General features: G+C 62.7%; 69 protein-coding genes and 1 pseudogene (1 of these 70 cut by a window edge). 55 read left to right on the forward strand and 15 right to left on the reverse strand.

What is annotated here, in order from left to right; all coding sequences use genetic code 11:
- The 29 genes from fusA to rplQ all read left to right on the forward strand — a co-directional run.
- Window positions 1–1,206, forward strand: the 3' portion of a protein-coding gene (gene fusA / locus GWE18_RS06795) for an elongation factor G (protein ID WP_057849130.1). 867 nt of this gene lie to the left of the window's left edge; 1,206 of the gene's 2,073 nt are visible here — the last part of the coding sequence; its start codon lies beyond the left edge, outside the window; it ends in the stop codon at window positions 1,204–1,206.
- Window positions 1,207–1,246: 40 nt separating this feature from the next.
- A complete protein-coding gene (gene tuf, locus GWE18_RS06800; RefSeq protein WP_275185010.1) occupies window positions 1,247–2,437 on the forward strand; it encodes an elongation factor Tu in 1,191 nt (396 codons plus the stop codon).
- A 93-nt stretch (window positions 2,438–2,530) separates the two neighbouring features.
- Window positions 2,531–2,839: a 30S ribosomal protein S10 gene (gene rpsJ / locus GWE18_RS06805; protein WP_002712302.1), complete on the forward strand. Its 309-nt coding sequence runs from the start codon at window positions 2,531–2,533 to the stop codon at window positions 2,837–2,839.
- 50 nt (window positions 2,840–2,889) lie between these two features.
- The gene (gene rplC / locus GWE18_RS06810) at window positions 2,890–3,609 is read left to right on the forward strand and encodes a 50S ribosomal protein L3 (protein ID WP_057849128.1); all 720 of its coding nucleotides are present in this window, start codon (window positions 2,890–2,892) and stop codon (window positions 3,607–3,609) included.
- A 1-nt stretch (window position 3,610) separates the two neighbouring features.
- Complete coding sequence (rplD, locus tag GWE18_RS06815; protein ID WP_057902125.1) at window positions 3,611–4,231, forward strand: 50S ribosomal protein L4; 621 nt, start codon at window positions 3,611–3,613, stop codon at window positions 4,229–4,231.
- Entirely contained in the window at window positions 4,228–4,527 is a 300-nt protein-coding gene (locus tag GWE18_RS06820; RefSeq protein ID WP_057849127.1) for a 50S ribosomal protein L23, read from the forward strand. Before rplD ends, GWE18_RS06820 begins: the two co-directional genes overlap by 4 nt.
- 12 nt (window positions 4,528–4,539) lie before the next feature.
- A complete protein-coding gene (gene rplB, locus GWE18_RS06825) occupies window positions 4,540–5,373 on the forward strand; it encodes a 50S ribosomal protein L2 (protein WP_275185011.1) in 834 nt (277 codons plus the stop codon).
- Window positions 5,374–5,385: 12 nt separating this feature from the next.
- Complete coding sequence (gene rpsS / locus GWE18_RS06830) at window positions 5,386–5,664, forward strand: 30S ribosomal protein S19 (RefSeq protein ID WP_025588653.1); 279 nt, start codon at window positions 5,386–5,388, stop codon at window positions 5,662–5,664.
- Between the two features lie 10 nt (window positions 5,665–5,674).
- Entirely contained in the window at window positions 5,675–6,061 is a 387-nt protein-coding gene (rplV, locus tag GWE18_RS06835) for a 50S ribosomal protein L22 (RefSeq protein ID WP_057849125.1), read from the forward strand.
- A gap of 17 nt (window positions 6,062–6,078) precedes the next feature.
- Window positions 6,079–6,780: a 30S ribosomal protein S3 gene (gene rpsC, locus GWE18_RS06840; protein ID WP_057849124.1), complete on the forward strand. Its 702-nt coding sequence runs from the start codon at window positions 6,079–6,081 to the stop codon at window positions 6,778–6,780.
- Window positions 6,781–6,812: 32 nt separating this feature from the next.
- Window positions 6,813–7,226, forward strand: coding sequence for a 50S ribosomal protein L16 (rplP, locus tag GWE18_RS06845; protein ID WP_057849123.1), 414 nt, complete (start codon window positions 6,813–6,815; stop codon window positions 7,224–7,226).
- Between the two features lie 5 nt (window positions 7,227–7,231).
- Window positions 7,232–7,438, forward strand: a complete 207-nt coding sequence (rpmC, locus tag GWE18_RS06850; protein WP_028349051.1) for a 50S ribosomal protein L29 — start codon at window positions 7,232–7,234, stop codon at window positions 7,436–7,438.
- A 12-nt stretch (window positions 7,439–7,450) separates the two neighbouring features.
- A complete protein-coding gene (rpsQ, locus tag GWE18_RS06855; protein WP_009797129.1) occupies window positions 7,451–7,699 on the forward strand; it encodes a 30S ribosomal protein S17 in 249 nt (82 codons plus the stop codon).
- Window positions 7,700–7,784: 85 nt separating this feature from the next.
- Window positions 7,785–8,153: a 50S ribosomal protein L14 gene (gene rplN / locus GWE18_RS06860; RefSeq protein ID WP_011473865.1), complete on the forward strand. Its 369-nt coding sequence runs from the start codon at window positions 7,785–7,787 to the stop codon at window positions 8,151–8,153.
- The gene (gene rplX / locus GWE18_RS06865) at window positions 8,153–8,467 is read left to right on the forward strand and encodes a 50S ribosomal protein L24 (RefSeq protein WP_057849122.1); all 315 of its coding nucleotides are present in this window, start codon (window positions 8,153–8,155) and stop codon (window positions 8,465–8,467) included. The genes rplN and rplX overlap by 1 nt, the downstream gene beginning before the upstream one ends.
- Entirely contained in the window at window positions 8,460–9,017 is a 558-nt protein-coding gene (gene rplE, locus GWE18_RS06870) for a 50S ribosomal protein L5 (RefSeq protein WP_275185013.1), read from the forward strand. Before rplX ends, rplE begins: the two co-directional genes overlap by 8 nt.
- 44 nt (window positions 9,018–9,061) lie before the next feature.
- Complete coding sequence (gene rpsN / locus GWE18_RS06875; protein ID WP_057849120.1) at window positions 9,062–9,367, forward strand: 30S ribosomal protein S14; 306 nt, start codon at window positions 9,062–9,064, stop codon at window positions 9,365–9,367.
- Between the two features lie 14 nt (window positions 9,368–9,381).
- Entirely contained in the window at window positions 9,382–9,780 is a 399-nt protein-coding gene (gene rpsH / locus GWE18_RS06880) for a 30S ribosomal protein S8 (RefSeq protein WP_057849119.1), read from the forward strand.
- 15 nt (window positions 9,781–9,795) lie between these two features.
- Window positions 9,796–10,329 (forward strand): 50S ribosomal protein L6, encoded by a 534-nt coding sequence (rplF, locus tag GWE18_RS06885; protein WP_057849118.1) that lies wholly within the window; start codon window positions 9,796–9,798, stop codon window positions 10,327–10,329.
- 11 nt (window positions 10,330–10,340) lie between these two features.
- Window positions 10,341–10,700: a 50S ribosomal protein L18 gene (rplR, locus tag GWE18_RS06890; protein ID WP_275185014.1), complete on the forward strand. Its 360-nt coding sequence runs from the start codon at window positions 10,341–10,343 to the stop codon at window positions 10,698–10,700.
- Between the two features lie 62 nt (window positions 10,701–10,762).
- Window positions 10,763–11,338, forward strand: coding sequence for a 30S ribosomal protein S5 (gene rpsE / locus GWE18_RS06895; RefSeq protein WP_057902127.1), 576 nt, complete (start codon window positions 10,763–10,765; stop codon window positions 11,336–11,338).
- Window positions 11,339–11,375: 37 nt separating this feature from the next.
- Window positions 11,376–11,570: a 50S ribosomal protein L30 gene (rpmD, locus tag GWE18_RS06900; protein ID WP_057849116.1), complete on the forward strand. Its 195-nt coding sequence runs from the start codon at window positions 11,376–11,378 to the stop codon at window positions 11,568–11,570.
- 16 nt (window positions 11,571–11,586) lie between these two features.
- Window positions 11,587–12,075, forward strand: coding sequence for a 50S ribosomal protein L15 (gene rplO, locus GWE18_RS06905; protein ID WP_275185015.1), 489 nt, complete (start codon window positions 11,587–11,589; stop codon window positions 12,073–12,075).
- Between the two features lie 146 nt (window positions 12,076–12,221).
- The gene (gene secY, locus GWE18_RS06910; RefSeq protein ID WP_057849114.1) at window positions 12,222–13,553 is read left to right on the forward strand and encodes a preprotein translocase subunit SecY; all 1,332 of its coding nucleotides are present in this window, start codon (window positions 12,222–12,224) and stop codon (window positions 13,551–13,553) included.
- A gap of 68 nt (window positions 13,554–13,621) precedes the next feature.
- Window positions 13,622–14,500, forward strand: coding sequence for an adenylate kinase (locus GWE18_RS06915; protein ID WP_275185016.1), 879 nt, complete (start codon window positions 13,622–13,624; stop codon window positions 14,498–14,500).
- Between the two features lie 187 nt (window positions 14,501–14,687).
- Window positions 14,688–15,056 carry a 30S ribosomal protein S13 gene (gene rpsM, locus GWE18_RS06920; protein WP_025588626.1) on the forward strand — a complete coding sequence of 123 codons (369 nt, stop codon included), beginning with the start codon at window positions 14,688–14,690 and terminating at the stop codon, window positions 15,054–15,056.
- Between the two features lie 132 nt (window positions 15,057–15,188).
- Window positions 15,189–15,578: a 30S ribosomal protein S11 gene (gene rpsK, locus GWE18_RS06925; RefSeq protein ID WP_006021048.1), complete on the forward strand. Its 390-nt coding sequence runs from the start codon at window positions 15,189–15,191 to the stop codon at window positions 15,576–15,578.
- A gap of 105 nt (window positions 15,579–15,683) precedes the next feature.
- Window positions 15,684–16,715, forward strand: coding sequence for a DNA-directed RNA polymerase subunit alpha (locus GWE18_RS06930; protein ID WP_275185017.1), 1,032 nt, complete (start codon window positions 15,684–15,686; stop codon window positions 16,713–16,715).
- Between the two features lie 123 nt (window positions 16,716–16,838).
- On the forward strand, window positions 16,839–17,255 hold the full coding sequence (gene rplQ, locus GWE18_RS06935) for a 50S ribosomal protein L17 (RefSeq protein WP_275185018.1): 417 nt from the start codon (window positions 16,839–16,841) through the stop codon (window positions 17,253–17,255).
- 195 nt (window positions 17,256–17,450) lie between these two features.
- On the opposite strand, the gene GWE18_RS06940 is transcribed toward rplQ, so the two are convergent.
- Complete coding sequence (locus GWE18_RS06940; protein WP_275185019.1) at window positions 17,451–17,840, reverse strand: VOC family protein; 390 nt, start codon at window positions 17,838–17,840, stop codon at window positions 17,451–17,453.
- Between the two features lie 281 nt (window positions 17,841–18,121).
- On the opposite strand from GWE18_RS06940, the gene greA reads away from it, so the two are divergent.
- The 3 genes from greA (at window position 18,122) to GWE18_RS06955 (ending at window position 19,396) form a co-directional block, all read left to right on the forward strand.
- Window positions 18,122–18,580 (forward strand): transcription elongation factor GreA, encoded by a 459-nt coding sequence (gene greA, locus GWE18_RS06945; RefSeq protein WP_275185020.1) that lies wholly within the window; start codon window positions 18,122–18,124, stop codon window positions 18,578–18,580.
- 23 nt (window positions 18,581–18,603) lie between these two features.
- On the forward strand, window positions 18,604–18,900 hold the full coding sequence (locus tag GWE18_RS06950; RefSeq protein WP_275185021.1) for a DUF1330 domain-containing protein: 297 nt from the start codon (window positions 18,604–18,606) through the stop codon (window positions 18,898–18,900).
- A 148-nt stretch (window positions 18,901–19,048) separates the two neighbouring features.
- The gene (locus tag GWE18_RS06955; RefSeq protein WP_275185022.1) at window positions 19,049–19,396 is read left to right on the forward strand and encodes a DUF1236 domain-containing protein; all 348 of its coding nucleotides are present in this window, start codon (window positions 19,049–19,051) and stop codon (window positions 19,394–19,396) included.
- Between the two features lie 63 nt (window positions 19,397–19,459).
- Here GWE18_RS06955 and GWE18_RS06960 read toward each other — a convergent pair whose 3' ends face one another.
- From GWE18_RS06960 to GWE18_RS06975, 4 genes are all read right to left on the reverse strand, one after another.
- Window positions 19,460–19,831: a hypothetical protein gene (locus GWE18_RS06960; protein WP_275185023.1), complete on the reverse strand. Its 372-nt coding sequence runs from the start codon at window positions 19,829–19,831 to the stop codon at window positions 19,460–19,462.
- Window positions 19,832–20,024: 193 nt separating this feature from the next.
- Window positions 20,025–21,518 (reverse strand): amidase family protein, encoded by a 1,494-nt coding sequence (locus tag GWE18_RS06965; RefSeq protein WP_275185024.1) that lies wholly within the window; start codon window positions 21,516–21,518, stop codon window positions 20,025–20,027.
- Between the two features lie 7 nt (window positions 21,519–21,525).
- A complete protein-coding gene (locus tag GWE18_RS06970; protein WP_275185025.1) occupies window positions 21,526–22,503 on the reverse strand; it encodes a tripartite tricarboxylate transporter substrate binding protein in 978 nt (325 codons plus the stop codon).
- A 129-nt stretch (window positions 22,504–22,632) separates the two neighbouring features.
- Window positions 22,633–23,646, reverse strand: a complete 1,014-nt coding sequence (locus GWE18_RS06975; RefSeq protein WP_275185026.1) for a zinc-binding alcohol dehydrogenase family protein — start codon at window positions 23,644–23,646, stop codon at window positions 22,633–22,635.
- A gap of 189 nt (window positions 23,647–23,835) precedes the next feature.
- On the opposite strand from GWE18_RS06975, the gene GWE18_RS06980 reads away from it, so the two are divergent.
- The 4 genes from GWE18_RS06980 (at window position 23,836) to GWE18_RS06995 (ending at window position 27,737) form a co-directional block, all read left to right on the forward strand.
- Window positions 23,836–24,213, forward strand: a complete 378-nt coding sequence (locus tag GWE18_RS06980; RefSeq protein WP_275185027.1) for a helix-turn-helix domain-containing protein — start codon at window positions 23,836–23,838, stop codon at window positions 24,211–24,213.
- A gap of 82 nt (window positions 24,214–24,295) precedes the next feature.
- Entirely contained in the window at window positions 24,296–25,690 is a 1,395-nt protein-coding gene (locus GWE18_RS06985) for a DegQ family serine endoprotease (protein WP_275185028.1), read from the forward strand.
- Window positions 25,687–27,024 (forward strand): replication-associated recombination protein A, encoded by a 1,338-nt coding sequence (locus GWE18_RS06990; RefSeq protein ID WP_275185029.1) that lies wholly within the window; start codon window positions 25,687–25,689, stop codon window positions 27,022–27,024. Before GWE18_RS06985 ends, GWE18_RS06990 begins: the two co-directional genes overlap by 4 nt.
- Window positions 27,021–27,737: a hypothetical protein gene (locus tag GWE18_RS06995; protein WP_275185030.1), complete on the forward strand. Its 717-nt coding sequence runs from the start codon at window positions 27,021–27,023 to the stop codon at window positions 27,735–27,737. Before GWE18_RS06990 ends, GWE18_RS06995 begins: the two co-directional genes overlap by 4 nt.
- A gap of 93 nt (window positions 27,738–27,830) precedes the next feature.
- Here GWE18_RS06995 and GWE18_RS07000 read toward each other — a convergent pair whose 3' ends face one another.
- Complete coding sequence (locus GWE18_RS07000; protein ID WP_275185031.1) at window positions 27,831–28,766, reverse strand: alpha/beta hydrolase; 936 nt, start codon at window positions 28,764–28,766, stop codon at window positions 27,831–27,833.
- A gap of 132 nt (window positions 28,767–28,898) precedes the next feature.
- Between GWE18_RS07000 and GWE18_RS07005 the strand changes: the two genes are divergently transcribed.
- The 7 genes from GWE18_RS07005 to blaOXA all read left to right on the forward strand — a co-directional run bounded on the left by GWE18_RS07005 (window position 28,899) and on the right by blaOXA (window position 36,337).
- Complete coding sequence (locus tag GWE18_RS07005; protein ID WP_275185032.1) at window positions 28,899–30,095, forward strand: RluA family pseudouridine synthase; 1,197 nt, start codon at window positions 28,899–28,901, stop codon at window positions 30,093–30,095.
- Window positions 30,096–30,195: 100 nt separating this feature from the next.
- On the forward strand, window positions 30,196–31,422 hold the full coding sequence (locus GWE18_RS07010; RefSeq protein WP_275185033.1) for an amidohydrolase family protein: 1,227 nt from the start codon (window positions 30,196–30,198) through the stop codon (window positions 31,420–31,422).
- A 346-nt stretch (window positions 31,423–31,768) separates the two neighbouring features.
- Window positions 31,769–32,413: a cysteine hydrolase gene (locus GWE18_RS07015; protein WP_275185034.1), complete on the forward strand. Its 645-nt coding sequence runs from the start codon at window positions 31,769–31,771 to the stop codon at window positions 32,411–32,413.
- Window positions 32,414–32,739: 326 nt separating this feature from the next.
- The gene (locus tag GWE18_RS07020) at window positions 32,740–33,513 is read left to right on the forward strand and encodes an ATP12 family protein (protein WP_275185035.1); all 774 of its coding nucleotides are present in this window, start codon (window positions 32,740–32,742) and stop codon (window positions 33,511–33,513) included.
- Between the two features lie 70 nt (window positions 33,514–33,583).
- Complete coding sequence (locus GWE18_RS07025; RefSeq protein WP_275185036.1) at window positions 33,584–35,176, forward strand: flagellar hook-length control protein FliK; 1,593 nt, start codon at window positions 33,584–33,586, stop codon at window positions 35,174–35,176.
- The gene (locus GWE18_RS07030) at window positions 35,173–35,439 is read left to right on the forward strand and encodes an EscU/YscU/HrcU family type III secretion system export apparatus switch protein (protein ID WP_275185037.1); all 267 of its coding nucleotides are present in this window, start codon (window positions 35,173–35,175) and stop codon (window positions 35,437–35,439) included. Before GWE18_RS07025 ends, GWE18_RS07030 begins: the two co-directional genes overlap by 4 nt.
- 79 nt (window positions 35,440–35,518) lie before the next feature.
- Entirely contained in the window at window positions 35,519–36,337 is an 819-nt protein-coding gene (blaOXA, locus tag GWE18_RS07035) for a class D beta-lactamase (RefSeq protein WP_275185038.1), read from the forward strand.
- Window positions 36,338–36,436: 99 nt separating this feature from the next.
- Here the strand turns inward: blaOXA and GWE18_RS07040 are convergent, their stop codons facing one another.
- Both GWE18_RS07040 and GWE18_RS07045 read right to left on the reverse strand, forming a co-directional pair.
- Entirely contained in the window at window positions 36,437–36,925 is a 489-nt protein-coding gene (locus GWE18_RS07040; RefSeq protein WP_275185039.1) for a hypothetical protein, read from the reverse strand.
- Between the two features lie 230 nt (window positions 36,926–37,155).
- On the reverse strand, window positions 37,156–37,569 hold the full coding sequence (locus GWE18_RS07045; protein ID WP_275185040.1) for a DUF4260 domain-containing protein: 414 nt from the start codon (window positions 37,567–37,569) through the stop codon (window positions 37,156–37,158).
- A gap of 134 nt (window positions 37,570–37,703) precedes the next feature.
- On the opposite strand from GWE18_RS07045, the gene GWE18_RS07050 reads away from it, so the two are divergent.
- On the forward strand, window positions 37,704–39,236 hold the full coding sequence (locus GWE18_RS07050) for an acyl-CoA carboxylase subunit beta (RefSeq protein WP_275185041.1): 1,533 nt from the start codon (window positions 37,704–37,706) through the stop codon (window positions 39,234–39,236).
- A gap of 73 nt (window positions 39,237–39,309) precedes the next feature.
- On the forward strand, window positions 39,310–39,837 hold the full coding sequence (locus GWE18_RS07055; RefSeq protein ID WP_275185042.1) for a GrpB family protein: 528 nt from the start codon (window positions 39,310–39,312) through the stop codon (window positions 39,835–39,837).
- Window positions 39,838–40,033: 196 nt separating this feature from the next.
- On the opposite strand, the gene GWE18_RS07060 is transcribed toward GWE18_RS07055, so the two are convergent.
- The 3 genes from GWE18_RS07060 to GWE18_RS07070 all read right to left on the reverse strand — a co-directional run bounded on the left by GWE18_RS07060 (window position 40,034) and on the right by GWE18_RS07070 (window position 41,254).
- Entirely contained in the window at window positions 40,034–40,495 is a 462-nt protein-coding gene (locus tag GWE18_RS07060) for a VOC family protein (RefSeq protein WP_275185043.1), read from the reverse strand.
- 193 nt (window positions 40,496–40,688) lie between these two features.
- Complete coding sequence (locus tag GWE18_RS07065; RefSeq protein WP_275185044.1) at window positions 40,689–40,898, reverse strand: cupin domain-containing protein; 210 nt, start codon at window positions 40,896–40,898, stop codon at window positions 40,689–40,691.
- Between the two features lie 146 nt (window positions 40,899–41,044).
- The gene (locus tag GWE18_RS07070) at window positions 41,045–41,254 is read right to left on the reverse strand and encodes a hypothetical protein (RefSeq protein ID WP_275185045.1); all 210 of its coding nucleotides are present in this window, start codon (window positions 41,252–41,254) and stop codon (window positions 41,045–41,047) included.
- 242 nt (window positions 41,255–41,496) lie between these two features.
- Between GWE18_RS07070 and GWE18_RS07075 the strand changes: the two genes are divergently transcribed.
- The 6 genes and pseudogenes from GWE18_RS07075 to GWE18_RS07100 all read left to right on the forward strand — a co-directional run bounded on the left by GWE18_RS07075 (window position 41,497) and on the right by GWE18_RS07100 (window position 46,699).
- Window positions 41,497–42,003: a hypothetical protein gene (locus GWE18_RS07075; RefSeq protein ID WP_275185046.1), complete on the forward strand. Its 507-nt coding sequence runs from the start codon at window positions 41,497–41,499 to the stop codon at window positions 42,001–42,003.
- A 51-nt stretch (window positions 42,004–42,054) separates the two neighbouring features.
- Window positions 42,055–43,110, forward strand: a pseudogene (gene ftsZ, locus GWE18_RS07080) (cell division protein FtsZ); the annotation flags it as partial.
- A 402-nt stretch (window positions 43,111–43,512) separates the two neighbouring features.
- Entirely contained in the window at window positions 43,513–44,358 is an 846-nt protein-coding gene (locus GWE18_RS07085; protein ID WP_275185047.1) for a hypothetical protein, read from the forward strand.
- A gap of 93 nt (window positions 44,359–44,451) precedes the next feature.
- Complete coding sequence (locus GWE18_RS07090; protein ID WP_275185048.1) at window positions 44,452–45,039, forward strand: N-acetyltransferase; 588 nt, start codon at window positions 44,452–44,454, stop codon at window positions 45,037–45,039.
- 207 nt (window positions 45,040–45,246) lie between these two features.
- Window positions 45,247–46,236, forward strand: a complete 990-nt coding sequence (locus GWE18_RS07095; RefSeq protein ID WP_275185049.1) for a tripartite tricarboxylate transporter substrate binding protein — start codon at window positions 45,247–45,249, stop codon at window positions 46,234–46,236.
- Window positions 46,237–46,351: 115 nt separating this feature from the next.
- A complete protein-coding gene (locus GWE18_RS07100; protein ID WP_275185164.1) occupies window positions 46,352–46,699 on the forward strand; it encodes a hypothetical protein in 348 nt (115 codons plus the stop codon).
- Window positions 46,700–46,830: 131 nt separating this feature from the next.
- Here GWE18_RS07100 and GWE18_RS07105 read toward each other — a convergent pair whose 3' ends face one another.
- Window positions 46,831–47,997: a glycerophosphodiester phosphodiesterase family protein gene (locus GWE18_RS07105; protein WP_275185165.1), complete on the reverse strand. Its 1,167-nt coding sequence runs from the start codon at window positions 47,995–47,997 to the stop codon at window positions 46,831–46,833.
- A gap of 284 nt (window positions 47,998–48,281) precedes the next feature.
- On the opposite strand from GWE18_RS07105, the gene GWE18_RS07110 reads away from it, so the two are divergent.
- Both GWE18_RS07110 and GWE18_RS07115 read left to right on the forward strand, forming a co-directional pair.
- Window positions 48,282–48,599, forward strand: coding sequence for a hypothetical protein (locus tag GWE18_RS07110; RefSeq protein ID WP_275185050.1), 318 nt, complete (start codon window positions 48,282–48,284; stop codon window positions 48,597–48,599).
- Between the two features lie 195 nt (window positions 48,600–48,794).
- Entirely contained in the window at window positions 48,795–49,130 is a 336-nt protein-coding gene (locus tag GWE18_RS07115) for a twin-arginine translocation (Tat) (RefSeq protein WP_275185052.1), read from the forward strand.
- A 72-nt stretch (window positions 49,131–49,202) separates the two neighbouring features.
- Here GWE18_RS07115 and GWE18_RS07120 read toward each other — a convergent pair whose 3' ends face one another.
- From GWE18_RS07120 to GWE18_RS07130, 3 genes are all read right to left on the reverse strand, one after another.
- Window positions 49,203–49,457 (reverse strand): hypothetical protein, encoded by a 255-nt coding sequence (locus GWE18_RS07120; RefSeq protein ID WP_275185053.1) that lies wholly within the window; start codon window positions 49,455–49,457, stop codon window positions 49,203–49,205.
- 84 nt (window positions 49,458–49,541) lie between these two features.
- Complete coding sequence (locus GWE18_RS07125; RefSeq protein ID WP_275185054.1) at window positions 49,542–50,549, reverse strand: alpha/beta hydrolase; 1,008 nt, start codon at window positions 50,547–50,549, stop codon at window positions 49,542–49,544.
- Window positions 50,550–50,855: 306 nt separating this feature from the next.
- On the reverse strand, window positions 50,856–51,554 hold the full coding sequence (locus tag GWE18_RS07130) for a metalloregulator ArsR/SmtB family transcription factor (protein ID WP_275185055.1): 699 nt from the start codon (window positions 51,552–51,554) through the stop codon (window positions 50,856–50,858).
- 160 nt (window positions 51,555–51,714) lie between these two features.
- On the opposite strand from GWE18_RS07130, the gene GWE18_RS07135 reads away from it, so the two are divergent.
- Both GWE18_RS07135 and GWE18_RS07140 read left to right on the forward strand, forming a co-directional pair.
- On the forward strand, window positions 51,715–52,023 hold the full coding sequence (locus GWE18_RS07135) for an NIPSNAP family protein (RefSeq protein WP_275185056.1): 309 nt from the start codon (window positions 51,715–51,717) through the stop codon (window positions 52,021–52,023).
- Window positions 52,024–52,091: 68 nt separating this feature from the next.
- The gene (locus GWE18_RS07140) at window positions 52,092–52,904 is read left to right on the forward strand and encodes an isocitrate lyase/phosphoenolpyruvate mutase family protein (RefSeq protein ID WP_275185057.1); all 813 of its coding nucleotides are present in this window, start codon (window positions 52,092–52,094) and stop codon (window positions 52,902–52,904) included.
- The last annotated feature ends 25 nt before the right edge of the window (window positions 52,905–52,929 follow it).

Genomic DNA, 52,929 nt, shown 5'->3' on the forward strand with positions numbered 1-52,929 from the left:
GGTATGGACGAGGACGGCAACGAAGTCGTGCGCAAGGCAGACGACAAGGAGCCGCTGTCGCTGCTCGCGTTCAAGATCATGGACGACCCCTTCGTCGGCACCATCACTTTCTGTCGCATCTATTCGGGCATCCTGGCGTCGGGTACCGGCGTCGTGAACTCGACCCGCGAGAAGAAAGAACGTATCGGCCGCATGCTGCTGATGCATGCGAACAACCGCGAAGACATCAAGGAAGCCTATGCGGGCGACATCGTCGCGCTGGCCGGCCTGAAGGAAGCGCGCACCGGTGACACGCTGTGCGATCCCGACAAGCCGGTGATTCTGGAAAAGATGGAATTCCCGGAGCCGGTGATCGAAATCGCGATCGAGCCGAAGTCTAAGGCCGATCAGGAAAAGCTCGGCGTCGCGCTGGCGAAGCTCGCCGCCGAAGATCCGTCGTTCCGCGTGTCGACCGACCAGGAATCCGGCCAGACCATTCTCAAGGGCATGGGCGAACTCCATCTCGACATCAAGGTCGACATCCTTCGCCGCACCTACAAGGTCGACGCCAACATCGGCGCGCCGCAGGTGGCGTTCCGCGAGCGGGTCACCAAGCGCGCTGAAGTCAAGTACACCCACAAGAAGCAGACCGGTGGTACCGGTCAGTTCGCCGAAGTGTCGATCATCGTAGAGCCGAACGAGCCCGGCAAGGGTTACGAGTTCGAGTCCAAGATTGTCGGCGGCGCGGTGCCGAAGGAATATATCCCCGGCGTCGAAAAGGGCCTCAACAGCGTGATGGGCTCAGGCGTCGTCGCCGGCTTCCCGGTGGTGGACGTCAAGGTCCAACTGGTCGACGGCAAGTATCACGACGTCGACTCCTCGGCGCTGGCCTTCGAAATCGCATCGCGTGCGGCTTTCCGCGAAGCGCTGCAGAAGGGCAAGTCCGTTCTGCTCGAGCCGATCATGAAGGTCGAAGTGGTGACCCCGGAAGACTACACCGGCTCCGTCATCGGCGACCTGAATTCTCGGCGCGGCCAGATCCAGGGTCAGGACATGCGCGGCAATGCCAACGTCATCAACGCGATGGTGCCGCTCATGAACATGTTCGGGTACGTGAATAACCTGCGCTCGATGAGCCAGGGACGCGCGACCTTCACGATGCAATTCGATCACTACGCTGAAGCGCCGGCGAACGTGTCGGCAGAAGTCCAGAAGAAGTTTGCCTGATTGTCGTTGGTTCAAAGCTAACGACTGAACGGAGAGTCAAATGGCCAAAGCAAAGTTTGAACGTACTAAACCGCACTGCAACATCGGAACCATCGGTCACGTCGACCATGGCAAGACCTCGCTGACCGCAGCGATCACCAAGGTGCTGGCTGAAACCGGCGGTGCGACGTTCACGGCGTACGACCAGATCGACAAGGCACCGGAAGAGAAGGCGCGCGGCATCACGATCTCGACCGCTCACGTCGAGTATGAGACGACCAATCGTCACTATGCCCACGTCGACTGCCCCGGCCATGCCGACTACGTGAAGAACATGATCACCGGCGCCGCGCAGATGGACGGTGCCATCCTGGTCGTGTCGGCCGCCGACGGCCCGATGCCGCAGACCCGCGAGCACATCCTGCTCGCTCGTCAGGTCGGCGTTCCCGCGCTCGTCGTGTTCCTGAACAAGTGCGACATGGTCGACGATCCGGAACTGCTCGAGCTCGTCGAGCTCGAAGTCCGCGAACTGCTCTCGAAGTACGAATTCCCGGGGGACACCATCCCGATCATCAAGGGCTCGGCGCTGGCCGCTCTTGAAGACAAGGACAAGGCGCTCGGTCACGACGCGATCCTCGAGCTGATGAAGAATGTCGACTCCTACATTCCGCAGCCGGAGCGTCCGGTCGACCAGCCGTTCCTGATGCCGGTGGAAGACGTGTTCTCGATCTCGGGCCGCGGCACCGTCGTCACCGGCCGTGTTGAGCGCGGCATCGTCAAGGTCGGCGAGGAAATCGAAATCGTCGGCCTCCGCGACACCCAGAAGACCATCGTCACGGGCGTCGAAATGTTCCGCAAGCTGCTCGACCAGGGCCAGGCCGGCGACAACATCGGCGCGCTGCTCCGCGGCACCAAGCGCGAGGAAGTCGAGCGTGGCCAGGTGTTGTGCAAGCCGGGTTCGGTCAAGCCGCACACCAAGTTCAAGGCTGAGGCCTACATCCTGACCAAGGAGGAGGGCGGTCGTCACACCCCGTTCTTCACCAACTACCGGCCCCAGTTCTACTTCCGCACCACCGACGTGACCGGCGTCGTGCACCTGCCCGAAGGCACCGAGATGGTGATGCCGGGCGACAACATCGCGATGGAAGTGCACCTGATCGTGCCGATCGCGATGGAAGAAAAGCTGCGCTTCGCGATCCGCGAAGGCGGCCGCACCGTTGGCGCCGGCGTCGTCGCCGCCATCATCGAATAAGCGAACAGGGAATGGCGAGTAGCGAGTGGATTTAATCCATTCGCTATTCGCTACGCACCACTCGCCCTACGCGACAAAGAAAGACAAACGGCAATGAACGGCCAAAATATTCGCATCCGTCTCAAGGCGTTCGACCATCGTATCCTCGATACGTCGACCCGCGAGATCGTGAACACGGCGAAACGTACCGGTGCCCAGGTTCGCGGACCCATTCCGCTGCCCACCCGCATCGAGAAGTTCACCGTCAACCGTTCACCGCACGTCGACAAGAAGAGCCGCGAGCAATTCGAGATGCGCACCCACAAGCGCCTTCTCGACATTGTCGACCCGACCCCGCAGACCGTCGATGCTCTCATGAAGCTCGACCTGGCCGCCGGTGTCGACGTCGAGATCAAGCTCTAAATTTCAGGATCGTCCGAAGTTAGCGGACAGAAAGAACAGGAAGCACGCCGATGCGCTCCGGAGTGATCGCACAAAAGGTCGGGATGACGCGGGTCTTTACGGAGACCGGCGAACATATCCCTGTGACCGTGCTGAAGCTGGGCAATTGCCAAGTGCTGGGCCACCGCACGACCGAGAAGAACGGTTACGTTGCGCTGCAGCTCGGGGCCGGTAGCCGCAAGACCGTCTATCTGCCGAAGGCAGAGCGCGGCCAGTTTGCAGTCGCCAAGGTCGAGCCCAAGCGGAAGGTCACCGAGTTTCGCGTGTCCGAGGACGCGTTGATCCCGGTTGGCGCCGAGATTCAGGCCGACCATTTCGTCGTCGGCCAGTTCGTCGACGTCACCGGCACCTCGGTCGGTAAGGGTTTTGCCGGCGGCATGAAGCGCTGGAATTTCGGCGGTCTGCGCGCCACCCACGGTGTGTCGGTTTCGCATCGTTCGATCGGTTCGACCGGCGGACGTCAGGATCCCGGCAAGACCTTCAAGAACAAGAAGATGCCCGGTCACATGGGTGTCGATCGCATCACCACGCTCAACCTGCGTGTGGTGCAGACCGACGTCGAGCGCGGCCTGATCCTCGTCGAAGGCGCCGTTCCCGGCTCCAAGGGCGGCTGGATCTCGGTGCGCGATGCCGTGAAGAAGCCGTTGCCGAAGGAAGCTCCGAAGCCCGGCAAGTTCAAGGTCGCCGGCGGCGAGCAGGCTCAGGCTCCGGCCGAGCAGGAGGGCGCGTGAGATGGAACTGAAAGTCACGACGCTAGAAGGCAAGGAAGCTGGATCCGTCCAGCTCTCGGACGCGATCTTCGGTCTCGAGCCGCGCGCCGACATCATCCAGCGTTGCGTGCAATGGCAGCTCAACAAGCGCCAGGCCGGAACGCACAAGACGCAGGGCCGCGCCGATGTCTGGCGCACCGGCAAGAAGATGTACAAGCAGAAGGGCACCGGCGGCGCCCGTCACGGCTCGGCCCGCGTGCCGCAGTTCCGCGGCGGTGGCCGTGCGTTCGGCCCGGTGGTCCGCTCGCACGCGACCGACCTGCCGAAGAAGGTGCGCGCGCTGGCGCTCAAGCACGCTTTGTCGGCGAAGGCCAAGGACGGCGGCCTGATCGTGATCGAAAGCGCACAGGTCAAGGACGCCAAGACCAAGGCGCTGGTCGGCCATTTCTCGGGTCTCGGCCTGACCAATGCGCTGATCATCGACGGCGCCGAGCTGCACACCGGTTTCGCAACCGCTGCGCGCAACATTCCGAATATCGACGTGCTGCCGATCCAGGGCATCAACGTCTATGACATTCTGCGTCGTCAGAAGCTCGTGCTGACGAAGGCGGCAGTCGATGCGCTGGAGGCGCGCTTCAAATGAAGAATATCGATCCGCGCCATTACGACGTGATCGTAGCTCCTGTCGTCACCGAAAAGGCGACGGTAGCATCCGAGCACAACAAGGTCGTGTTCAAGGTCGCCAGCAAGGCGACCAAGCCGCAAATCAAGGAAGCCGTCGAGAAGCTGTTCGACGTTAAGGTGAAGCGCGTGAATACGCTGGTCCGCAAGGGCAAGACCAAGGTGTTCCGCGGCAATTTCGGTTCGCAGTCGGACGTGAAGCGGGCTGTCGTGACCCTCGAAGAGGGCCACCGCATCGACGTCACCACCGGACTATAAGGCGACACAGCGATGGCATTGAAAACATACAATCCGACGACGCCGGGCCAGCGCCAGCTGGTGATGGTCGACCGTTCGGCGCTCTACAAGGGCAAGCCGGTGAAGGCTTTGACCGAGGGCAAGCTCGGCAATGGCGGCCGCAACAACACCGGCCGCATCACCGTGCGTTTCCGCGGCGGCGGCCACAAGAAGTCCTATCGCATGGTGGACTTCAAGCGGAACAAGGTTGACGTTCCCGCTGTCGTCGAGCGGCTGGAATACGATCCGAACCGCACCGCGTTCATCGCGCTGATCAAGTATCAGGACGGCGAGCAGGCCTACATCCTGGCGCCGCAGCGGCTCGCCGCAGGCGACACGGTCGTTGCCGGCAACTATGTCGACGTGAAGCCCGGCAATGTCATGCCGCTCGGCAACATGCCGGTCGGCACCATCGTCCATAACATCGAGATGAAGATCGGGAAGGGCGGCCAGATCGCGCGTTCGGCCGGCACCTACGCCCAGATCGTCGGCCGCGATCAGGACTATGTCATTCTGCGCCTGAACTCGGGCGAGCAGCGCCTGGTGCACGGCCGTTGCCGCGGCACCATCGGTGCGGTGTCGAACCCCGATCACATGAACATCTCGATCGGCAAGGCCGGCCGTACCCGCTGGCTGGGCTGGCGTCCGCATAACCGCGGCGTCGTCATGAACCCGATCGACCATCCGCACGGCGGCGGCGAAGGCCGCACCTCGGGCGGCCGCCACCCGGTTACTCCGTGGGGCAAGCCGACCAAGGGCAAGAAGACCCGTTCGAATAAGTCGACCAACAGATTCATCCTCCTAAGCCGCCATAAGCGGAAGAAGTAAGGAACGCCGGACATGGTTCGTTCAGTCTGGAAAGGCCCGTTCGTCGAAGCCTCTCTGCTCAAGAAAGCAGACGCTGCGCGCGCGTCCGGCCGTCACGACGTCATCAAGATCTGGAGCCGCCGCTCGACCATCCTGCCGCAATTCGTCGGCCTGGTTTTCGGCGTCTACAACGGCCAGAAGCACGTGCCGGTCTCGGTCAACGAGGAAATGGTGGGTCACAAGTTCGGCGAGTTCTCGCCGACCCGTACCTTCCATGGCCACTCTGGCGACAAGAAAGCCAAGAAGGCTTGAGGAATAGACGATGAGCAAACCAAAGCGCGAACGTAGCCTCGCGGACAACGAGGCCAAGGCGGTTGCCCGGATGCTGCGCGTCAGCCCGCAGAAGCTCAATCTTGTCGCGCAATTGATCCGCGGCCGGAAGGCGTCGGCTGCGCTCGCCGACCTGCAGTTCTCGCGCAAGCGGATCGCGGTCGACGTCAAGAAGTGCCTGGAATCGGCGATTGCGAACGCCGAGAACAACCATGACCTCGAGGTCGACGATCTCGTCGTCGCCGAGGCCCATGTCGGCAACGGCATCGTCATGAAGCGTTTTTCGCCGCGCGGCCGTGGCCGTTCGGGGCGTGTGTATAAACCGTTCTCGCACCTGACCATCGTGGTTCGTCAGGTCGAGGCCGAGGCTGGCGCTTAAGGGCGCGGGAGAAAACGATGGGTCAAAAGATCAATCCAATCGGACTGCGTCTCGGCATCAACCGCACCTGGGATTCGCGGTGGTTCGCCGGCAAGAACGAGTACGGCAAGCTGCTGCATGAAGACGTCAAGATCCGCGAGATCCTGCACAAGGAGCTCAAGCAGGCGGCCGTCGCCCGCATCGTGATCGAGCGTCCGCACAAGAAGTGCCGCGTGACGATTCATTCGGCGCGTCCCGGCGTCGTGATCGGCAAGAAGGGCGCCGACATCGACAAGCTGCGCAAGCGCGTTGCCGACATTACGGCTTCCGACGTCGTCATCAACATCGTCGAAATCCGCAAGCCCGAACTCGATGCCACCCTGGTCGCCGAATCGATCGCCCAGCAGCTCGAGCGCCGCGTCGCGTTCCGCCGCGCCATGAAGCGGGCGGTGCAGTCGGCGATGCGTCTTGGCGCCGAAGGCATTCGTATCAACTGCTCGGGCCGTCTCGGCGGCGCGGAAATCGCGCGCATGGAGTGGTACCGCGAGGGGCGCGTGCCGTTGCACACGCTGCGCGCCGACGTCGATTACGGCGTGGCGACGGCGTTCACCACGTTCGGCACCTGCGGCGTCAAGGTCTGGATCTTCAAGGGCGAGATCCTCGAGCACGATCCGATGGCCCAGGACAAGAAGATGGCCGAAGGCGACACTGCACGGCCGCGCCGCGACGCCGCTGCGTGAGACATCAGAAGAAGGTTTGAGGGCTTAAAGCCATGATGCAACCAAAGAAAACGAAGTTCCGGAAGGCGCATAAGGGCCGTATCCACGGCGTTGCGACTTCGGGTGCGACGTTGTCGTTCGGTCAATTCGGTCTGAAGGCGATGGCGCCCGAGCGCATCACCGCCCGCCAGATCGAAGCCGCACGCCGCGCGCTGACCCGTCACATGAAACGCGCCGGCCGCGTCTGGATCCGCGTGTTCCCGGACCTGCCGGTGTCGAAGAAGCCCGCCGAAGTCCGCATGGGTTCCGGCAAGGGCACGCCGGAATTGTGGGTGGCGCGGGTCAAGCCCGGCCGCGTGATTTTCGAAATCGACGGCGTCAACGTGCAGACCGCGAAGGAAGCGCTCACGCTCGCCGCCGCCAAGCTGCCGATCAAGACGCGCTTCGTCGCGCGCATTGCGGAGTAACCGTCATGGCCCCGATGAAAGTTGAAGACATCCGCGCGATGAGCGACGACCAGAGGGAGGACGCCGTCCTCAATCTGAAGAAGGAGCGTTTCAATCTGCGTTTCCAGCGCGCCACCGGGCAGTTGGAGAACACCTCGCGGCTGCGTGAAGCCCGCCGCGACATCGCCCGCATCAAGACCATCGCCGCGCAGGTTCGCGCGAAGAAGAAGTAAGAGGCCTTTATTATGCCGAAACGTACCCTTCAGGGCGTGGTCGTGAGCGACAAGCAAGCCAAGACGGTGGTGGTGCGCGTCGATCGCCGCTTCACCCATCCGATCTACAAGAAGACGATCCGCCGCTCCAAGAACTATCACGCGCACGACGAGAACAACGAGTTCAAGCCGGGCGACATGGTGTGGATCGAGGAGAGCAAGCCGATCTCGAAGTTGAAGCGCTGGACCGTGGTCCGGGGCGAGCAGAAGAAAACGGCCTGAGGTTCGTTCGGCTAGGCCGGACGGGTTATCAGGGAAAATTTTAGGCGCTAATTCGAGCGCATCAGAAAGAGGACGAGGTGCATCAATGATTCAGATGCAGACCAACCTCGACGTGGCCGACAATTCAGGCGCACGCCGTGTCATGTGCATCAAGGTGCTGGGGGGCTCCAAGCGCCGCTATGCCACCGTGGGCGACGTTATCGTCGTGTCGATCAAGGAAGCCATCCCGCGCGGGAAGGTGAAGAAGGGCGACGTGATGAAGGCCGTCGTGGTGCGGGTCCGCAAGGATATCCGCCGCGCCGACGGTTCGGTCATCCGTTTCGACCGCAACGCCGCAGTGCTGATCAACAACCAGTCGGAGCCGGTCGGCACCCGTATCTTCGGGCCGGTGCCGCGCGAGCTGCGCGCCAAGAACCACATGAAAATCATCTCGCTTGCGCCGGAGGTGCTGTGATGGCTGCCAAGATCCGGAAAGGTGACAAGGTCATCGTGCTGAGCGGCCGCGACAAGGGCCGTACCGGCGAGGTATTCGAGGTCCGCCCCGCCGAGAACAAGGCGCTGGTGCGCGGCGTCAACATGGTGAAGCGTCACCAGAAGCAGACCCAGAACCAGGAAGGCGGCATCATCTCCAAGGAGTCGCCGATCCACCTGTCCAACATCGCCTATGTCGGCAAGGACGGAAAGCCGACCCGCGTGGGCTTCAAGATTCAGGCTGATGGCAAGAAGGTACGCATTGCCAAGAGCTCGGGAGCAGAGATCGATGGCTGATACCGTTTACACGCCGCGCCTGCGCGCGGAGTATGACAAGAGCATTCGTGGCCAACTGACCGAAAAGTTCGGTTACGCCAACGTCATGCAGGTGCCGCGGCTGGAAAAGGTCGTGCTCAACATGGGCGTCGGCGACGCCGTCAATGACCGCAAGAAGGCCGAGACCGCGGCTGCCGAACTGACGCAGATCGCCGGCCAGAAGGCGGTCGTGACCTATTCGCGGATCGCGATCGCGACCTTCAAGCTGCGCGAGAACCAGCCGATCGGCTGCAAGGTCACGCTGCGCAAGGCGCGCATGTACGAGTTCATCGATCGCCTGGTGAACGTGGCGCTGCCGCGCGTGCGCGACTTCCGTGGCCTCAATCCGAAGAGCTTCGACGGCCGCGGCAACTACTCGCTCGGCCTCAAGGAGCACATCATTTTCCCCGAAATCGATTTCGACAAGGTTTCGGAAGCCCGCGGCATGGACATCACGGTCTGTACCACGGCCAAGACCGACGACGAGGCGCGCGCCTTGTTGACCGCTTTCAATTTCCCGTTCCGGCAGTGAGACGCAGTTAAAGCCTCTCAAACGCGGAAACCCAGGAGCCAAGCATGGCAAAGAAGAGTTCGATCGAGAAGAACAACCGGCGCAAGCGGATGGCCAAGAACGCCGCGCCTGCGCGCGCGAAGCTGAAGGCGATCATCGCCGACAAGACCCGGCCGATGGAAGAGCGGTTTGCGGCGACGCTGAAGCTTGCCCAGATGCCGCGCAATTCGTCGACGACGCGCATCCGCAACCGTTGCGAACTGACCGGTCGTCCGCGCTCGAACTACCGCAAGAACAAGCTCAGCCGCATCGCGCTGCGTGAACTCGGCTCCAAGGGCCTGGTTCCCGGGCTCGTGAAGTCGAGCTGGTAAGGAGGGTCGTCAAGATGTCAACGCACGATCCGATCTCCGATCTCATCACCCGCATCCGCAACGCGCAGATGCGTTCCAAGTCCAAGGTCTCGACCCCGGGCTCGAAAATGCGCGCCAGCGTGCTCGAAGTGCTGAAGTCGGAGGGCTACATCCGTGGCTACGCCAGCGTCGAACACGCCTCGGGCCGCAGCGAGCTCGAGATTGAGCTGAAGTATTTCGACGGCGAGCCGGTCATTCGCGAGATCGAGCGGGTCTCCAAGCCGGGCCGCCGGGTTTACGCTTCGGTGAAGAACCTGCCGCGCGTGAACAACGGTCTCGGCATTTCGGTGTTGTCGACGCCGAAGGGAATCATGGCTGACCACGAAGCGCGCGACGCGAACGTGGGCGGCGAAGTTCTCTTCACGGTGTTCTGAGGAAGGATTTGAGCCATGTCACGTGTTGGCAAACGGCCTGTGGCGATCCCGTCCGGTGTGACGGCGACCGTCGAGGGACAGACCGTCAAGGTGAAGGGGCCGAAGGGCCAGCTTCAGTTCGTCGTGCATGACGACGTCGAGGTGAAGTTCGAAAGCGGTGAGGTCAAGGTCGCGCCGAAGTTCAAGACCAACCGCGCGCAGGCCATGTACGGCACCGCGCGTGCGCAGGTCGCGAACCTGGTCGAGGGCGTCACCAAGGGCTTCGAGAAGAAGCTCGAGATCACCGGCGTCGGCTACCGCGCCGCGATGCAGGGCAAGAACCTGCAGCTCGCGCTCGGCTACAGTCACGACGTGGTCTACGCGATCCCGGAAGGCATCACCATCGCAGTGCCGAAGCCGACCGAGATCACGATCACGGGCACCGATTCGCAGCGCGTCGGCCAGGTCGCGGCCGAGATCCGCGCCTACCGTCCGCCGGAGCCCTACAAGGGCAAGGGCGTGAAGTACGCCAACGAATTCATCTTCCGCAAGGAAGGCAAGAAGAAGTAACGGAGCCGGTCATGTCACTCAAGGTCACGAATGCCCGGCGCAAGCAGCGCGTGCGCAACGCGCTGCGCCGGTCCGCCAATGGACGCCCGCGTCTATCGGTATTCCGTTCGTCGAAGCACATCTACGCCCAGGTCATCGACGACCTGAAGGGCGAGACGCTGGCTTCCGCCTCGTCGCTGGAAAAGACCATGCGCGAGGGCGGCAATACGGGCGCCAACATCGATGCGGCCAAGGCCGTCGGCAAGCTGCTGGCGGAACGCGCCGTGCAGAACGGCGTCAAGGAAGTGGTGTTCGATCGCGGTCAGTATCTGTATCACGGGCGCGTCAAGGCGCTTGCGGATGCGGCCCGCGAAAGCGGACTGAGCTTCTAACGAACCGGTTTTGGATAATTACGAGGACAGGGGCTTTCTTCCCCTAAAGATTGGAAAACACCATGGCAGGTGAACGCGAACGCGGCGGACGCGAACGGAGCAGGGATCGCGATGAGCGCGACAGCGAGTTCGTCGACAAGCTGGTCCACATCAATCGCGTGGCGAAGGTCGTCAAGGGCGGCAAGCGCTTCGGCTTTGCGGCGCTGGTCGTGATCGGCGACCAGAAGGGCCGGGTCGGTTTCGGCCACGGCAAGGCGCGCGAAGTTCCCGAGGCGATCCGCAAGGCGACCGAGTCGGCCAAGCGCAACCTGACGCGCGTGGCGCTGCGCGAAGGCCGCACGCTGCATCACGACATTGCCGGCCGCCATGGCGCCGGCCGCGTCTACCTGCGCGCCGCTCCGGCCGGTACCGGCATCATCGCCGGCGGCCCGATGCGCGCGGTATTCGAAACGCTCGGCATCCAGGACGTGGTGGCGAAGTCGATCGGCTCGTCGAATCCCTACAACATGGTTCGCGCGACCTTCGATGCGCTGAAGCATCAGGATTCGCCGCGTTCGGTGGCCGCCCGCCGCAACATCAAGGTGTCCACGCTGCAGTCGCGCCGCGTCGGCGGCGATGCCGAAGTGGTGGCTGAATAACCGGCGCGATTTTTAAGCGCTCTTTGGAGTTAAGACGATGGCCAAGGCCGCAAAGACGATCAAGGTCGAGCAGACCGGCAGCGCAATCCGCCGCCATCACTCGCAGCGTGCGACGCTGATCGGCCTCAAGCTCAACAAGATCGGTCGTGTCACTGAGCTGCAGGACACGCCTGCAATTCGCGGCATGATCGCCAAGGTTCAACATCTCGTCCGCGTCGTCGGCGAGAAGTAAGTAAGGAGACAGGGCGATGAAGCTCAGCGATATCGCCGACAACGCCGGCTCGCGCAAGAAGCGCATGCGCGTCGGCCGTGGCATCGGTTCGGGCAAGGGCAAGACCTCGGGCCGCGGCGGCAAGGGCCAGACCGCGCGTTCGGGCGTGCGCATCAAGGGCTTCGAGGGCGGCCAGATGCCGCTGCATCGCCGCCTGCCGAAGCGCGGCTTCAACAACATCTTCCGGCTCGACTTCGCCGAGATCAATCTCGACCGGCTGCAGCAGGCGATCGATTCCAAGCTGGTCGACGTCAAGGAAACCGTCACCGTCGAATCGCTGGTGAAGGCCGGCGTGATCCGTCGCGCCAAGGACGGCCTGCGGCTGCTCGGCCGCGGCGAGCTCAAGGCCAAGCTGGCGATCGAGGTGCATGGCGCCTCGAAATCCGCGATCGCGGCGGTCGAGAAGGCCGGCGGCACGGTGAAGATCCTGGCCCCGGCCAAGAAGGATGAAGGCGAGGCGGCGTAACATCTGCGTCATCGCCCGCTCAATCGCGGGCGATCCGCACGGTAGGATGATGGACTTATCGAAGCCGAGCACCAAATAATGTCCGGCGTCTGCCGATCGCCCCGCCAGGGGCGACGGCCTGAGGGACGGCGGGAGAAAGCCTGAACATGGTCTCAGCAGCAGAACAACTTGCGGCAAACCTCAACTTCGGCGCACTGGCGAAAGCCGACGAACTGAAGAAGCGCATCTGGTTCACGCTGGGTGCGCTGCTTGTTTATCGGCTCGGCACCTATATCCCGCTGCCCGGCATCGATCCCGCGGCCTGGGAGCAGGTGTTCAAGTCGCAGGCCGGCGGCATCCTCGGCATGTTCAACATGTTCGCCGGCGGCGGCATCAACCGCATGGCGATCTTCGCGCTGAACATCATGCCGTACATCTCGGCATCGATCATCATCCAGCTCTTGACCACCGTATCGCCCAAGCTCGAAGCGCTGAAGAAGGAAGGCGAGGCTGGCCGCAAGACGCTGAACCAGTATACCCGCTACCTCACGGTGATCCTCGCCACGTTCCAGGCCTACGGCATCGCCGTCGGCCTCCAGGGCGCCGGTAACGTCGTCAGTGAACCCGGGCTGTTCTTCCTGATTTCCACCACGGTCACGCTGACCGGCGGCACCATGTTCCTGATGTGGCTCGGCGAGCAGATCACCTCGCGCGGCATTGGCAACGGTATTTCGCTGATCATTCTGGCCGGCATCGTTGCCGAGCTGCCGTCTGCTCTCGCCAACATGCTGGAACTGGGACGCCAGGGCGCGCTCTCGACCGGGCTGATCCTGCTGGTGATCGCGATGGCGATCGTCGTGATCGCCTTCATCGTGTTCATGGAGCGCGCGCAGCGGCGGCTTTTGATCCAGTATCCGAAGCGACAGGTCGGCAACAAGATGTTCGAGGGCCAGTCCTCGCATCTGCCGCTCAAGCTGAACACCTCGGGCGTGATCCCGCCGATCTTTGCCTCCTCGCTGTTGCTGCTGCCGGCGACGGTTGCGAACTTCAATGCCGGCCAGGGCCCGGAATGGTTCCAGTGGCTCAACACCCAGCTCAGCCACGGCCGTCCGCTATTTCTGATCCTCTACCTGAGCCTGATCGTGTTCTTCGCCTTCTTTTACACCGCGATCGTGTTCAACCCGACCGAGACCGCCGACAATCTGAAGAAGCATGGCGGCTTCATCCCGGGCATCCGTCCGGGCGAGCGCACCGCCGAATATATCGATTACGTGCTGTCGCGCGTTACGGTGCTCGGCGCGATCTATCTGGCGATCGTCTGTCTGATTCCCGAGATCCTGATTTCCTATGCGTCGGTGCCGTTCTACTTCGGCGGCACATCGCTTCTGATCGTCGTCAGCGTGACCATGGATACGGTGGCGCAGGTGCAGGGCTATCTCCTGGCCCATCAGTATGAGGGGCTGATCAGGAAATCCAAGCTGAGGGGTCGCCGCCGCTGATCGGCGGACTCTGAAATTCAATACAGGGTGCGCGGGGTTTCGCTCACCAAGCCGGGGGGCGAATAGTCATGAGATTGATCCTTTTGGGTCCGCCGGGCGCGGGCAAGGGGACCCAGGCACAGCGGCTGGTTCAGAAGTACGGCATCGTCCAGCTCTCGACCGGCGAAATGCTGCGTGCGGCGGTCGCCGCGCAAACGCCGGTCGGCCTGCAGGCCAAGGACATCATGGCCAGCGGCTCCCTGGTGCCGGATGAGATCGTGATCGGGATCATCTCCGACCGTCTCGACCAGCCCGACATGAAGAACGGTTTCATCCTCGACGGCTTTCCGCGCACGGTGCCGCAGGCGGCGGCGCTCGACGATCTCCTGAAGAAGAAGCACATCAAGCTCGACGCCGTGATCGAATTGCGCGTCAACGAGAGCGCGCTTCTGAACCGCGTCGAGACGCGCGTCGCCGAGATGCAGGCCCGCGGCGAGGAAGTGCGAATCGACGACACTCCGGAAGTGCTGTCGAAGCGGCTGGCGAGCTACCGCTCGATGACCGAGCCGCTGATCCACTATTATTCGGAGCGGCGGAAGCTGGCGACGGTCGACGGGATGATGACCATCGAACAGGTTACCCGCGAGATTAACCGGATCCTGGCTGCCGTCGGCGCGGTGGAACCCAGGGCGGTACCGGCCCGGAAGGCCAGGGGAGCCGCCAGGAGGACCGCCAGGCCCGCGGGCAAAAAGGCTGCCAAAACCGCCAAGAAGGCCGTCAAGCAGGCGCGTAAGGCCGCCAAACCCGCCTCTAAGGCTTCCAAGGGGGCCAAAAAGGTGGGCAAGACGGCGGGCCGGAAGGCCGCTTCGCCGGTCAGGGGCCGGGGAGCCGGGACGGCCAAAAAGGCGACAAAAAAGGCTGTCCGGAAGGCTGCCAAAAAGGTCACGAAAAAGCGAGCTAAACGGTAGAGGCGGTTGACGAAACCGAGTTGAATCCTTTAATAAGCCCCGCATCCAAGTCGGATAGTTTTTTGACGACGCCGGGCCCCGAAGCAGATGAGGGGAAGGGCGTCGTGTTCGCGTTTGCGGACACCTGCCCGAGATAGCAAGAACTTAAGGCCGTTTCCATGAAGGATCGGCGACAGGAGAGAAGTCCGTGGCCCGTATTGCCGGCGTGAATATCCCGACCAACAAGCGCGTTCTGATTGCGCTCCAGTACATCCATGGCATCGGCCAGAAGAATGCGGCCGAGATCGTTGAAAAGGTCAAGATCCCCCTGGATCGTCGTGTCAGCCAGCTGAGCGACCAGGAAGTCCTGCAGATCCGCGAAGTGATCGACCGTGACTATCTCGTCGAAGGCGACCTTCGTCGCGAGACCGGCATCAACATCAAGCGTCTGATGGACCTCGGCTGCTATCGCGGCCTGCGTCATCGTCGCGGCCTGCCGGTGCGCGGCCAGCGCACCCACACCAATGCGCGCACGCGCAAGGGCCCGGCCAAGTCGATCGCTGGCAAGAAGAAGTAAGGTTGGCGAATACGAAATAGCGAATGGCGAATAGGGGTCGAGCCTTACTATTCGCTATTCGCCACTCGCTTTTTTAGGTGTAGCCGCTGGCACTACGGCGGCGTCTGAGATCACAGGAAAGGTTTTTAGGTAATGGGCAAGGAAGCCACCCGCGTACGCCGCCGCGAACGCAAGAACATCGCCTCCGGCATCGCGCACGTGAATTCGTCCTTCAACAACACGACCATCACCATCACCGACGCGCAGGGCAACACGATCGCCTGGTCCTCGGCCGGCACGATGGGCTTCAAGGGCTCGCGCAAGTCGACCCCCTATGCCGCGCAGGTCGCGGCCGAAGACGTTTCCAAGAAGGCGCAGGAACACGGCATGCGTACGCTGGAAGTGGAAGTTGCCGGCCCCGGTTCGGGCCGCGAATCGGCGCTTCGTGCGCTGCAGGCGGCGGGCTTCACTGTGACGTCGATCCGCGACGTGACGACGATCCCGCACAATGGTTGCCGTCCGCGCAAGCGCCGGCGGGTCTGATGTTCGATTGCGGGCGGTTTTGCCGCCCGCGATTGCTTTTGGAATTTTCCGCGGACTGATCCGCGATCTCCAACGCCGGTGATTTGAAGGCAGATTGACTGGCCCATGGGTGACAAAGTGACGATCCAGAAAAATTGGCAAGAACTCATTCGACCGAACAAGTTGCAGGTAACGCCGGGCTCCGACGCGACCCGGTTTGCGACCGTCGTTGCCGAGCCACTCGAGCGCGGCTTCGGTCAGACGCTCGGTAATGCGCTGCGCCGTATCCTGTTGTCGTCGCTGCAGGGCGCGGCCGTGCAATCGGTGCACATTGACGGCGTGCTGCACGAGTTCTCCTCGATCGCTGGCGTTCGCGAGGACGTCACCGACATCGTGCTCAACATCAAGGACATCTCGATCAAGATGCAGGGCGAAGGCCCCAAGCGCATGGTCGTGAAGAAGTCGGGTCCGGGCGTTGTCACCGCCGGCGACATCCAGACCGTCGGCGACATCGTGGTGCTCAATCCCGATCTGCAGATCTGCACGCTGGACGAGGGCGCGGAAATCCGCATGGAGTTCACGGTCGCCGCCGGCAAGGGCTATGTCGCCGCCGAGCGTAACCGCCCCGAGGACGCGCCGATCGGCCTGATCCCGGTCGACAGCCTGTTCTCGCCCGTGCGCAAGGTCTCCTACAAGGTCGAGAACACCCGCGAGGGCCAAATCCTCGACTACGACAAGCTGACCATGACGATCGAGACCAACGGCGCGATCTCGCCGGAAGACGCGGTGGCCTATGCCGCCCGCATCCTGCAGGATCAGCTCAACGTGTTCGTGAACTTCGAAGAGCCGCGCAAGGAAGTGGCGCAGGAGATCATCCCCGATCTCGCCTTCAACCCGGCGTTTCTCAAGAAGGTCGACGAGCTCGAACTGTCGGTGCGTTCGGCAAACTGCCTGAAGAACGACAACATCGTCTATATCGGCGACCTCGTGCAGAAGTCGGAAGCGGAAATGCTCCGCACCCCGAACTTCGGCCGCAAGTCGCTGAACGAGATCAAGGAAGTGCTGGCCCAGATGGGTCTGCATCTCGGCATGGAAGTGCCGGGCTGGCCGCCGGAGAATATCGACGAGCTCGCCAAGCGCTTCGAAGATCACTACTGATCGAACAATAAGTCAAAGCGCGATGATGTTTCATCGCGCTTTTTAACGGGCGAACGCAGGCAGCCCACCTGAGCAGCAAGTCCGACGAACCGTCGCGACGAAGACAAATCAAGGAATAGATCAATGCGTCACGGCAAGGTTCATCGTAAGCTCAACCGCACCGCCGAGCATCGCCGCGCGATGTTCGCCAACATGTGCGCCGCGCTGATCAAGCACGAGCAGATCGTCACCACGCTGCCGAAGGCCAAGGAATTGCGCCCGATCGTCGAGAAGCTGATCACCCTCGGCAAGAAGGGTGGGCTCGCCATGCGCCGCCAGGCGATCTCCGAGATGCGCGACAAGGATCAGGTCCGCAAGCTGTTCGATACGCTGGCGCCCCGCTACAAGGACCGCCAGGGCGGCTACACCCGCATCATCAAGGCCGGCTTCCGCTACGGCGACAACGCGCCGATGGCGGTGATCGAGTTCGTCGACCGCGACGTCGACGCCAAGGGCCTGGATTCCGGCCCGGTGCAGGAAAAGTCCGCCGAAGCGGCGTAAGTCTTTCAAAATCGCAAGTTTCAAAAGCGGCGCTTCCAGCGCCGCTTTTTTTATTTGGTGTTCAAAACGCATACGATCTTCCAAACCGATCCAATGCGGTGTGACGATCGCGGGAGCATCATTCTCGTTCTCGATAGTTCCCAGCCGGTAAGCGCCGCTCCCCAATCGCATCGCTCGCCCTAGAATGCCCTTTAACTACGGAGCACTACCGGTCGGCGCGTTGATCATGACTTCGATGTTGTATCCGTCAGGATCTAAGACGAAGCACGCGTAGTAATCCTCGCTGTAGGCGGGGCGAGGCCCAGGTGGACCATTATCCTGTGCGCCTGCGTCAAGCGCAGCTCGATAAAATCCGACGACCTCTTCCTTACTCTTTGCCCGAAAAGCCACATGCACGCGCGTATACGGAGGAGGGCGTTCTGCCATTGCCGAACTTATTTCGAACAACCCATCACCAATATCAAACGCCCAGAAGATCCCTTCTTTACCAAATGAAATACTGTACCCTAAAGGAGCGAACGACTTTTCATAGAAGTGCTTGCTTCTTTGGAGATCGCTTACAGCAATGGTGATGTGGTCGATCATGGCCAACCTGCCCGTTAAGACGTTTGCACGAACATAGGGACCGTAACGACGAATATTACCACACTGGGCGTACCGAGCGACGGGTCGCTAACAAACCTTGTCTGCGGCGGCGTCCGGGTCTGACCCCGATGGGGGTTGCCTCCAGAGCCGGATTTTCATCGCCTCGTCTGACGGGAGGCTCGCAGAGTCTATCAAGCGCACTTTTATTGGCCGACGCACCCGCGGCCTGGTTACCCCTGCGGCTTCATAGGAACCGTCGGAGCCCGTAGACGTTGACAGGTATGAGCAGAGCATTCGTCAAAGAAACACAGGACGTCGAAGATCTGCCTGATCGGCCGATCTCCGATCTTCCGAATGACGTGACGCCTGGGGGTCTCCACCAGATCGAACAAGCGTTGGCCGCGGCCGAGGCCGCCCATGCCGCAGCGCAATCCGCTGGCGACCGGGCAGCCCTGACCAGCGCCCGCCGCGACCTCCGCTATTGGAGTGCGCGCCGCGCCACAGCGACGGTGATTCCGGAGCCAACGGACAATTCGGTCGTGCGGCTCGGCCACACCGTCACCATCGTGCGCGACGATGACCGGCGACAGACGTTCCGGATCGTCGGCGAAGACGAGGCCGACCCCGCACGTGGGACAATCTCGCACGCGTCGCCGCTGGCGCGCGCGCTGTTCGGCAAGGGTGTCGGCGATGTCGGCGTCGTCGCCGGAGGTGAAGCAGAGATCGTCGAAATACGGTGATCAATTGTGGTCGGAGGTTTGCGATGTCGGCCTATGTTATTTCCGAAGTTGAGATGCGCGATGCGGCGGGTTTCGAGGCTTATCGCATCATCGCCGCGAAGACGATCGCGCAGTATGGCGGGCGCTATTTAGTCCGCCGCGGCGTCGCAAATTTGATCGAAGGCGGCCCACCACCGAAAACCATCATTGTCGTCGAATTTCCAACGATGGAGCGTTTGCGCGAGTGGTACGGCTCGTCGGAATACGCGGAGGCTCTGAAGGTGCGGCAGACAGCGCTGAATCGACGACTGATTTTCGTTGAGGGCGTCGCGCCAACTTGAGCTGCAGTGCGATGTCGCGCTGAAAGCGGCGCGTCAGGCAATAGCTTTGCGCATTCAACGCCTTGCGGTGCGGCATTCTTCTCGGAACAAGAGGGCGAAGAATCTGTTTTTCCCGCAGCCGCGCTGATGCGGTTAGAGGAGGAACAAGATGAAGAAGCTGTTCATGATTGCGGCCGCCGCGTCGCTGGTTGCGACGATGGCCAGCGCCCAAACCACCGTTGAAACCGAAACCACGACCGGAGTTGCGGGCGCGACGATCCGGATCGAGCCGGAATATCGCACCAAGATCAAGAGCTATGTGACCAAGCACAAGATCCGTCCGGTGGAAACACGGGAAAGGATCGTGGTTGGCGCCAGAGTGCCGACAGAAGTCGAACTCGAGCCGGTGCCTTCGGATTGGGGCCCGACAGTAACGAAGTATCGCTACGTCTACTCGAACAACCGCGTGATGCTGGTCGATCCCGCCACACGCACCGTGGTGCATGAGATCGATTGAACAATCGATTGACGCCCTTCATAAAAAGGGCCGCCTTGTTGGCGGCCCTTTCGACTTGATGCATCACCAATGATGCCAGTGGCGGCGATGGTAAAACCGCGGACCATAGAATCGCGGACCGCCATAGTAGGCGAATGCCGGGCGAACCACGCGACGGTAGCGAACGACAGGGTAATAAGGCTCGTCGTAATATCCGCCATAGTAAGCCGGCGCATACCCGCCATAATAGCGCGGGTAGCCATAATATCCGTAACCCGGACCATAGGCGTAGGCGCTCGAGGCCAGTCCGCCAATTACGGCGCCCGCGATCAGTCCGCCAGCCACGGCCGGGAAAAATCCCCCGCCGCGCCAGTGGGCTTCCGCCGGCGACGGTGCGGTTACCGCCGTCAAGCCCAGGACCGCCGCTGCGGCCAAAGCCAAAGGTGCTTTCCTCATGGATAACTCCTTTCCGTAATTCAGACGCCCAATACTTTACATTCGAGCGAAGTTCGCTCTTTCGCAAAAACGGACACTTGCTAAACACATTCGAGTGAAGTTCGTTGCCCAAGTGCCGGCTTCAAGACCGCCCTGGCGTCAGATTTAACTTTGATGAACGAACGTTCAGGCGACGGCTTCGAATGGAGCCGGATCAATCGAAATCCAGAAAGCCGGGCCGGCCGGACATCGGCGGCTGGCGGCGCAGCCAGGCGAGATCCGGCATCGGACGGGCCGTCTCCGGATTGGCGCCAAGCAGCGCCTCGATTTCGCGGGCAACCGAAAGCGTCGCGACATCGCCGCCTCGCGGGCCGATGATCTGGATGCCGAACGGCAATCCGGCACCGTCGCGACCGGCCGGTATCGCCACCGCCGGGTGTCCGGCATTGGTCACGGCATAGGCCAACGCCAGCCAGTGAAAATAGCTTTTGGTCGGCGTGCCATCGATAGCGGCCGGGTAGAGCTCCGACCAGGGCCGCGGGCTGATCGTGACCGTCGGCGCAATGACAAAATCATGCTCGCCGAAGAATGTCTGCCAGCTTCGGTAAAGCGCGGTCTGCAGCGAGAGCGCACGCGCCACGTCGAGGGCGGAATAGCCAAGTCCCTCGGCGACGTTGTCGCTGATATTGGGACCCACCTTGTCGGGATATTTCTCCGCAAGCTCCCGGTGCCGGCCCAGAAATGCGACAGCGCGCAGGATCCGGAACACCTCGTCAGCGTGGCTGCAATCAGGATGGGTCCATTCGAGGCTGCGGAATGCCGATCCGAACGTCGCGAGCTTCTTCTTGAACGTCTCGGCGATCGCGCGCTCCGTCGGGGCAAATCCGAAATCGCATGTCGCCGCGATGCGCAAGGTGGCGAGATCGGTCCGTGGCGGATCGCGATAGGTCTCGCGCACGGGCGTTCCGCCGGCGTGAAGGATGGCCGACAGCGGATCGCGCGCGTCGCGATCCAGCATGCAGGAAAGCATAAGACACGCGTCCGATACATTTCTTGCCATCGGCCCGAGCTGTGAGATCTGCAGCCAGGCCATGTTGCGGCTGTTGCTGGCGATCAACCCGGGCGAGGGGCGGAATCCGACGACCCCGCAAAACGCGGCGGGGTTCCTGACCGACCCCCCGGTATCCGAACCGGTCGCCAGCGGTACCATGCCGGTGGCGAGTGCCACCGCCGATCCGCCGGACGAGCCGGCGGCGGAGCGCTCGGGGTCGAACGGGTTGCCGGTGGCACCATGAAGCGCATTGCGGGTGTTACCGCCCGCGCCCCATTCGGGGACGTTGGTCTTGCCGACGACGATGGCGCCCGCGCGCTTGAGCATCGCGACAACAGCTTCATCCTCGGCTGCGACGTTGTCAGCAAACAGCACGCTGCCGAAGCTCGTCGGTAGCCCCTTGGCGTCAATCAGATCCTTGACCCCGAGCGGAAGTCCGTGCAGCGGGCCAAGCGCGTCGCCCCGCATGACGGCGGCCTCGCTCTCCTGTGCTGCCGTGCGCGCGCTGTCAAACGAGCGCGCGATGATCGCATTGACGGAGGGATCGATCTCCTCGATGCGCCGGATGCAACTGTCCATGAGCTCGACCGGCGAAAGCTTGCGCTCGCCGATCAGCGCCCGGGCGGTCACCGCGGGCAGATCGCACGGCTCGGTCATGTCAGGATTACTCTTCCTTGATCCCGCCCTTGCGGGCCAGTTCCTTCATCTCGGCGGTTTCCCTGGCGATGAATCCCGGCCAGTCCGAATAGCGCTTGAAGCCAGCTTCGTACCCGACTTTCTGGAAGCGTTCGATCACCTGGGGGCTTGCGATCGCCTCTTCCAGCACCGAGGCCAGCCGGTCGCGAATGGCCGGGGGGATTTTCTTGGGCGCCACCACGGTACCCCATGAGACAAGGTCGATATTGGGGTAGCCGAGTTCGGCGAGTGTCGGAACGTCGGGAAGGAACGGCGAGCGTTTAGCCGAGAACACCGCCAGCGGACGAACCGTGCCGGATTCGAGCAGCGGCCTGATCGCGATGACGGTGTCGACGTGGTACTCGATATGCTTGCCCATCAGGTCGTTCATCGCGGGCGCGCTTCCCTTGTAGGGCAGGTGCACCATCTTGACCCCGGCACTCGATTTGAAGAGCTCGCCGGCAAAATGCGAAATGGTCGCCACGCCAAAGGAAGCCAGCGACAGCTTGTCGGGATTAGCCTTGGCCGCAGCGACCAGCGCCGCGACGTCCTTGATTGGATTGTCGCGATGGGTAACCAGCACCATGGCCAGGGTGCCGGTCTGGCCGATCGGCTCGAAATCCCTGGCGCTGTCGTATGGCACGGTCTCCTTCACCGCATGCTGCAGGGTAAAGGTCGAATTCGAGCTGGCGAACAGGGTGTATCCATCGGCAGCCGCGTTGGCAGCCTCCTTGGCCGCGATTGTGGTGCCGCCGCCAGGGCGATTGAGCACAATCACGGGCTTGCCCAGACGCGCCTCTAGCTCGCCGGCAATGATGCGCCCGACGACGTCGGAGGCTCCGCCCGGCGGGAAGGGCACGATCAACTGCAGCGGTTTTTCGGGGTAGCCAGCTTGCGCTACTGCGATCGACGCGCAGCCTACCACGCAGGCCGACGCTATCGCGGCCGTCAAAAACATCCGGATCATATCGAAACAGGTCTCCTGTCTTCCGTGTGCCCCGGCAATTCGCGCCGGGGGTTTCGGCGACAGCCATCCCGGATCGATGGGACAGGGTCCCTTGAATCGACTTTCCGATCAACCCTGTTTATTGGGCCGCTACCACCCCTCCAGCACGATCTTGCCGCGCGACTTGCCGCTTTCCAAAAGCGCATGGGCGCGCTTTAGATTGGCCGCGTTGATGGTGCCGAAAGTTTGGTCGAGCGTGGTGCGCAGCACGCCCTTGTCGAGGAGGTCTGCCACATCGTTGAGCAGATGGTGCTGGGCGATCATGTCCGCCGTCTGGAATGACGAGCGAGTGAACATCGACTCCCAATGGATCGAAACCGCCTTGCCCTTGAATGCACTAACGGTGAATTCCGGGGGATCATCGATCAGGCCGAACTTGCCTTGCGGGGCGATGAAGTCGGCGATCGCCTTGTAATGCTGGTCGGTGAAGGTAAGGCTCGCGACCAGCGCCACCGGCGGCGCCTTTAGCTGCTCGATCTGCTCCTTCATCGGTTTGGAATGATCGATCACGGCGTGCGCGCCGAGGTCGAGGCACCATTTTTGCGACTCCGGCCGTGTGGCGGTGGCGACCACCGTCAGGCCAGTGAGGCGGCGCGCAAGCTGGATCAGGATCGAGCCGACGCCACCGGCGCCGCCGGTAATCAGCAGGGTGCGCGGATCGAGGCTCTTGCCCGGCACGGCGCCGAGCCGGTCGAACAACAATTCCCAGGCGGTGATCGAGGTCAGCGGCAGTGCGGCGGCCTGTGCGAACGACAGCGATTTCGGCTTCTTGCCGACGATCCGCTCGTCGACCAGGTGAAATTCCGCATTCGTGCCCTGGCGCAGGATCGAGCCCGCGTAAAACACTTCGTCGCCCGGCTTGAACAGGGTCACGTCGGGGCCGACGGCATCGACGATTCCTGCGGCGTCATAGCCCAGGATCTTGGTCTCGCCCTCGGGCGGGGCGGCGCGCTTGCGGACCTTGTAATCGACCGGGTTGGCGGAGATCGCCTCGACGGCGACTCTGATGTCGCGGCCCTTCGGTTCCGGTTTGGCGGCCTCGAAATCGATCAGCGATTGCGCGTCCTCGATGGGGAGCGATTTTTTGTACCCGACAGCTTTCATGTCAGTGCCTCCTGCGTCGTTTGAAAAGGTCTCTATTTCTGACGCGTTTTCTTCACGCGAACCGGCTCCACTTCGCTTGAAAACGCTTTCGCCGCCTAACTGTCGCGCTGGCATCCACTTGGCAAGTACTGTAAATATGGGGAACTAGTCCCTGTTTGGATACTATTGGGAAAACCCCCAGGAAAACTCATGAAACGGCGAGATTTTGCCCGTCGGCCGGGCTGCGCGGTTGAAGCCACGCTCGATCTGATCGACGGCAAGTGGAAAGGGGTGATCCTGTTTCATCTGCAGGCCGGCACCCAGCGCTTCGGGGAGTTGCGGCGGCGGATGCCCGGGATTACCCAGCGCATGCTGACCAAGCAGCTTCGGGCGCTCGAGGACGACAAGCTCGTGGTTCGCAAGGTCTATGCCGAGGTGCCGCCGCGGGTCGAGTATACGCTGTCGGAGATCGGCGAGAGCCTGCGTCCTGTCATCGAGACGTTGCGGGCGTGGGGCGAGGGCCATCAGGAGCGGCTATCCTGTGCGCCGGCGCCGGACGCCGCCAAAGTGCCCGATCGCGCGGCGTAGCTGCCGGTATTGTATGCCGCTTTATCTTCTCTCGTTGCCGCCTCGCATCTATATGTGGGGCGCTGAATTCCGGGATTTTCGCATGAATTTGATCCGATCCTTCGCGCTGCTGCTGGCTGCGGCAGTCATGGCAACACCAGCGCTGGCGCAGGACCGGCGCGTGCCGTCCTCGGGCGCCGAACTGCGGCTGTCCTACGCGCCGATCGTGCAGCGCGCGCAGCCGGCGGTGGTGAACGTCTATGCCGGCAAAACCGTGCAAACCCGGAACCCGCTGCTGGACGATCCGATTTTTCGTCGTTTCTTTGGCGTGCCCGGGCAGCAGCCCGAGCAGATGCAGCGTTCGCTCGGATCAGGTGTAATGGTCGATGCCTCGGGGCTCGTGGTCACCAACAACCACGTCATCGAGGGCGCCGATCAGGTCAAGATTTCGCTCGCCGACAAGCGCGAGTTCGAGGCCGAGATCGTGCTGAAGGACAGCCGCACGGATCTGGCCGTACTGCGCGTGAAGGACGGACGAGAGAAATTCGCAACCCTCGACTTCGCCAATTCCGATGAACTGCTGGTCGGCGACGTCGTGCTCGCGATCGGCAACCCATTCGGCGTTGGCCAGACCGTGACCCACGGCATCGTCTCGGCGCTGGCCCGCACCAAGGTCGGCGTCACCGACTACCAGTTTTTCATCCAGACCGATGCGGCGATCAATCCCGGCAATTCCGGAGGTGCGCTGGTCGACATGACCGGCAAGCTCGTCGGTATCAACACCGCAATCTTCTCGCGCTCCGGCGGCTCGCAGGGCATCGGCTTTGCGATCCCGGCCAACATGGTGCGCGTGGTCGTGGCGTCCGCCAAGAGCGGTGGCAAGGCCGTCAAGCGGCCGTGGCTGGGTGCAAAGCTGCAGGCGGTGACGCCTGAGATCGCCGAGACGCTGGGGCTGAAACTGCCGAACGGCGCCTTGGTCGCCAACGTCGCGCCGAACAGTCCGGCGGCGCGCGCCGGGCTGAAGCCTTCGGATCTGATTGTAGCGATCGAAGGGCAGACGATCGACGAGCCTAACGCGTTCGACTACCGCTTCGCTACAAGGCAGCTCGGCGGCGCTGCGCAGATCGACGTGCAGCGCGCCGGCAAGACCGTCAAGCTGACGGTCCCGCTGGAGACCGCGCCCGATACCAACCGCGATGAAATCGTGCTCACTGCGCGATCGCCGTTCCAGGGCGCCAAGGTCGCCAATATTTCGCCGGCGATTGCCGACGAACTGCATCTGGATTCCCAGACCGAGGGCGTCGTGGTGATCGACCTCGCCGACGGCGGCACCGCGGCAAGCGTGGGCTTCCAGAAGGGCGACATCATCCTCGCGGTCAACAGCCAGAAGATCAGCAAGACCAGCGACCTCGACAAGGCTTCGAAGGCCGCTTCCAGGCTCTGGCGCATCGTCGTGGTGCGCGGCGGCCAGCAGATCAACGTGACGCTGGGCGGATGAGTCCGAAGCGACCACGCGAGGTAGCCAACCTCTTCGCTGCGGCGGGGATGGAGCAGGATGCGCCGCATCCGCTGCCGGACAGGCTGCGCCCGCGTTCGCTTTCCGACGTCGTCGGGCAGGATCATATCCTCGGTGCCGACGGCGCGCTGACGCGCATGCTGGAGACGCGCACGCTGGGCTCGCTGGTGTTTTGGGGGCCGCCCGGTACCGGCAAGACCACGGTGGCGCGGCTGTTGGCTGACGCCACCGAACTGCATTTCGAGCAGATTTCCGCGGTGTTTTCCGGCGTCGCCGACCTGAAGAAGGTGTTCGACGCGGCGCGCGCCCGGCGCGAAATGGGCAAGGGCACGCTGTTGTTCGTCGACGAGGTGCATCGTTTCAACCGTGCGCAGCAGGATTCGTTTCTGCCCGTGATGGAAGACGGCACCGTGGTGCTGGTCGGCGCCACCACGGAAAATCCGTCGTTCGAGCTCAACGCCGCGCTTCTGTCGCGGGCGCGCGTGCTGGTGTTTCATTCGCTCGATGCTGCCGCGATCGAAAAACTCTTCGTGCATGCCGAGAAGGTCGAGGGGAGGAGGCTGCCGCTCGATGCGGAGGCGCGCGCCGTGCTGGTGCGGATGGCCGATGGCGACGGCCGCGCGGCGCTGACCTTGGCCGAAGAGGTCTGGCGGGCCGCGCGCAAGGACGAAATCTTCAATGCCGCACAATTGCAGGAGATCCTGCAACGACGCGCGCCGATCTACGACAAGTCCGCCGACGGCCATTACAACCTGATTTCGGCGCTGCATAAATCGGTGCGCGGCTCCGATCCCGATGCGGCGCTGTATTACCTCGCGCGCATGCTGGACGCCGGCGAGGATCCGCTGTTCCTGGCGCGGCGCGTGGTGCGAATGGCGGTGGAGGATATCGGCCTTGCCGATCCGCAGGCGCTGGTGATCTGCAATGCCGCCAAGGATGCCTTCGATTTTCTTGGGTCTCCCGAGGGCGAACTCGCGATCGCGCAGGCCGTGATCTATCTCGCCACCGCGCCGAAATCGAACGCCGCCTACACGGCCTTCGGTGCTGCGATGCGTACGGCGAAAGAGGGCGGCTCGCTATTGCCGCCAAAGCATATTCTCAACTCGCCGACCAAGCTGATGAAGTCGGAAGGTTATGGCTCGGGTTACGCATACGACCACGATGCGCCCGACGCCTTCTCCGGGCAGGACTATTTTCCGGAAGCGCTGGGGCGGCAGACCTTCTATGATCCGCCGGACCGCGGGTTCGAGCGCGAAATCCGCAAGCGGCTGGATTACTGGGCGAAGCTGCGCAAGGAACGAGGCCATCGCGAATGAGACGTTTAGGTACCTTTCTCAAACAGACCATTCGGGCTGTCGCCTGCGTGGTGATGCTGGCGTCGCCGCTGCCTGCAGCCGCCGAGACGGTCGAGGTTGCGCCGGGCGTGCAAGTGACGAAGCGGACCTATATTGCGCCGGCCAACGAGCAGCCGTTCTTCGGATTTGCGGCCAAGAGTGCGGAGCAGAAGGCCGGGGATGAGAAGTTTGTAAGCGCCATCATCGGGGCCACCGGGTCGCGCGAAAAGGCGTTCGAGGAAACGACCAAACGTGCGTGGATGGCGATACAGGGCGGCAAGGTGCGGGAAGCCGCGCTTCGATTCAATCAGGCGTTTCTCGTTTCACCTGAACAGAGCAGCGTCTATCATGGTTTTGCGGTGATCGCTCAAGCTCGCTTCAATGATCTGGATGCCGCCGACGAACTGTTCAGGATCGCGCTCAAGCAGCCTAATCCGGTGAAGGCGCTCAAGGCCGACTATGGCCGCCTGCTCTTGATCGCCAAGCGGCCGCGCGATGCCCAGGCGGTGCTGGACCTGGCGGTCAAGGAGGCCCCCGACTTCGGCGATGCCTGGACCAATCTTGCCTGGGCCAGGTTCCAGAACGGAGATGCGGCGGCGGCCTGCGCCGCAGCGGAGGAGGCCGCCAAAAAGCGTCCCTCCAACAATTCCAGCAGTGATTTGACCGCGGTGAGAAGCGTCGCACAGTGCAAGTAGCGCCTGGGGCGCCCCGGCACAGTGCGAGCGGGCGGCCAATTGAGGCGACCGCTCCGCGTGTTGACAGCTCCTCGCGCGCGGCCGAGCGACCGGCTATTTCCCTGTCTTCACGAAATCCAGGATCTGATCGGTCAGCCGGGTGTCGGCGGTGTTGATCGAATACACCTCCGACATGTGACTGTGTTGCGGCAGCAGGATAGCGCGTGCGCATCCGGCGGCGCGTTTGCAGCTTGCATCTTTCGCGAGATCGAATTGCAGCACGAAGCCTTCCGGGTCCAGTTCGGCGGCGGCCATCATCAGCGGGATATCCGTTGTTGCCAAACCGGACAGTGAGGATCGTTCGGCGTAGCGCGCGGGATCGGCACCGAAATAGGCGCGCCCGGTATCGGCGAGCGGTGTCGCGGTCAGGTCGTAAACTCCCGAGAGCATGATCGCGCCGGCCAGGCCGCCACCCTTCACCTTGTGGAATTCCGGATGCGAGACATAGTTCGCGACGTGAACCGCGCCGGCGGAATGTCCCATCAGGTAGATGCGCGCCGGATTGCCGCCATGCTCGCCGATCTTGTCGGTGATCCACTTGACCGCGGCGGCGATATCCTCGGTGCCCCCCGGCCAGGGTGCCAGTGGCGCGAGCCGATAGGTGACGTTGACGCCGACGAAGCCGTTCCTTGCCGCCCATAGCATGATGTTGTCGTAGAACGGGCTGGTCGGTGTGGTCCGCTTGTTGCCGCCGACGAAGGCGCCGCCGTGAACAAAGATCAGCACCGGCCGGGCCGATGTCACGTTATCCGGTGCGAAGATATCGAGCAGGTTGCGGTCGGCAGGGCCGTATTTGATGTCCCGCTCGACCTTGACGCCCTGATACGGCTCTTTTTCCTGCAGCGGCGCGTAGAGCTCCACCGTCTTGGGTGGATCGATGACGCGGCCGAGTTCCAGGAGCTTCCAGGCCAGATCCTCCGGCATCTGCGCCCACGCTGGGCTCGCGACCATTGCCGCCAGAACGGTCAAAGCCGACCTTGAGAATTTCATCCGGACTGCCCCACGTTTCTTGGTCGTTTGGCCTAGCATGGCCGATCCGCCGCCTGATTTGTACTGAATTCACCGTGACGGTTCGCTGCTTTTGCGCTACCCAACCGCATAACTTTCGGAGCAGCAGCCATCATGAGCCGACGCGTCAAGAGACCTCTCCGCCCGGCGGGCGATCGCCCGAAGGGCGCGCGTCCTTATCGAGGATCGTCAGCCGAGCGGCCGCCGGCACATCGCCCGGGCGGAAAGCCAGCGGCGCGGTTTGCCGCCTCGCCACCCCGTGCTTCAAAGCCTCTTGTCGCCGAGCCAGCGAAGGTCGCGCCCGAGCCGCCGCCGCTGCCCACCAAAGTCCAGACCGTCGTCGTCACCGCGGACGAGAACAACATGCGCGTCGATCGCTTCCTCGAGGCGCGTTTCCCCGGCCTGTCGTTCTCCCATATCCAGCGCATCGTCCGGAAGGGCGAGCTGCGCGTCAACGGCAAGCGCGCCGACAGCAAGGACCGGCTCGAAGAGGGTCAGAGCGTTCGCATTCCGCCGCTGCGGCTCGATGCGCCGAAGGGCGCGGGTCCGCTTTCTGAAGCCGCGACCAAGACGCTGCAGGCCCTGAAGGAGATGACGCTTTACGAAGACGCCGACGTCGTGGTGCTGAACAAGCCGGCGGGGCTGGCGGTGCAGGGCGGCTCCGGCATCACGCGAAATGTCGACCAGATGCTGGAGGTGATGCGCGACGCCAAGGGACAGAAGCCGCGGCTGGTGCATCGGCTGGATCGGGAAACGTCGGGCTGTCTTCTGGTCGCCAAGACGCGCTTCGCTGCCACCGCACTGACCGGCTCGTTCCGCCACCGCTCGGCGCGCAAGATTTACTGGGCGCTGGTGGCGGGCGTGCCGAAGCCGAAGCAGGGCCGCATCTCGACCTATCTCGCCAAAGAGGAGAGCGAGGAGGACAGCATCATGCGGGTCGCAAAACATGGCGACGAGGGCGCGAGCCACGCGGTGACTTATTATGCCGTGGTCGAGACCTCGGCGCAGAAACTTGCCTGGGTGTCGCTGAAGCCGGTCACCGGGCGAACCCATCAATTGCGCGCGCATATGGCGCATATCGACCACGCGATTGTCGGCGATCCCAAGTATTTCAACAAGGAGAATTGGGACCTGCCGGGCGGCCTGCAGAACCGGCTGCATCTGCTCGCGCGACGGCTCGTGATCCCGCATCCGCGCGGCGGCGTGATCGATGTCAGCGCGCCGCTGCCGCCGCATATGCTGCAATCCTGGAATCTGCTCGGGCTTGAGCACGACCGGTTCGATCCGATCGAGAACGCGCCGGAGGAATGACGCGGACGCTTAGTGCCGCAGGTTGGCGCAACAACTATCAAGCTGGAAGTGCGCCAGTTCGGTATGCCCCTGCCTGATCGCAATTTCAGAGGTGCTGCATATGAACGGAAATATTGTCCGCGTCGCGCTTTGCTTTTTCCTTTTGACCGCGGTTTCAGGCGCACGCGCGCCAGCCAGCGCCCAGACGCTCGCCCTTGTGGGCGGCAGCGTATACGCTTCGCCTGACGCCGCACCGCTTCCCGATGCCGTGGTTCTCAGCGCCAATGGCGTCATCACCTCGGTCGGAAGCCGCAGCGAGGTGCAAATCCCCAGCGATGCGCGCCTCATTGATTGCGCCGGCAAGACCGTGGTCGCCGGCTTCTGGAACAGCCACGTCCATTTCTCGCAGGCCGTGTGGAAGAACGCAGGCTCCGCGCCCGCCGCGCCGCTGGCCGAGCACATGCAGGCGATGCTGACGCGGTGGGGTTTCACCACCGTATGGGACCTCGGGTCCGACGGACGCGATACCTTGCCGTTGCGCCGTCGCGTCGATTCCGGCGAAGTACCGGGCCCGGCCATCCATATGGCTGGCAGCATTTTTCCCAAGGACGGTCATCCAGCCTATCTGCCCGCCGAGATCAAGCTGCCCGAAGCCTCCACGCCGGAAGAAGCCACGCAATTGGCGCGCACCTATATGGGCTTCGGTTTGGACGGCGTGAAACTGTTCACCGGCTCCTTCAAGGGCACCGATAAGCCGGTCGTAAACATGGACCCGGCCATCGCCAAGGCGGCTGTCGATGTGGGGCATGCCGCGGGCAAGCCGGTGTTCGCCCATCCGCAAAACATGGCGGGCGTGGACGCCGTGATCACGGCCGGTGTCGACATCATGGCTCACACGGTGCCTGGCGAACCGGCCTATTCGCCCGAGCAGCTCGCGCGATTCAAGCAGCAGGGCATTGCCCTGGTTCCGACGCTGTCGCTGTTTGCGAAGCTTCCTGTTGCGCCCGATATCGCTACGCGCCTCGTTGCGACGACCGTCAATCAGGTCAAGGCGTTCTCCGACAATGGCGGTCCAGTGCTGTTCGGTACCGATGTCGGCTTCACCGCCTATTACGACACCACGCTCGAATACGAGCTGATGCATCGCGTGCTATCGGCGCGCCAGATCCTGGCGTCGCTGACGACCAGTCCTGCGCAGTATTTCAAGGCGGCGAAGAAGGGCCGGGTTGAAAAGGACTTTGACGCCGACGTCGTGGTGCTCGACGGCGACCCCACAGCCGACGTCACGAACCTCGCCAAGGTCGTCTACACGATCCGGGCGGGGAAGGTAATCTATCAAAAGCCCTGAGCTGGAGTACGTGGGATGGGTGGAGCGAAGCGATACCCATCATCGCAATCATGACCGCGATGGGTTTCGCTTCGCTCTACCCATCCTACATTCTGGAATCTGCTCGGGCTTGAGCACGACCGGTTCGATCCGATCGAGAACGCGCCGGAAGAGTAGCGGGCACGCAGTGCCGGTCGCGCAATGACTTTCAAACCGGAAGCGCAGAGCGGAATAGCTTTAGGCTGGTTCGATTGGGGACCCCCGAATCGAGGTGGGTTTGATTCAACATGCTGGCTGCGGCGCTTCAGTTGCGCCGCAAAGTCATTTTAATGTTCTTCCCTGGAAAAAATTCCGCTAAGAGATGGCTATGAAAAACGCTCACGGTCTCGATATTCCACAAACGCTTGAAGAAATCTGCACCCCCGCGCGACTAGCGCTGGTCGTCTATGACATGCAGATCGGGATTCTAAGCCAGCTCAAGAACGCCGACGAGATCGTTGCGCGGGTATCGAACGTCCTTGCGGCGGCGAGAGATGCCGGCGCCCGCATCTTCTTCATGCGGCATCTGTCGTTGCCCAAGGAATTGATGGGCGTCTTTCAATATCGCATGGCGATGGCCTGGCAACGGGTCGACGATCCGGCCAAGGTCAGCCCATGGTTTTTGCGCGACTCGCCGGGATTTGCGATCACGCCCGAACTAGCTCCGCGTCCGAGCGAGGCGATCTTCGACAAAATCACGATGTCCGCATTTGAAGGCACGCCGCTGTCCATTGCATTGCGCGACTGCGGCATCTCGACGGTCGCACTCGTCGGCGTTGCCATGGAAATCGGTATCGAGCCAACCGCGCGCCACGCCGCCGACCTCGGAATGATCCCTGTCGTCATTACCGACGCGTGCGGTGCCGGACACGCCGATGCAGCACAGCGTTCGATCGACTCGCTGAAATTCGCAGGAGACGCGATGTTGACCGATACGAGCGCGTTCTGCCAGGCGATCCTTTCACGTCGCTAGTCTAGGCGTTGCGCACCGGCGATTCTGATGAGCGGAACCCGGCATAAGCAGGCCGGGACGACCAGCCGCCAGTACGTAGGATGGGTAGAGCGAAGCGATACCCATCATCGCAATCATGACCGCGATGGGTTTCGCTTCGCTCTACCCATCCTACATTCATGCCTCTCTCCCTGTTATTCTGGGGTCGAGCGGAACCCGGCATGAACCGGCGAAACGCCAGCATAACCAGAGTGGCAAGTCGTGGCCGCAACTTCCTCATCGGCTTTATTTGCACCCGCCGGCATCGTATTGTCGGGCCTCGATTATCACCGACCACCGGAAGCCGCATGCGTGAACTATTTGATGAAGTCGCCGGACATTCTCCGCTCGATCCGGAAGAGGCGGTGCGACGCGCCACGCGCGTTCCCCAACGTAAGCGCTTCTACAAGGAGGCCGGCATCGCGCCAGCCGATGGCGGGTTTGCCGTTACGCTTGACGGCAAGCCGATCCGCACGCCTTCCGGCCGCCAGGTCGTTGCGCCCACCAGCAGGCTCGCCGAGCAGATTGCTGCCGAATGGAATGCGCAAGGCGAGACCATCGATCCCCTGACCATGCCGCTGACGCGCTTTGCCAACAGCGTCGCTGAGGTCACCGATCGCGTCGATGCCGTGGCCGAGGACGTGGCGAAATATCTCGGTTCCGACCTGCTGTTCTATCGTGCGGGCAATCCCGAGGCGCTGGTCGCCCGGGAAGCTGCGCATTGGGACCCCGTGCTGTCCTGGGCTGCGAACGATCTTGGCGCCCATTTCATTCTGTCCGAAGGGATCGTGCATGCCGCCCAGCCGGAGCAGGCGATCAAGGCGGCCCGCGACGTATTCCCTGATGACCCCTGGTCCGTGGCCGCCCTGCATGTGGTGACGACGCTCACGGGTTCGGCGCTGCTGGCCCTGGCGCTGCTGCACGGCGTCCGCGATCCCGATCAGGTCTGGACCGCCGCCCATGTCGATGAGGACTGGAACGCCGAAAAATGGGGCGTGGACGAGGAGGTGGCGGCCCGCCGGGCCGCCCGGCTGGTCGATTTTAAGGCCGCCGTGAGCATTTTGGCCGCCCTGAAGGCCTGAGCGCCTGCCGTCGGTTAAGCAGAGGTTTACGACGCCGGGTTAGCCTCTAGCCTGGCCGAGACCCTAGGATATGGCGATTTCAATCAATCCCGTTGTGCCGGTGCTTGCCGCCCAAGAGGTTGGCGGCGTAGCGCCCGAACTCGTGCTGCAGCCGGGCAGCGTGGTCAACGCACAGGTCCTGAAGGTGCTCTCCGCCGATCTGGTGCGGATTGCAATCGCCAGCCTGTCGATCGACGTGGCCACCGAAATTCCGCTACAGCAAGGCCAGAACCTGCAGCTTGCGGTGTCACAGACCAAAGACGGCATTCGCCTCGCCGTGGTCGGGCAGGGCGGCGATGCTTCAGGCGCCGCGGCCGACGCCGTGACGCTTTCGCCCGATGCGCTGGCCGATGCCGTGGCCAACCGTCCGACCATCGTGGCACCGAAGAACGTGCTGACGCCGCTGGAGCGCGCAGCCGTCTCCGCGGCGGCGCAGGCCGCGGCGACCGAACAGGACAGCCTGGCGCCCTTGTTTGCCAATCTCGGCGCCGCGGTTTCGTCAGGTAATTTGCCGCCGAAACTGCAACAGGCCATCGCGCAGGTGCTGGCGCAGCAAACCAGCCTTGATCAGAACCTCGACGGTAGCGACATCAAAACGGCGTTCCAGAAGTCGGGCATTCTCCTCGAAGCATCGCTGGCGACAGGTTCGCTCCCAACGGCCGGCGCTCCCGATCTCAAGGCCGCGCTGATCGTGCTTCGCCAGACGCTGCAGTCGGCGCTTGGCAGCAACGCAACAGCCGCGACACCGGCCGGGGCACAGCAAGCCGCGTCGCCGCAGGCCGCCGCCGCGAGCCTCGCGCCGTCCTTGTCGCCTGCCTTCGATGCGCAGGAAATCCTGCTGCCGCAGGCGCGATTGCCCGCCGCCGCGAATTTTGCGCTGGCAGGCCAGGCCGCCCGCAATCCGCTGGCGGCGGCGCTCGACGCGGGACCTTCGGCCGGTGCGACCTTGAACCTGCTGCAGGAAGCGCTGCAGGAGCTTGGCAACCCGGTGCGGGCCGCCGCCACGCCGAAAGACGTTCGCGGCGCGGACATGACCTTTCACACCAACACGCCGCCTCCGCCCATCCGCGGCGCGCTGCCGGCCGCGCAACCGATCGCCGCGCCTACGATTGCCCCGCATGCGCCGCTCGAAGCCACCGCGCATCATCTGCTTGATGACACCGATGCCGCCATCGCACGGCAAACCCTGCTTCAGGTGGCCTCCTTGCCGGATCGCGTCGATACGTCAGCGCCGAAAGCCGACGCGACGGCGCCACGCTGGAATTTCGAGATTCCCTTTGTGACGCCGCAGGGCACGGCGATGGCGCAGTTCGAGATTTCCCGCGATGGCGGCGAGCAGGAAGTCGAAGCGGCCAAGCGGGTGTGGCGCGCACGATTTTCGCTCGACGTCGAGCCGGCCGGTCCGGTTCATGCGCTGATATCGCTTAACCGCGACAAGACCTCGGTGCGGATCTCGGCAGAGCGGCCTGCGACGGCAGAACAACTGCGCGCCGGCGCGTCCGACCTGAGCCAGGCGCTCAGCCGGGCCGAATTGCAGCCCGGCGATATCGTGATCCGCGACGGCGCGCCGCCGCAGGCCGCGCCCGCCGCCCGTGCCGGCCATTTCCTGGACCGCGCGCTATGAGCGTCGAGACCAGGAACAAGCTTGCGGTCGCGCTGCACTATGACAAGACCGGCGCCCCGCGGGTGGTGGCGAAGGGCAAGGGCGTCATCGGCGCGAGGATCATCGAACTCGCTCGGGAACACGACATCCCGATCGAGGAGAACGAAGTGCTGGCGGGCGCGTTGTCTCATGTGGAGCTTGGCGACGAAATTCCGCCGGAGCTTTACAAGGCGGTTGCCGAAGTGCTGATCTTCGTGCTGCGGCTGTCGGGCCGGATCCGCTAGCAACTCTTCCCATTGTCATTGTTTTACCACGATGCCATCTGCATCGTTTCTGCATCCCTCAACCAGTTCGGATAGAGCCGTGATCAATCGCCGCCATGCGCTCGGCCTTCTCACCGCCGCGAGCATTCTTCCCAACCGCAGTTTCGCCAATGTCTCCTACCAGCGCAGCGAGTTTCGCGACGATCTGGCCAAGCGCTTTTTCGATCTCGGCACGACAGGTACCTTCGTCGGCTACAAGGTGGACGATTATTTGATCATCGCCAGCGACAAGGTCCGCTCGGGCGAGGGCAGGCTGCCGGCCTCGACGTTCAAGATTCCGAATTCGCTGATCGCGCTGGAGACCGGCGTGGTCGAGGACCCCGACAAGGACGTCTTCAAGTGGGACGGCGTGACGCGCAACATCGAGGCCTGGAACAAGGATCACACGCTGCGCTCGGCGATCGCTGCCTCCGTGGTGCCGGTCTATCAGGAAATTGCCCGGCGCATCGGGGCCGAGCGCATGCAGAAATATGTCGACCTGTTCGACTACGGCAACCGCGACATCGGCGGCGGCATCGATCAGTTCTGGCTGACGGGAAATTTGCGCATCGACCCGGTGCAGCAGATCGATTTCGTCGACCGGCTGCGGCGCGGCGTGCTGCCAGTGTCCAAGCGCAGCCAGGAGCTGACACGTGACATCTTGCCGGTGACGAAGGTCGGCGACGCCACCATCCGCGCCAAGAGCGGGTTGCTCGGCGCGGAGCAGGGCAAACCGTCATTGGGCTGGATGGTCGGCTGGGCGGAGAAGGGATCTTCCGCCACCGTGTTCGCCATGAACATGGACTGCAAGGAGCAAAGCCACATCGCGGCGCGCATGACGGTCGTGCAGCAATGCCTCGCCGACATCGTGGCCTATTGACGGGTCGATCCGGCGCATTCGCAAGGATGAGGACCATCGCTGCGCGCATGACGCTGACGCAACCATGCCTCGCTTACCTTGTATCGTGGCGCTTCTTTGCTAACGCCGGTTCAGCGCGAGCGAGACGGACGTGACGTTAGTGCCCTGAGGTTGGATGGACACCGTCTGCCGACCGCCACGCGTCGTCAAAGACAAGTTAGCTGAAAAGCTGTCGCCTCTCGCCGCAGCCTGGACACGATCGCCGGAGGCGCGTCCGGAAAGCGTTCCGGAAGCGTTGCGGCTGGTTTCGCTCCATGAACCTGAGATCGCGCCGCCACGGTATTCAACGTCGCTTGCGAGATCGAAGTTATAGCTTGGGCTGGCACATCTTATATTGAGCCGAAGCTGCTCGCCGGCTCCGGCGACATTGTACGCTGCGCGGCAACGCAATTGCTCCTGTTGTCCGTCCGTGGTGCTGAGCACGCCGCCACCGGACCATGTACCCGCCATGGCGGCAAAGGGGGAGACGGGTGCGGCTAGGGCCGCGCTGCCCGGCAGGGTTAGCGATGCGAGCAGCAACGCCGTTCGGGTGAGACTGGATCCAGACATCTTGATGGCCCTCCATTCGGTTAGGCAATCAACGCCCAAAACCCGAGCCGGTTCATTGTTTGCGGCGCCGCCCTCGGGTCATGTGGGCGGGTTCCACCGCCACTACCCGAGCTTGAACAGCGCCAGCAGGAATTCGCTCACGGCTTTCTGCGCTTCCTTTGCGGTTACCGGATGCCGGCAGAGACGATCACGCGACGGCCGCGTTCACTTACTTTAAGCGTGCCGCCTGCCTAAGCCTTGGTGGACGGCTTCCCGATCCGCCCCAGATGGGTGAAGCCGAAACCGCTGGCATATTTCAGGCCGTAGCCGAGCGCGCGGTCGAAGCCGATATGGGCCAGCCAGATCATGGCGATCGAGAGCACCAGCGGCGAGGCTGTGGCAAATCCGGTCGTCATCATCGCCATCGGCGCGAGGTAGCTATGCACGGCGTTGTAGACGAGGGCGCCGAAACGCGGTCCCGACAGATAGGCCGCAAAGCTGAGATCGGGCACGAAGAACACCAGGGCGTAGACCCACCACGATCCGTCCCAGATATAGTAAAGCAGCGTCATGCCGATAAAGAGCGCTAACCCCTCGAGCCGAAGCACCGCTCGCAGGCCTCCGGTAACGGCGCCTGACGTCTCGGCGCTTGCGGTATCGGTCATTCCATTCCCCTGATCAGGATGGGCATATAGGGCGTGCCGGATGGCGGTACCAGAGGCCGGAAGGGGGTGTTTCCCGTTCAGAAAAGGCCGTGTTAGAAGGCCCCCAAATTGTCACCTGACGGGGCGGAAGCAGCATGAAGGATATCCTGGACACCCTTGAAGCACGGCGCGCCGGCGCCAAGCTCGGCGGCGGCGAGAAGCGTATCGAGGCGCAGCACGCCCGCGGAAAACTGACCGCGCGGGAGCGCATCGAGTTGCTGCTCGACAAGGGCTCGTTCGAGGAATTCGACATGTTCGTCGAGCACCGCTCGACCGAATTCGGCATGGAAAAGACCAAGGTGCCGGGCGACGGCGTCGTCACCGGCTGGGGCACCGTCAACGGCCGCAAGACGTTTGTCTTCGCCAAGGACTTTACCGTGTTCGGCGGCTCGCTGTCGGAAACCCACGCGCTGAAAATTACAAAACTGCAGGACATGGCGATGAAGGCGAGGGCGCCGATCATCGGCCTCTATGACGCCGGCGGCGCGCGCATCCAGGAGGGCGTTGCGGCGCTCGCCGGCTATTCCTATGTGTTCCGCCGCAACGTCATCGCCTCCGGCGTGATCCCGCAGATCTCCGTCATCATGGGCCCGTGCGCCGGCGGCGACGTCTATTCGCCGGCGATGACCGACTTCATCTTCATGGTGAAGCACACCAGCTACATGTTCGTCACCGGTCCCGATGTGGTGAAGACCGTCACCAACGAGGTGGTCACGGCCGAGGAACTCGGCGGCGCCTCGGTGCACGCCACGCGCTCCTCGATTGCGGACGGCGCGTTCGAGAACGACGTCGAGACGCTGCTGCAGATGCGCCGGCTGATCGATTTCCTGCCATCCAACAACACCGACGGCGTGCCGGAATGGCCGAGCTTCGACGACATCGAGCGCGTGGACATGTCGCTCGACACGCTGATCCCCGACAATCCGAACAAGCCCTATGACATGAAGGAGCTGATCAGCAAGGTCGTGGACGAGGGCGACTTCTTCGAGATCTCGGAGGCGTTCGCGAAGAACATCGTCACCGGCTTCGGCCGCATCGCCGGCCGCACCGTCGGCTTCGTCGCCAACCAGCCGATGGTGCTGGCGGGCGTGCTCGATTCCGATGCGTCACGGAAGGCCGCGCGCTTCGTCCGCTTCTGCGACGCCTTCAATATCCCGATCGTGACGTTTGTGGACGTGCCGGGCTTCCTGCCGGGGACCGCGCAGGAATATGGCGGCCTGATCAAGCACGGCGCAAAGCTGTTGTTCGCCTATTCGCAATGCACGGTGCCGCTCGTCACCGTCATCACCCGAAAAGCCTATGGCGGCGCGTTCGACGTCATGGCCTCAAAGGAAATCGGCGCCGACATGAACTACGCCTGGCCGACCGCGCAGATCGCCGTGATGGGCGCCAAGGGCGCGGTCGAAATCATCTTCCGCAGCGACATGAACGATCCTGGTGCGATCGCCAAGCGAACCAAGGAATACGAAGATCGCTTCCTGTCGCCGTTCATCGCCGCCGAGCGCGGCTACATCGACGACGTCATCATGCCGCATTCAACAAGGAAGCGGATCGCCCGCGCGCTGGCGATGCTCAGGGATAAGAAGGTCGAGATGCCGGCGAAGAAGCACGACAATTTGCCGTTGTGAGGGGCGGTAGATGCTAGGGGACAATGCTACTGCGGTTTAGGATACCCGGGCGGCTTGGTCATGGAGCCGAAAGATGGATGAGGTTGAGATTGTTAACTACGATCCGCGCTGGCCGTCATTGTTCGACGAAGAGGCCAAACGGTTGCGCGCGACACTCGATTCGTCCTTCGTATTGGGACTTGAGCATTTCGGAAGTACGGCCGTTCCCGGCTTATCCGCCAAGCCGATCATAGATATTCTGATTGCGGTCCGATCACTGGCAGACGCGCGGGCTAGCTTTGTCGAAGCCCTTCGAAATCTTGATTATATCTACTGGGCCGACAATCCGAAGAAGGATCGAATGTTCTTCGTTAAAGGCATGCCACCCTTTGGATCGAAGCGCTCCCACCATGTGCATGTGACGGAGGTGCATGGAGAGATGTGGCAGCGGTTGGCGTTCAGAGACTATTTGCGCGTTCATCCAGAGGAAGCTGGGATTTACGAGCAGCTCAAGAGACGACTTGCAACCGAATATCAAACGGATCGCGAGGCTTATACCGACGCTAAATCCGCCTATATTGAAAGTGTGATGCGAAAGGCAATCAGCATTAGGGTGGATTAGCGAAGCGTAGTCCGCCCTCGTGTGTGTTGGAGCTGTCGAACGGTGAGCTACGGCTTCCGCCCAGTTTAGCCGAAGGCGTAACCCACCAACATGTCTGGTGCAGATTGATTGCAGGGCAGGCTACGCATCCGCCTTCGCTCTCCCGAGCGTCAACGGACACGCTAACCCACCCCGCATTATTCTACAGCGAGGCGCGCTACGCCGCCTTGTTTTGCTGCTTCATGAATTCCGCCGCGCGCTTCTTGAGCTCGGCAGGCGCAACGTCCTCGACGTGGGTGCCGATGTGCCAGTGATTGCCGGCCGGGTCCACCACGCCGCCGCTGCGGTCGCCATAGAACATGTCCGCGGGCTCCATCACCGACGTCCCGCCGGCCTTCAGCGCCATCTGGTAAACCGCATCCACATTGGGCACGTAGACGTGCAGCATGGCCGAAGTGGGCTTTGCGCGTTCGGAAGCATCGGAAATCATCACGACGGAATCGCCGATCTTGAGCTCCGCGTGCATGATCTTGCCGTCGGGCCGCATCATCGGCTCTAACACGAATTGCGCGCCGAATGCGTTCTTCATGAACTCGACGATCCTTTGCGCGCCGTCGACGACGAGATAAGGGGTGAGGGTGTGATATCCTTCAGGAATGGGCTTTACTTTAGTTGCCATCGCTGTCTCCTTTGGTTTGGATGACGCCTGCAGCAGAACGACCCAACATCCCCTTGTCTTTTGGATTTTCACGCGGTTGTTTGTAGAAAGTGTGACGGGCCGCGACGGCGGGTCGGGTACGTGGGCGCTCGCGCTAGAGGGGTTCCGCGTTATCTTGCTTCTCGGAACAATAGGAAGTCGCGCTGACCATTCCTCAACGCGACACCAGCGGAACAAAATCGTATTCGCCGACGCCTTGCAGAACCAGGAAGGTGAGCGACGTCGTGCCTCCGTTGGTCACCAGATGCGGTCGCCTGGGTTTGACGACATAGACTTCGCCGGGCTTCAAATTCACTTCCTCCTTCGGGTCCTGCAGGAACAGCCGCATGTGGCCTTCCAGAACGTAAAAAAGTATCTGACACATTGGTGTGGGCGTGCCACGGCACCTTCTGGGTTGCAGAGAGCTGCAGCTCAGTAATGCGAAAGCCGGGGCGCGCGGCGTGCTGGGCACGACGCTCGACTTCGTAAAGCTGACTGGCGTCCTTGACTGGCTGCGGCTGGGTCATGACTTCACTCCCCATCGTCCCTTAGCCGCTGCTCACCCTCGCGCAGCCGCTGCGCGATCGCCCTTCGCCTTGGGATCAGCGCGGCCTCATCCGCGAGCCGCTGTGCCAGATCGGAGTGGTATTGCTGCACGACGTCGAGCACTGCTTCCTTGGCGAGCCGGCGATGGTATTCGGCCAGGAATCTGTGGAGGTCAGCGAGCTGTTCTTCGTCCATAGCTATCGCGCCTCAGCCGCGATGGCTGGATTATACCGCAACCTGTTGACCCCACACCAGCTTGCACCGTCCCAATGCCCTGAGTTCCACAAATCCAGCCGCCGCAGAGGGGGCGTTGCGGCAAGTTCAAGTCGACGGAGCGCCGCCCGTTAACCATCTGTTAACCATAACGCCCTTAGCCTTGCGGCCACTACCCGGTCATCATCAGCCGATTCCCGCGGTTCGTTCGAGGAGAACAGCCGATGCCCGTTGAGATTCTGACTTATGGCGCTCTCGGCGCCCGCCTGAAGATTTCGCCAGTGGCCGCCCGTTCGTTTGCCAAGCGGCGCGGCTTGCCACGCTCTCTTTCGGAGGATGGCAGGGCCCTGGTGAGCGTTGATCTCGCTGAGGTCAGGCATAGGCCACAGCCACCGGCCCGTCGCCAGGCAGGCGACGGCGCTCAGTTGACGGCAATGATCGCGACGCTGCAGGCGGAGATCGCGCAGCTCGAGGCCAGGGCAGCCGGCCATCGCGCAGACTTCGAGCACGAACGCGAGCGCGCCGATCGCCTGATGGCTGAGCTACTGCAGGCGGCAGCCGAGACCACGGCCGCCAGGGAGGCGACGGCGCGACTTGAGGGGGAGGTGGCAGCGCTGCGGATCGCTGTCCGGGCTGGTAGTTCGAACGAGAATCACGGACATTCTGCGCGCCGGGTGGGGCATCTGGCTGCGAGCTTGGTGGAAGCAGATCGCAAGGCTGCTGGCGGGTAGCAATCCCTTTTCTCTCATTCCGCGGCTTGGCGGAGCAACCGTGGGGCAAAAATGAGTGGCATCTCCGACGTCCGCGAGCTGAGGGCACGCATCATCGTGTTTGGGGTCGGCGGCGCGGGCGGCAATGCCATCAACAACATGATCGAGGCCGGGCTTGAAGGCGTCGAGTTTATCGTCGCCAATACCGACGCGCAGGCGCTCACCAGTTCGAAGGCCGGGCGCGTCATCCAGATGGGCGCGCAGGTGACCGGCGGCCTTGGCGCCGGCGCACAGCCCGATGTGGGGCGCGCGGCGGCGGAGGAGACACTCGACGAGATCCGCGATCATCTGACCGGCGCGCACATGGTGTTCATCACAGCCGGCATGGGCGGCGGTACCGGCACTGGCGCTGCGCCCATCATCGCCCGGGCCGCGCGCGAGCTCGGCATTCTCACCATCGGTGTCGTCACCAAGCCATTCCAGTTCGAGGGCCAGCGGCGCATGCGTTTTGCCGAATCAGGCATCGCGGAACTCTTGAAGGCGGTGGACACCCTCCTGATCATCCCGAACCAGAACCTGTTCCGGGTTGCCAACGAGAAGACCACGTTCTCCGATGCCTTCGCCATGGCCGATCAGGTGCTTTATTCGGGCGTGGCCTGCATCAGCGACCTCATCGTCAAGGAAGGTCTGATCAACCTTGATTTTGCCGACGTTCTCTCGGTGATGCGCGAGAAGGGCAAGGCCATGATGGGCAGGGGCGAGGCTTCCGGCGACAAGCGCGTGCTCAACGCCGCTATTGCTGCGATTTCCAATCCATTGATCGAGGATCCCTCGATCAAGCGCGCCAGCGGCCTCATCGTCTCCATCACCGGCGGCAGGGACCTCACGCTGTTCGAGGTTGACGAGGCTGCGACCCGCATCCGCGACGAGGCCGATCCGGATGCCAACATCATCGTTGGCGCTACCTTCGATGCAAACCTCGAAGGCTTGGTCCGCGTCTCGGTTGTGGCGACCGGCATCGATAATCTCGGCGCGCCGCGTCAGGCGCAGCCGGCGGAAGGCTCACTCACGGACCTCGCCGGCCGTCTGAGCAACGACAGGCGTCGCATCGCCGACCGGGTCGAGCGTAGTCTACCGCCGCCGCAATTGGAGGGGCCGTCGCTCCTCCCGACGGCCCGCCAACTCGAAGGGCGAACGGCAAAGCCGATCGCGGAACATGCGCGGCAGGCGGCTCCGCAGGGGCTCGATCCCTACGGCCGCGCCGCTCCTGTGCGCAATTCGATCGAGGAAAAAGTTCTCGATATCCCGGCTTTCCTGGGCCGCAAGGCCAACTGAGCCGTCGTTAGAAGAGCCAAGGTAGCTCGCTCTCCACCCACGCTGCAGCGGGCCTGGGCGGTGCCGGAGGATGTTGCCCAAAATCAGCCCCATACTTTCCATCGTCCAGCCTTGCTTTGGTCAAAACGGCGGTAGGAAGTGTTTACAATCCGACGATCGCCCGTTCAGTTGACGGCAAACTGGGAGCAGGCGCCCATGGATTCCCCTGAGGACACCAAGCAAACCGATCCACGCGATGTTAGTCCGGGACTGTCCACGCAAGAGGTTGAGCTGGTCGCGCGCGCCGATGAACGGCTCGCACATGCCTATGAACAGATCGCCCTCGCGGATCAACAGCTCGCGCGTCTCAATGAACAGATTTTAAAGATAGATCACGATGCGGCGCGCGGCTCTTCGGATGCGAAGAGGGCCCTGAAAGAGCTTCATCGGCCTTCGCGTGGCAGGCCGGCGCTGCGCGGCTTCATCGGCCTGCTGTTGACAGCGGGCATCTGTACCGCGGCTTTCGCCTGGCAGTCCTATGGTGAGACGGTCAGGCCGATGATCTCCCGGTGGGCGCCGCAACTGGCCGCAGCTTCGTCGTTGCCGTCGGCGACGCCGGAGCTCGCTGCCCAGGATAGTCCGCCTACTGTTCAGGTGGCTGCGGCGGATGCAGCGCATTCGCAATTATCACTTCCGGCTCAGACCGCGCCGCAAGACGCGGCAGCCGCCCCGATCCCACCCGAGGTGACACAGTCGCTGCAAACGATGGCGCGTGATCTCGCAAACATGCAGCAGGAGATCGAGCAGCTCAAGGCCAGCCAGGATGAATTGGCCCGCGAAAATGCTGGGATCGCCGAACAGCTCAAGGCAAGCCAGGAACAAATTGCGCGCGCGATCTCCAGCGCCTCCGAACAGAACCTGCGACCCAGGACTTCACCGGCGACATCAGCTAATCCGCCGCCGGTTGCCAACCCTGCGCGTAAGCCCGTGTCGACGCCTCCGCCGACGCAAACCAGGGCGCAAGCGCGGGCGCCAGTGCAGTTGCAGCCCCGACAACAGTAGTTTTCATAGCCGCCGCCGTGGTTCTTGAAGAAGGCATCGGCCCGTTTACATTAACGATGCCTAAGATCGAAAGGTGACCGAGGGAGCGACACGATGTCGGCGGTGCCGGAAGTCATATCCGCAGGCGCGAACGACCGGGCAAACGCGATCAGCACCATTGTGCTCGGCTTTGCCGCCGATCCGATGGCGCGTTTTGCTTGGCCCGATCCGTCCGTGTACCTCAGAATAATGCCTCGGATGGTCAATGCTTTCGGCGGCGGTGCTTTCGAGCACGGCACAGCCTACATCACCGAAGGGGCCCGCGCTGCCGCCCTATGGCTGCCACCAGGCGTCGAGCCGGACGAAGCAGAAATGAACGCCATCATGGAGGAGTCCCTGCGCCCGGAGATCGCCGGGGATATCGGGGCCATCATGAAAGGAATGGCCGAACATCATCCGCATGAGCCGCATTGGTATCTGCCTCTTATCGCCGCCGATCCGAAATGGATCGGGCAGGGGCTTGGCTCGTTGCTGATGAAACATGCGCTTCGACGATGCGACGAGGAGGGCATCGCAGCCTATCTCGAAAGCTCGAACCCGCGTAACATTTCGCTCTATGAACGCCACGGCTTCAAGATCACTGGCAGAATCCAAAGCGGCTCTTCGCCAGTGGTGACGCCGATGCTGCGGCCCGCATCCTGAACGTTTGAATTGACTCAACCGAGCATCACCGCACCACATTTTCCAGCTCTCGGAAAATTACAGTTGCAGATGCTATCATCGAGCTGACACGCCCACGAGTTGTGGCGAAAGATCCGGATTTTGTTAACTGCGCTGATCTGTCCCGGCCTTCGCATATGGCAGAAGCCGGGCGATGCGATACCCTCCTTGAAAAATCAAGGAGGAAATATGCCCTTAAAGTTCAACCGCCGTCATTTCATCGCTGCTGGTACGGCCGCTGCCGCGCTGCCTTTTCTTTCGCGTAGCACCCGCGCGCAAGCCGCGTGGCCGTCGCGGAATATCCGCATGGTCTGCAGCTACCCGGCGGGCGGGCAGACCGACCTCTTGGCGCGCGCCTTCGGCGATTACATCTCCAGGCAGGTGGGGCAGAACGTCGTCATCGAAAACAAGGCAGGGGCTTCCGGCTCGATCGGCGCGGCGGAAGTTGCGCGCGCGGCGCCGGACGGCCACACCATCCTGTGCTCTATCTCGACCACTTACGTGATGAACCGGGTGATGATGAAGAATCCCGGCTACGACATGGACAGGGACTTGACGCTCGTCAGCGTCATCCCGGGCGCCGGGCTTCTGCTGGTCGCGAGCCTGGCGTCCGGCGTCAAGACGCTGGACGACTTCGTCGCGTTCGCGCGCAAGAAGGGCCAGGTGAACTTCGGCACCTATAGCGCGGGCTCGGCCCCGCACATGACCATCAACGAACTCAACAAGCAGTATGGTCTCAAGATCGAGCCGATCCACTACCGGGGCGAGGCGCCGATGTGGACGGGGCTGATGGACGGCACGCTCGACGTCGCGATGGGCAGCTACACGGCCGCGCAACCCGTCCTGCAGGGTAACCACGGCGTGGTGTTCGCGGTGCACTCGAAGAAGGTCGCCGCGATCCCGAACGTCAGGACGTTGCCTGAACAGGGCGCGACATCGAAGTTTTTCACGGTGAGCGGTTTCACGGGCTGGGCGCTGCCGAAGGCGACCCCACAGCCGATCGTCGACCGGCTGTCGGAACTCTGCGTGGCGGCCAATAGCGATCCGAAGGTGAAGGAAGTTCTCTCCACTTTCGTGCTGGAGCCGGCGCTCGGCTTCAAGGAAAGCAATGCGCTGTATCAGCGCGAATTGCCGACCTGGATCGAGACCGCGCAGGCGCTCGGCCTGGAACCCGCCTAGCGCGAAAGGCGCTCAGCGGGTAGGGTGGGGGTTCGCCAACGGGTCGCGTGAATGCGCGCCCCGTTGGCTAACCCGCCTTGCGAAACCGACACATTGGTGCTCGATCTTGAATCTGATGGCCGAGGACGACCCGATCGACAAGATCTCACTCATCGAGGAACGGCTCGAGGAGCTTGCCGAAATCTCGGAGCGATGCCGAAAGATCATTCTGGTTTCCAAGGCGGCAATCGCCGGCGGCGTCGCATTGCTGCTCGTTACGATGCTCGGCCTGTTCGGGTCCAGTCAGGTTGCCGTTATCGGCTCGATTGCCCTGATGCTGGGTGGAATCGTGTCGCTCGGATCGAATGTCAGTACATTGCGACAGACCATGGCCGCGATCAGCGCCGCCGAGGTGCTCCGTTCGGACCTGATCAGCAGGATCGATCTCCGGGTGGTTGGTGATAGCCCCATGAAATTGAGTTGACGGGCCTGCTCGCACGTAGGCGGCGCGTAGGATGGGTGGAGCGCAGCGATACCCATCAATAACGGCTACGTCTCAATAACAGCTACGTCGCTGATGGGTTTCGCTTCCGCTCTACCCATCCTACGAAGCCCTCACTTCGTTCCCGTACAACTCGCATAGAACGTCGTCGTCGCCGGCCAGTCCGAGAACATGCCGCGCACGCCGACTTGTTTGGCGAGCACGTCCAGCACCGTCAGCGTATCGCCGTCGCGGTCGATCGCCGCCTTGACCGAGCGGTGATAGAAGCCGCCTCCCTTGTGAAGCGGGCCGTCGCGCTCCAGCGACCAGCCGATCAGGTCGAGGCCGGCGGCCTTCGCGGCCTTGGCGTATTCGGACGGCACGATTTCCTTCTTGTCGTTCAATGCCAGCATCATCGGGATCGGTGGGCCCAGGATCTTCACGCCGGAGGCTTTCAACTCCTCCATTGAAGGCTTCCAGGTCTCAGGCTTGCCGGGATCGAGACCCTGCTTCTCGTAGCGCTCTTCGAGATAGACCGCCTGTGCCCCAAAGTCCGGCTCGGTCTTCACCCAGTGGAGGACATCGGCGAGATTGAAACTCTGGGCGAACACGTCCCTTGAGGGAATGCCGGCCTTCTTGTAGGCCGCAATCATCTGGCTCGCATATTTCTCCTGGGTATAGTCGCCATCGAACGGCATCGGCACTTCCGGCGCCTTCAGCTCCGGCGTGAATTTGGCCCCGAGGCTTTTGATCAGCGCGATGCTCTCGTCATGCGTCATCAGCGTTCCGGAGTTGGCGTGGAGATCGGTGCGCCAGCGTGGCGTGCCGTTCTGGTATTCCTCCGGCGTCTTCGCATCCGGATTGAAGCCGTCCATCTTCGCCGCGAGCGTCCGGAATTCGGCAAGCGTGATGTCGCTGGTGCAGCATTTTGCGGAAGCTTTCTTGCCGGTTGCCGGATCGGGTGCGCTGAAGGGTTGCGAGCATTTTGCGGCAAGCTCCGGCACCGTCAGGATGTTGGTCGTGGTGTGCAGGTCGCATTGCGAGTGCCGGCAGACCAGTTCGCGGTCTTTGGTAAAGGTCACGTCGCATTCGATGATGCCGGCGCCCATCCGGGCGGCCGCTACATAGGACTCGCGGGTGTGCTCGGGAAATTCCAGCGCCGCGCCGCGGTGGCCGATGGAAAAGTCGGTCTTGCGAAACGGCCCGGTGCACTGGCTGAGCTGCTGCTTCAGCGGCCCGTCCTTCATCTTGTCGACGAGATAGAACGGGCGCGGCCCGATCTGCGGCTCGCGCGGCAGCATGATCCCGTCCGCAAGCGCGGGAGCAGTTGCCGCCAACAGGCAGAGGGCTGCGAGGAGGGCGGAGCGATGGCGGGCAGGCATGGGTGGCACCTCGGATAACGCGTTGCGTGCGGCCTTGATATCACGGAGCATGTGACAATTGCGTGTGGAAGGAAGCGCAAATGCGTAGGGTGGGCAAAGGCGCGCTTGCGCCGTGCCCACCATTTCTTGCACCGTCGTTGATGGATGGTGGGCACGCTGCGCTTTGCCCATCCTACAACAAGCAAAATCCTTGGGAGAGAAACATGCCCGCAGCCTTTTTCGTCGTCCGCGCCACCGTGACCGATCCGGCCAAGCGAGAGGCCTTCGACACCTGGTATTCGCACGAGCATCTGCCGGATGCCATGAGATCGTTCCGGGCCGTGAAGGCGTGGCGATACTGGAGCGACACCGATCCGTCGCTGCATCAGGCGATGTACCAATTTCCTGACAAGGCGGCGCTCGATCGCGCAATCGAGGGACCGGAGATGAAGCGTCTGGTGGCGGACTTCAATCGCGACTGGCCGGAGGTGACGCGCACGCGGGAAGTGCTGGTGCTGGCGGAGGAGCTCGCATCGGCCTGAGATGCGGTGTAGTCACACACGCGCGCGACGCAGAAATGCCGCACCAACCACAAAAGTTCCGCTGCGAGCATCAGCGCGCGAAAATAATCTTGGATCGACCTCGTTCGCAGCAAAGCCGAGCGCGCAATTCACCGCGCGTTCATCTCGGCACCTCGAAACTCTCTTTCGCACACAGCAGACGGAGGAGGAGATGTGATGGAGCGCCGCTACTTTCTGAAACTCGCCTTTGGATTTGCCGCGGGCGGTGTCGCGCTCGCAGTGAGCGCGCAAGCCGCGCCGCTGATGCCGGCGCCGCTCGCCGACGACGCCAAGCTGCCCGCCAACAAGGATGCTCAACCCGCTGTCACTTCAGGTGATGAGGTCGATCGCCTGACGGCCGAAGAAGTGCGTTGGGGCCGTGGCCGTCATCGCGGCTGGGGCCGAAGACGCTGGGGCTGGCGCCGCCGGCGTTGGCGTCGCAGGTACTGGGGCTGGCATCGCCGCCGTCGTTGGCGCCGCCGCTACTGGCGTCGTCGTCGTTACTACTGGTAAGCCGCGCCAGAGATTGTTTAGAGAAGAAATAAAAAAGCCCCGCGCGAGCGGGGCTTTTGTGATCTGGAAATCTCAGTAAGCGCGGCAGCGTCCATAGCGCCACACGGTGCCGTAAGGGCACACGCGGCCGGGCCGTACCACGACGGCCGGAGCTGCAGGCCGCACCACGACGACCGGGGCCGCCGGCCGGACAACGACTCTGCGATTGGGTTGGCAGCCGCCATACGGACCACGATGCCAGCCGGGGCCGCATCCGCCGGCCGCTTCTGCGGCGCTAAAGCCGGCAACCGTGCCGAGGGCCAAAACTGCTGCGAAGAGGTATTTCATGCTTTCTCCCGTTTTCGGCCGCAAGGGCGGCACGGAACGGAACTTAGTCCCGAGACCTGAATGGAACATGAATGTTCCCTGATGCTATGGCGCGGCCAGGAATCCGAGCACCAGTTCGTTATATTTACCGGGCGTCTCGAGAAAGACCAGATGTCCCGTGTTCGGGATCACCTCGGCCCGTCCCTTCGCCATCATAGCGGAGAGCGCTTTGGCCAGCTCGGCGTTCTGCCCCATCTTCGCGCGCAGCGCCTCCGGCGCATTGGCTCTTCCCGGCGCGTTCTTGTCGTCGGCGCCCATCACGAACAGCGTCGGCTGCGTGATCAGCGGAATCTCGTGCACAACAGGCTCGCGGTAGATCATCTGCGCCGAGCTGACGAATGCGCGCAACCAGCGCGGATATTCGGCGCTGCCCTTGATGTTGAAACGCGCATCGATGAACGGCGTGATCTGTTCGGGCGGCAGCTTTAGCGCGTAATTGGTTTCGAGCTGCTTGCGATAGCCGTCCGCGGTGAGCTTGTCCTCGTTCTCCAGAATTTTCTCGGTCGGCGTCGGCGGAACGTAGAGCCGGTAATCCTCCAGGCCGATCGGAGCAGTCAGCACGAGATGCGCGATCCGGTCGGGGTAGGCGCGCGCGATCCGAACGCCGAGCATGCTGCCGAGCGAATGCGCCACGATGTCCGCCTTCGCGATTTGCAGATGATCGAGCAACGCGATCGTGTTGCGCGCCAGCGTATCGAAATGCAGGTCACCTTGCGGCTTGGAGGATTTGCCGAAGCCGATCTGGTCCGGCACCACCACACGATAGCCGGCATCGCTCAGCGTCTTGATGACCGGCGCCCAGTAGCTCGACGGGAAATTGCGGCCGTGCAGCAGCACCACGGTGCGCCCGTTCGGCTGCGCCGGAGCTACGTCCATATAGGCCATCCGCACCTGTTCGCCGTCGTTCACCAGCGGCAGCATGTTGACGGGGTAGGGATAGGCAAAACCCTCGAGCGCGATGCCATACGGTTCGCGCGCCGCAGGTTCGGCTGCCTGCGCGCAGGAGAGGCCGCCCACGATAATAGAAAAGCAGATCATGATCGCACGTCGCATCGCAGGCTCCATTGGTTTTGGATGCGGCCTTATTGATGCGATGAAAGCGCGCGGTAAAGCCTTTGCATTTCACGTTTTGGCGAGAGCATGAGCCAGTTAACCCTCATGGTGAGGAGGCGCCAACGGGTCCGCGTGTAGCGCGGCCCGATGACAGGCTCCGCGCCGTCTCCGGACGATGCTCCGCAGCGCCGTCTCGAACCATGGGGCCCGTGGCCCATCCCTCGAGACGCCGCTAACGCGGCTCCTCGGGATGAGGTCGAGAGTGGTTCCCGTTGATGCCTTCGTCGTTGCAGTTCAGAGGAGGCCCTAGTCCTGCGCGTGGCCGAACAGCGCGGCAAACCGCTTTTCGCCGGTGCGGGTGAAATTGACGACGCGGCTGCCCGGCGCGGGGTCGCGCGCCGCCCAGTTGAGTTCGGTGAACCGGTTCATGACCGCGGCGCCCAGCGTTCCCGCGAGGTGATGCCGCCGTTCGCTCCAGTCGAGGCAGGCCTTGCAGACCGGCCTTCGCGGGTGGGCCAGCGTCTCGGTGTCAATCTGCAGCGCCTCAGCCATGAAACGCTTGCCCTCGCCGGTGAGCTCGATCGACTGCTTGGTCTGGCGGACCAGCCGCTGGCTTCGCATGCTGTCGAGCATCTGCACGCCGAGATCGCCGGCAAGATGGTCGTAGCAGATCCGCGCGCGGCGCAGCGCCGGTTCTTTCGGCCCCGTACGCACGCGGGTGTGGCCGGCGCGCTCCGCGAGGCCCGCAAGGCCTTCGAGCACATGAGCGACGTCGGGGCCGGTGAGGCGGTAGTAGCGGTGACGGCCCTGTTTTTCCGGCTCGATCAGGCCGCCGGCCTCGAGCTTGGAGAGATGCGAGCTCGCGGTCTGCGGCGTGATGCCGGCCTGGTGCGCCAGCTCGCTCGCAGTCAGCGCGCGGCCGGTCATCAATGCGGTCAGCATGTTGGAGCGCGCGGGATCGCCGACCAGGGAGGCGACCATGGCGATGTCAGGACCTGCTTTCATAGTTCGATGTTAACCGAAGCATCGTGGTAGGGCAAGCGGGTATTCTCGCAGCCGTCATTGCGAGGAGCGCAAGCGACGAAGCAATCCATTCCTCCGCTTGCGGCGCGATGGATTGCTTCGCTTGCGCTCGCAATGACGTGGGACCACCGGAGATTCATCAATGACTATCACCGTTTTCATCCGCTACCAGCTCGATCCGTTCAAGCGCGCTCTGTTCGAGCAATATTCGAAGAACTGGCTCAGCATCATCCCGAAATGCGGCGGCGACCTGATCGGCTACTGGATGCCGCACGAAGGTACCAACAACATCGCCTTCGCGCTGATCTCGTTCGACAGCCTTGCCGCCTATGAAAGCTACCGGGCGCGGCTCCGCGCCGACAGCGAAGGCATGGCCAATTTCAATTTCGCCGAGGAGCACAAGTTCATCCTCGCCGAGGAGCGGACGTTCCTGCGCAAGGTCGTGGCGTGAGGCGTCTGGCGGAATAGGCGTTGCGTTCCTATCTAGGCGGCGCAAACAAACACCGGAGGGGAGCGACCATGCTGACACCTGCTGACAAACGCGGCGCATTCAGGAAATTGCACGAGAGCGGATGCTTCATCATCCCCAATCCCTTTGATGTCGGCAGTGCGAAAGCGTTGCAGCATCTCGGCTTCAAGGCGCTGGCGTCGACGAGCGCCGGCTTTGCCTGGACGCTGGGTAAGGCCGACAATCGCGTCACCGTCGACGACGTCTGCACGCATCTCGCCGCGATCTGCGCGGCGGTCGATATTCCCGTTAATGCCGATTTCGAGGATGGCTTTGCGCACGAACCGGACAAGGTCGGCGTCAATGTCGCTCGCGCGGTGAAGACTGGCGTGGCCGGTCTTTCGATCGAGGATTTTACCGGAGACAACGCAAAGCCGCTATTCGATCGCGCGCTCGCCGTCGATCGTATCAGGGCGGCGCGCATGGCGATCGACGCCGACAACAGCGGCGTGCTGCTTACCGGCCGCTGCGAGGCTTTCCTGCGCGGGCAGAAGGATCTGAAGCTCGTGATCGACCGGCTCACGGCCTATGCTGAAGCCGGCGCGGATTGCCTCTATGCGCCCGGCATCGCGACGCCGGAAGAGATTTCGGCTGTGGTGAAGGCGGTGGATCCAAAGCCCGTCAATCTGCTGGTCGGCGCGGCCGGCCCGTCGCTGCAGGTGGCCTCGGATCTCGGCGTGCGCCGGATCAGCGTCGGCGCCTCGCTGGCGCGAATGGCGTGGGCCGGCTTCATGAAGGCATCAAAGGAGATGGCGGAGCAGGGCACGTTCACCGAATTCGCCAACGGCTGTCCCGGCGGCGAACTCAACAAGATGTTCAGCTAAAGCATGAACCCATAAAACTGATCAC

Origin of the sequence: Bradyrhizobium sp. CSA112 (assembly GCF_029051645.1) — a bacterium.
Taxonomy (GTDB): Bacteria; Pseudomonadota; Alphaproteobacteria; order Rhizobiales; family Xanthobacteraceae; genus Bradyrhizobium.

Coding starts and splice junctions, on each gene's coding strand:
- tuf (WP_275185010.1), top strand. CDS start 1,247: ATGGCCAAAGCAAAGTTTGAACGTACTAAACCGCACTGCAACATCGGA.
- rpsJ (WP_002712302.1), top strand. CDS start 2,531: ATGAACGGCCAAAATATTCGCATCCGTCTCAAGGCGTTCGACCATCGT.
- rplC (WP_057849128.1), top strand. CDS start 2,890: ATGCGCTCCGGAGTGATCGCACAAAAGGTCGGGATGACGCGGGTCTTT.
- rplD (WP_057902125.1), top strand. CDS start 3,611: ATGGAACTGAAAGTCACGACGCTAGAAGGCAAGGAAGCTGGATCCGTC.
- GWE18_RS06820 (WP_057849127.1), top strand. CDS start 4,228: ATGAAGAATATCGATCCGCGCCATTACGACGTGATCGTAGCTCCTGTC.
- rplB (WP_275185011.1), top strand. CDS start 4,540: ATGGCATTGAAAACATACAATCCGACGACGCCGGGCCAGCGCCAGCTG.
- rpsS (WP_025588653.1), top strand. CDS start 5,386: ATGGTTCGTTCAGTCTGGAAAGGCCCGTTCGTCGAAGCCTCTCTGCTC.
- rplV (WP_057849125.1), top strand. CDS start 5,675: ATGAGCAAACCAAAGCGCGAACGTAGCCTCGCGGACAACGAGGCCAAG.
- rpsC (WP_057849124.1), top strand. CDS start 6,079: ATGGGTCAAAAGATCAATCCAATCGGACTGCGTCTCGGCATCAACCGC.
- rplP (WP_057849123.1), top strand. CDS start 6,813: ATGATGCAACCAAAGAAAACGAAGTTCCGGAAGGCGCATAAGGGCCGT.
- rpmC (WP_028349051.1), top strand. CDS start 7,232: ATGGCCCCGATGAAAGTTGAAGACATCCGCGCGATGAGCGACGACCAG.
- rpsQ (WP_009797129.1), top strand. CDS start 7,451: ATGCCGAAACGTACCCTTCAGGGCGTGGTCGTGAGCGACAAGCAAGCC.
- rplN (WP_011473865.1), top strand. CDS start 7,785: ATGATTCAGATGCAGACCAACCTCGACGTGGCCGACAATTCAGGCGCA.
- rplX (WP_057849122.1), top strand. CDS start 8,153: ATGGCTGCCAAGATCCGGAAAGGTGACAAGGTCATCGTGCTGAGCGGC.
- rplE (WP_275185013.1), top strand. CDS start 8,460: ATGGCTGATACCGTTTACACGCCGCGCCTGCGCGCGGAGTATGACAAG.
- rpsN (WP_057849120.1), top strand. CDS start 9,062: ATGGCAAAGAAGAGTTCGATCGAGAAGAACAACCGGCGCAAGCGGATG.
- rpsH (WP_057849119.1), top strand. CDS start 9,382: ATGTCAACGCACGATCCGATCTCCGATCTCATCACCCGCATCCGCAAC.
- rplF (WP_057849118.1), top strand. CDS start 9,796: ATGTCACGTGTTGGCAAACGGCCTGTGGCGATCCCGTCCGGTGTGACG.
- rplR (WP_275185014.1), top strand. CDS start 10,341: ATGTCACTCAAGGTCACGAATGCCCGGCGCAAGCAGCGCGTGCGCAAC.
- rpsE (WP_057902127.1), top strand. CDS start 10,763: ATGGCAGGTGAACGCGAACGCGGCGGACGCGAACGGAGCAGGGATCGC.
- rpmD (WP_057849116.1), top strand. CDS start 11,376: ATGGCCAAGGCCGCAAAGACGATCAAGGTCGAGCAGACCGGCAGCGCA.
- rplO (WP_275185015.1), top strand. CDS start 11,587: ATGAAGCTCAGCGATATCGCCGACAACGCCGGCTCGCGCAAGAAGCGC.
- secY (WP_057849114.1), top strand. CDS start 12,222: ATGGTCTCAGCAGCAGAACAACTTGCGGCAAACCTCAACTTCGGCGCA.
- GWE18_RS06915 (WP_275185016.1), top strand. CDS start 13,622: ATGAGATTGATCCTTTTGGGTCCGCCGGGCGCGGGCAAGGGGACCCAG.
- rpsK (WP_006021048.1), top strand. CDS start 15,189: ATGGGCAAGGAAGCCACCCGCGTACGCCGCCGCGAACGCAAGAACATC.
- GWE18_RS06930 (WP_275185017.1), top strand. CDS start 15,684: ATGGGTGACAAAGTGACGATCCAGAAAAATTGGCAAGAACTCATTCGA.
- rplQ (WP_275185018.1), top strand. CDS start 16,839: ATGCGTCACGGCAAGGTTCATCGTAAGCTCAACCGCACCGCCGAGCAT.
- GWE18_RS06940 (WP_275185019.1), bottom strand. CDS start 17,840: ATGATCGACCACATCACCATTGCTGTAAGCGATCTCCAAAGAAGCAAG.
- greA (WP_275185020.1), top strand. CDS start 18,122: ATGAGCAGAGCATTCGTCAAAGAAACACAGGACGTCGAAGATCTGCCT.
- GWE18_RS06950 (WP_275185021.1), top strand. CDS start 18,604: ATGTCGGCCTATGTTATTTCCGAAGTTGAGATGCGCGATGCGGCGGGT.
- GWE18_RS06955 (WP_275185022.1), top strand. CDS start 19,049: ATGAAGAAGCTGTTCATGATTGCGGCCGCCGCGTCGCTGGTTGCGACG.
- GWE18_RS06960 (WP_275185023.1), bottom strand. CDS start 19,831: ATGAGGAAAGCACCTTTGGCTTTGGCCGCAGCGGCGGTCCTGGGCTTG.
- GWE18_RS06965 (WP_275185024.1), bottom strand. CDS start 21,518: ATGACCGAGCCGTGCGATCTGCCCGCGGTGACCGCCCGGGCGCTGATC.
- GWE18_RS06970 (WP_275185025.1), bottom strand. CDS start 22,503: ATGATCCGGATGTTTTTGACGGCCGCGATAGCGTCGGCCTGCGTGGTA.
- GWE18_RS06975 (WP_275185026.1), bottom strand. CDS start 23,646: ATGAAAGCTGTCGGGTACAAAAAATCGCTCCCCATCGAGGACGCGCAA.
- GWE18_RS06980 (WP_275185027.1), top strand. CDS start 23,836: ATGAAACGGCGAGATTTTGCCCGTCGGCCGGGCTGCGCGGTTGAAGCC.
- GWE18_RS06985 (WP_275185028.1), top strand. CDS start 24,296: ATGAATTTGATCCGATCCTTCGCGCTGCTGCTGGCTGCGGCAGTCATG.
- GWE18_RS06990 (WP_275185029.1), top strand. CDS start 25,687: ATGAGTCCGAAGCGACCACGCGAGGTAGCCAACCTCTTCGCTGCGGCG.
- GWE18_RS06995 (WP_275185030.1), top strand. CDS start 27,021: ATGAGACGTTTAGGTACCTTTCTCAAACAGACCATTCGGGCTGTCGCC.
- GWE18_RS07000 (WP_275185031.1), bottom strand. CDS start 28,766: ATGAAATTCTCAAGGTCGGCTTTGACCGTTCTGGCGGCAATGGTCGCG.
- GWE18_RS07005 (WP_275185032.1), top strand. CDS start 28,899: ATGAGCCGACGCGTCAAGAGACCTCTCCGCCCGGCGGGCGATCGCCCG.
- GWE18_RS07010 (WP_275185033.1), top strand. CDS start 30,196: ATGAACGGAAATATTGTCCGCGTCGCGCTTTGCTTTTTCCTTTTGACC.
- GWE18_RS07015 (WP_275185034.1), top strand. CDS start 31,769: ATGAAAAACGCTCACGGTCTCGATATTCCACAAACGCTTGAAGAAATC.
- GWE18_RS07020 (WP_275185035.1), top strand. CDS start 32,740: ATGCGTGAACTATTTGATGAAGTCGCCGGACATTCTCCGCTCGATCCG.
- GWE18_RS07025 (WP_275185036.1), top strand. CDS start 33,584: ATGGCGATTTCAATCAATCCCGTTGTGCCGGTGCTTGCCGCCCAAGAG.
- GWE18_RS07030 (WP_275185037.1), top strand. CDS start 35,173: ATGAGCGTCGAGACCAGGAACAAGCTTGCGGTCGCGCTGCACTATGAC.
- GWE18_RS07040 (WP_275185039.1), bottom strand. CDS start 36,925: ATGTCTGGATCCAGTCTCACCCGAACGGCGTTGCTGCTCGCATCGCTA.
- GWE18_RS07045 (WP_275185040.1), bottom strand. CDS start 37,569: ATGACCGATACCGCAAGCGCCGAGACGTCAGGCGCCGTTACCGGAGGC.
- GWE18_RS07050 (WP_275185041.1), top strand. CDS start 37,704: ATGAAGGATATCCTGGACACCCTTGAAGCACGGCGCGCCGGCGCCAAG.
- GWE18_RS07055 (WP_275185042.1), top strand. CDS start 39,310: ATGGATGAGGTTGAGATTGTTAACTACGATCCGCGCTGGCCGTCATTG.
- GWE18_RS07060 (WP_275185043.1), bottom strand. CDS start 40,495: ATGGCAACTAAAGTAAAGCCCATTCCTGAAGGATATCACACCCTCACC.
- GWE18_RS07065 (WP_275185044.1), bottom strand. CDS start 40,898: ATGTGTCAGATACTTTTTTACGTTCTGGAAGGCCACATGCGGCTGTTC.
- GWE18_RS07070 (WP_275185045.1), bottom strand. CDS start 41,254: ATGGACGAAGAACAGCTCGCTGACCTCCACAGATTCCTGGCCGAATAC.
- GWE18_RS07075 (WP_275185046.1), top strand. CDS start 41,497: ATGCCCGTTGAGATTCTGACTTATGGCGCTCTCGGCGCCCGCCTGAAG.
- GWE18_RS07085 (WP_275185047.1), top strand. CDS start 43,513: ATGGATTCCCCTGAGGACACCAAGCAAACCGATCCACGCGATGTTAGT.
- GWE18_RS07090 (WP_275185048.1), top strand. CDS start 44,452: ATGTCGGCGGTGCCGGAAGTCATATCCGCAGGCGCGAACGACCGGGCA.
- GWE18_RS07095 (WP_275185049.1), top strand. CDS start 45,247: ATGCCCTTAAAGTTCAACCGCCGTCATTTCATCGCTGCTGGTACGGCC.
- GWE18_RS07100 (WP_275185164.1), top strand. CDS start 46,352: ATGGCCGAGGACGACCCGATCGACAAGATCTCACTCATCGAGGAACGG.
- GWE18_RS07105 (WP_275185165.1), bottom strand. CDS start 47,997: ATGCTGCCGCGCGAGCCGCAGATCGGGCCGCGCCCGTTCTATCTCGTC.
- GWE18_RS07110 (WP_275185050.1), top strand. CDS start 48,282: ATGCCCGCAGCCTTTTTCGTCGTCCGCGCCACCGTGACCGATCCGGCC.
- GWE18_RS07115 (WP_275185052.1), top strand. CDS start 48,795: ATGGAGCGCCGCTACTTTCTGAAACTCGCCTTTGGATTTGCCGCGGGC.
- GWE18_RS07120 (WP_275185053.1), bottom strand. CDS start 49,457: ATGAAATACCTCTTCGCAGCAGTTTTGGCCCTCGGCACGGTTGCCGGC.
- GWE18_RS07125 (WP_275185054.1), bottom strand. CDS start 50,549: ATGCGACGTGCGATCATGATCTGCTTTTCTATTATCGTGGGCGGCCTC.
- GWE18_RS07130 (WP_275185055.1), bottom strand. CDS start 51,554: ATGAAAGCAGGTCCTGACATCGCCATGGTCGCCTCCCTGGTCGGCGAT.
- GWE18_RS07135 (WP_275185056.1), top strand. CDS start 51,715: ATGACTATCACCGTTTTCATCCGCTACCAGCTCGATCCGTTCAAGCGC.
- GWE18_RS07140 (WP_275185057.1), top strand. CDS start 52,092: ATGCTGACACCTGCTGACAAACGCGGCGCATTCAGGAAATTGCACGAG.